The sequence below is a fragment of the Microbacterium proteolyticum genome (genome assembly GCF_029639405.1).
Classification (GTDB): Bacteria; Actinomycetota; Actinomycetes; order Actinomycetales; family Microbacteriaceae; genus Microbacterium.
This window is the reverse complement of record NZ_CP121274.1, coordinates 1197894-1254800: the sequence shown is the minus strand read 5'-3', so window position 1 is coordinate 1254800 and position 56907 is coordinate 1197894. Positions and strand designations below refer to the sequence as shown.

The following is a 56907-nucleotide window of genomic DNA, read 5'->3' as shown; positions in this document are numbered from 1 at the left end:
GCTCCCCATGGCGCCGCGCGTGGTCACTCCCGACCCCCGCATCGACGCGGTGCGCGGCTGCGTCGCCGTCGAACGCGGGCCCGAGGTGCTGGCTCTGGAATCGACCGACGTGTCGGGCATCGACGACGTGGGCGACGTGTGCCTCATCGGCGACCCCGCGCCGTTCGAACGCGACGGACGGGTGTGGGTCCGCGTCGGTCACCGCGTCGTCCCGACCGACCGGTGGCCGTACCGGGAGTCGACGGCACCCGAGGTCGCCGACGCGGATGCCGTTCCCCTCGTGGCTTACCACGACTGGGGCAATCGCGGGCCCTCGACGATGCGGGTGTGGATCCCCACCTCCTGAAGCCGACTCGGCGCCTCACCTCGCGGTGGGGCGCCGATGTCGTTCGCTCAGCGCAGGGGCAGCAGGCGCGTCGGCGAGGGGGACGCCGTGCGGTGGCGCACCCGGCCCGGGACGCCCGTGCGAGCGTCCAGCGGGAGCGAAACGATCTCGTCGGCGAGTTGACCGGCCACGAGCAGCGTGTCGTTCACGACGACGTGATGCCGCGGCCAATGCGTGCCGGCCTCGGCGAGCGCGGTGAGCTGCAGCGCCTCGCCCGCGCCGCGCACGGCGAGCACGCCGATCGTGTCGCTGCCGCGCACTCCGGCGTAGAGCGTGGTGCCGTCGCGGCTGGTGCAGAGCTCGGCGGCGGTGTCGCCGTCGAGCGTGCCGAGCAGCGGCTCGCCCGACAGGACGCGCCAGCGCCCCTCGGCATCCGGGGTCAGGACGAACACCTCGCGGCTGAGCTCGGTCACGATGTACAGGTGACCGGAGGGATGCCAGACCCCGTGGCGCGGCCCGCTGCCCTTCGGCAGCACCACCTCCTGGACGAGACGCAGACCGGCCCCGCTCGAACGCCAGAACCGCACGAGGTCGAGACCCATGTCGGTGGTGGCCAGGAGCCCACGCGGAAGGATGATCGTCTCGTGCGCGCGGGAGACGCGCGCACCCGCGGCCGCCTCCTCCGACTCGGCATCCGTCTCGGGCACGGCGTCGTACTCGGGAACGAGGTGCCCGAACTCCGCGCCCGCCGCCTCGCGCAGGGCGCGCGCCGCGGCAGCGAGGTCGGGCACCGCGGCGCCCGAGACGGCCGCCCCGGTCTCGACGACGAACGGGTCGACGGTGGAGCCGTACGGGTCGTTCGCCGCGGCGGCGATCACGGGCGATGAGGGGCGGCCCGTGGCATCCAGGGCGATGCGGACGACGCGACCGTCGCCCCAGCAACTCGCCACGAGGAACGATCCGTCGGGGACGACGGCGACGTGGCACACGGCCTCGCCGGCGTGTACGGGCGCGCCGAGCGGGGCGAGGCGCGTCTCACCGGTGCGGCGGTACGCCTGCACCGTGCCCTCGGCCTCGAGCGCCGCGTACAGGACGTCGAGCTGCGGGTGCGGGGCGACCCACGACGGTGAACCCGGCGCGGCGACGGCGGTGCCGACCATGCCGAGGGGACCGGAGGCCCAGACCGAGTCGACGTCACCGGCCCGCAGGATGCCGATGCCCTCGGCAGACCCCGCGTCGGGGGCGTACGCGCCGACCCAGAACCGCACGTCAGTCGATCAGATCGTGGCGGACGATGACCTGGTCGCGCGCCGGACCGACGCCGATGACCGAGATGCGCGTCCCGCTCATCGCCTCGAGCGCGAGCACGTAGTCCTGCGCCGTCTGCGGCAGCTCGTCGAACGTGCGCGCGGTCGAGATGTCTTCGCTCCACCCGGGCAGGTACTCGAGGATCGGCTTCGCGTGGTGGAAGTCGGTCTGGTTCACCGGCAGGTCGTCGTACCGCTCCCCGTCGACGTCATAGGCGACGCACACGGGGATCTGCTCGAGACCGCCGAGGATGTCGAGCTTGGTGAGGACGAGGTCGGTGATGCCGTTGATGCGCGTGGCGTACCGCGTGATCGGGGCGTCGTACCAGCCGACGCGACGGGGACGGCCCGTCGTGGTGCCGAACTCGAAGCCGCGCGAGCGCAGCCAGTCGCCGCTCTCGTCGAACAGCTCGGTCGGGAAAGGACCGGATCCGACGCGGGTCGTGTACGCCTTGACGATGCCGACGATGCGGTCCAGGCGGTTCGGGCCGACGCCCGAGCCGGTCGAGGCGCCACCGGCCGTCGCGGACGACGAGGTGACGAACGGGTAGGTACCGTGGTCGACGTCGAGCATGGTGGCCTGGCCGCCCTCGAAGACGACGACGTCACCTGCATCCAGGGCGTTGTTCAGCAGGAGCGAGGTGTCGCTGACCATCGGGCGGACGCGCTCGGCGTACGACAGCAGGTCGTCGACGACCTCGTCGGCGGTGATCGCACGGCGGTTGAAGATCTTCACGAGCAGGTGGTTCTTCTGGTCGAGGGCTCCCTCGACCTTCTGCCGCAGGATGTTCTCGTCGAACAGATCCTGCACGCGGATGCCCACGCGGTTGATCTTGTCGGCGTAGGCAGGGCCGATGCCCCGACCGGTCGTGCCGATCATGCGCTTGCCGAGGAAGCGCTCGGTGACCTTGTCGAGCGTGCGGTGGTACTGCGTGATGATGTGCGCGTTGGCGCTGATGCGCAGACGGCTCGTGTCGAGACCGCGGGCGTTGAGCGCCTCGAGCTCGTAGAAGAGCACCTCGAGGTCGATGACCACGCCGTTGCCGATGACGGGGGTCACCCCGGGAGACAGGATGCCGCTGGGCAGCAGGTGCAGGGCGTACTTCTCGTCTCCGATGACGACGGTGTGCCCCGCGTTGTTGCCGCCGTTGAACTTCACCACCCAGTCGGTGCGCTCACCGAGCAAGTCGGTGGCCTTGCCCTTGCCTTCGTCGCCCCACTGGACGCCGACGATCACGATTCCGGGCATGTGCGCTCCTCGCGTGTTATCCGGCGGTACACCCCATCCTATCGAGCGGTCCCGACACACCCTCCCGGGGTTGTCCACAAGCCCACCCAGCGTCGCCGCGGCGTCATTACCCTGGGCGCATGCTCCGCTCCCCCACCTGGGCCACCGTCTGGACTGCTCTCCGCCTCGCGATGGCCGCGCTTATCGTCGCCGCGATCGTCGCCCAGTTCGTCTCCACCGTCGCCGGCGCCGTCGACGGCGGCCGCGACGTGCTCACCACCGTGACGAACTTCTTCAGCTTCTTCACGATCCTCTCCAACACCGCCAGCGTCGTCGTCCTGACCTGGGCGGGCGTCCGGTTCCTCTCGCGGGGCCGACGCCTCGAGCTGGATCCGCTCGCCCTCGCGGCCGCCCTCGCGTGGGTGTCGACCTACATGGTCATCACCGGCGTCGTCTACAACCTGCTCCTGCGCGGTCTCCCGCTCCAGCCCGAAACGGTGGGCTGGTCGAACGAGATCATGCACGTGTGGGGGCCGCTGTTCCTCCTGCTCGACCTGTTCTTCGGGCCGTGCCGGCGGCGTCTCCCCTGGAAAGCGGCCCTCGGCGCGGCGATCTTCCCGATCGTGTGGATCGTCTACACGCTTCTGCGTGCGAACTTCATCACCAACCCGAGCACCGGTGCGCCCTACTGGTACCCCTACCCCTTCCTGAATCCGTACGAGAGCAGCTGGGGCAGCGTCGTCGGCTACATCATCGGCATCGCCGTGACGATCGTGGTCGTCGCGATCGGCGCCGTCGCGATCGGGCGGGTACGGGGGTCGGCGGTCGCCACCGCCGACGTTTCGGGCCGCGGCATCCGTCCCGAATAGAATCGAGGGCATGTCCAAGGTCCTGCAGTCCCTTCCCGTCGGCGAGCGCGTCGGCATCGCCTTCTCGGGTGGTCTCGACACCTCGGTGGCCGTCGCGTGGATGCGCGACAAGGGCGCCGTGCCCTGCACGTACACCGGCGACCTCGGTCAATACGACGAAGACGACATCGCCTCCATCCCGGGCCGCGCCACGCAGTACGGTGCCGAGATCTCGCGCCTCGTCGACTGCAAGACCGCGCTCGTCGAAGAGGGCTTCGTCGCCCTCGCGTGCGGCGCGTTCCACATCCGCTCGGGCGGACGCACGTACTTCAACACCACGCCGCTCGGCCGCGCCGTCACCGGCACGCTCCTCGTCCGCGCGATGAAAGAGGACGGCGTCGACATCTGGGGCGACGGCTCCACCTACAAGGGCAACGACATCGAGCGGTTCTACCGCTACGGCCTGCTCGCCAACCCGGCGCTCCGCATCTACAAGCCGTGGCTCGACGCCGACTTCGTCACCGAGCTCGGCGGCCGCAAAGAGATGAGCGAGTGGCTCGTCGCCCATGACTTCCCCTACCGCGACAGCGCCGAGAAGGCGTACTCGACGGATGCCAACATCTGGGGCGCCACGCACGAGGCCAAGACCCTCGAGCACCTCGACGTGTCGCTAGAGATCGTCGAGCCGATCATGGGCGTCCGGTTCTGGGATCCCGCGGTCGAGATCGAGACCGAAGACGTCACCGTCGAGTTTGAGGCCGGTCGCCCCGTCGCGATCAACGGCACGCGCTTCGCCGACCCCGTCGAACTCGTGCGCGAGGCGAACACGATCGGCGGCCGCCACGGTCTCGGCATGAGCGACCAGATCGAGAACCGCATCATCGAGGCCAAGTCGCGCGGCATCTACGAGGCCCCCGGTATGGCGCTGCTCTTCCTCACCTACGAGCGCCTCGTCAACAGCATCCTCAACGAGGACACCCTCGCGACCTACCACGAGCAGGGCCGCCGCCTCGGTCGTCTCATGTACGAAGGCCGCTGGCTCGAGCCGCAGTCGCTCATGCTGCGCGAGTCGATCCAGAAGTGGGTCGGCTCGACCATCACCGGTTCGGTCACCGTGCGCCTGCGCCGCGGCGAGGACTACACGATCCTCGACACCGTGGCATCCGGGATGTCGTACTCGCCCGAGAAGCTGTCGATGGAGCGCGTCGGCGACGCCGCGTTCGGTCCCGTCGACCGCATCGGCCAGCTCACGATGCGCAACCTCGACATCGCCGACTCGCGCGCGCGCCTCGAGCAGTACGCGGCGCTCGGGCTCATCGGCGGTCCGACCGGTGAGCTCGTCGGCGACGTCGCCGCCGGTGGCGCCCGCGAGATCATCGAACCGGCCGCACCCCTCTCGGCCGAGGGCGAGCGCCTGGCCGACGCGACCGACGCCGCGGGCGAGTCCGCCGCGTTCGACTCCGGCACCGACTGACGCACCTCCCCGACGCCGCCCGCCGTCCCGGCCGGGCGGCGTCGTGCTGCGCGCGTCGGTCCCGTGCTGCGCGCCCGGGCGGCGTGGGCCGTGCGCCGCGCGCCCCGCACCCCGCGCCCCGCGCCCCATTTCACGTGAACTGGTCGAGGTCACCCCTCATGCCGCGCCACCGCGGGTGATCTCAGCCACTTCACGTGAAATGGGCCCCCGAACCTGGGCGCAGGCGGAGCAAGAAAGTGCACACGTAAGTGCAAGTTGTGGCGTACACTGAGGACCCGTGTCCACACCTGCCCGCCGCCGCGACGCCGTCGAGAACCGCGCCGGCATCGTCGATGCCGCCACCGCGGCGATCGGCCACGACCCGCACGCCTCCATCGCGGCGATCGCCGCCCGCGCCGGACTCTCGCGCCGCGCGCTGTACGGCCACTTCGACGACCGCAACGCCATCGTCCGCGAGGTGATCGCGGCGGGAGCTGCGCGCTTCAACGCCATCGCCGACCGCATCGACGACGCCGACTCCCGTCTCGCACTCGCGCGCCTCGCGTCCGAGCTGTGGCGCGAGGCCGCGCACGTCCAGGCCGCGGCCGCTCTCGCCCTCGACGACGCCCATCTGCCCGAGACCTCCGCCGCCCTGGCGCCGCTGCGCCGCCGGATCGACGCGATCGTCCGCCGCGGGCAGGACTCCGGCGAGCTGCGGACCGACCTGCCCGCGCCGACCCTGTCGCGCCTGCTCGAAGAGACCGGCCGCATGGTGATCGCCCGGGTGGATGCCGAATCGGCGACCGCCCGCTCGATCGCCGTCACCGCCGTCCTCGGCATCGCCGGACTGTCGTGGACCGAAGCCCGAGACCTGATGGATCAGCACCCCGACCTGGAGGCGCAATGAAGATCGTGCTCGACGCGGTCGCGAAAGGACGGGCGCAGCGCGCCCTCCCCGAGACCTCCACCTCGTACGAGACCGGGCGGGCGACCCTCGCCGTCGCCGAGACCGAGCAGCGCCCCACGGTGCTCGGGCTCGTGGCATCCGGTCGCATGAAGATCGACAGCGGATCCGTCACGATCGACGGACGCGTGGATGCCGGGGCCATCCGCCGCCGTGTCGCCCTCGTCGACGCCCCCGTCGTGTCGGAGCCGGAGTCCAACGTCACCGTCACCGGTGTCGTCGCGGAAGAGCTGATGTTCGCGGGTCAGGCGCCCACGCCCTTCGCCGCGCAGCGGTGGCTCGAAGGGCTCGGGCTCGACTCGTTGGCAGCCCTGCCGATCGGCAACGTCGATGCATCCGCGCGGATCCGGCTGCTGCTGGAGCTCGCAGCCCTGCGGAAGGACGTCGAAGGCCTCGTGCTCGTCGCGCCCGACCGGCACGGCGGCGAGCCCGCGGCCTGGTGGCGCATCGCCCAGGAGTTCGCCGAGCGCGGGTACGCCGTCCTCGTGATCGCGGGGCACGCCTCGCGCACGGCGCTCGAGACCGTCGACACCGAGAAGGAGGACGCCCGGTGAAGATCCCCCAGATGATCGCGGCGGAACTGCGCCGCCTCACGTCGACGCGCATGTCGGTGATCGCGCTCGTGGCGCTCCTGGCCGTGCCGATCCTCTACGGCGGCCTGTACCTGTGGGCGAACCAGGACCCCTACGGCAACCTCTCGAACGTGCCGGTGGCTCTCGTGGTCGACGACCAGGGCGGGGAGGTCAACGGCGAGCAGCGCAACCTCGGCGACGAAGCGGCCGAGCAGCTGCTCGACGACGGCACGTTCGAGTGGCACCGCGTGTCGTCCGACCAGGCCGACGCGGGCCTGCAGACGGGCGACTTCGACTTCATCGTGACCCTGCCGACCGACTTCACGGATGCCGTGGCCTCGCTGTCGACCGACACGCCCCGGCAGGCCGACATCGAGCTGCGCACCAACGACGCCAACAACTACCTCGCCTCCACGATCGGGACGCAGGCGGTCGCCCGCATCCAGACCTCCGTCGCGCAGAAGGTGATCGACGAAGCCAGCGGGACCCTGCTCGACGCCCTTCACACGATCCGCGTCAAGCTCGTGGATGCCACCACCGGGGCGACCCAGCTCGTCGACGGTCTCGCGACAGCCAAGGACGGCTCCGCCCAGCTCGTCTCCGGCTCGACGCAGCTCGCCGACGGGACCGCCCAGCTCTCGGACGGTGCGGCGCAGCTCCGCGACGGTACCGCGCAGCTCCGCGACGGCTCGGCGCAGGTCGCCGACGGTGCGCAGCAGGTCGCGGGCGGTGTCGACCGGATCGACGCGGCCGCCCGCCAGGTGGGGACGATCGCCGGCGACGCGGCCGCCCAGTTGCCGCAGGCGCGCGCCGACATCGCGAAGGCCCTCGCCGACGCCGGACTCGATCAGCAGCGCATCGATGAGATCCTCTCCCGCCTCGATCCGGTCGGCGACCGTCTCGAGGCCGCGAACACCCGCGTGCAGGAGACCGTCCAGCAGATCAACACCCTCGACGACGGGGCGCGGCAGGTCGCCGCGGGCAGTGCCCAGGTGGCATCCGGAGCCTCCACCGCGGCCGACGGAGCGTCCGCCCTCGCCGACGGTGCGAGCAGCGCGGCCTCCGGCGCCGCTCAGCTGCGCGACGGCGCGAGCCAGCTCGACAGCGGAATCGGCCAGCTCGCCGACGGGGCCACGCAGCTTCGGGACGGCCTGGCCGAGGGCGTCGCGCAGATCCCCGACTCCGACGACGCCACGCGGCAGGCCCAGGCCGCCGCCATCAGCGACCCCGTCGCGGTCGGCACGAGCGCCGTCACGAAGGCCCAGAACTACGGCGCCGGTCTCGCCCCGTTCTTCGCCGCCCTCGCCGGCTGGATCGGCATCTACGCCCTGTTCCTCATCGTGAAGCCCGTCTCCAAGCGCGCGGTGACGGCGCTGCGCTCGCCCTTCCGCGTGACGCTGGCGGGATGGCTCACCCCGGCCGGTCTCGGCGCGGTGCAGATGGTGGGCCTGTTCACCGTCCTCGCCGTCGCGCTGCAGTTCTCGTTCGCGAACCCGTGGGCGGCGCTCGGCATCCTGCTGTTCGCCTCGGCGACGTACGCGGCGATCGTGCTCGCCCTGAACGTGTGGCTCGGATCCGTGGGTCAGTTCCTGGGGCTCGTGCTCATGGTGCTGCAGCTCGTGACGGCCGGAGGCACGTTCCCGTGGCAGACCCTGCCCGGCCCGCTCGCCGCCCTGCACCACGTGCTGCCCATGGGGTACGTCGTGGATGCCATGCGCCAGGTGATGTACGGAGGCGACATCGGCCGCGTCGGTCCCGACCTGCTCGTGCTCGGCGCGTGGATGGTCGGGGGCGTGCTGCTCGCGGCGATCGGCGTGACGCGCATGACGCACCACCGCACGCTCCGCGACCTCCAGCCCAGCCTGATCGGCTGAGTCCCGCACTCGGCGGCTTTCGCGAGAAACGGCGTCGGCGGTGGGAAACGGCACGTCCCGTCGTTTCCCACCGCCGATACCGTTTTTCGGTGCCGTCACGTACGCGGCCTCGCGGTGCCGTCGCGCACGCGGCTGCGCACGCGCCGTCAAGACCGTGCGCCGAGGGGTGGCCGCGACATAGGGTCGGGACACGACGATCACGGAGGGATGCCATGGCCGCCCGCAACACCCGCCTGATGCGCTGCACCCCCGACGACCTGTTCGCCGTGCTCGCGGACGGCTGGCTGTACCCGGTGTGGGTCGTGGGGGCGGCGCGCATGCGCGACGTCGACCCGGAATGGCCGCAGGAGGGCGCGCGCATCCACCACTCGCTCGGCGTCTGGCCCGTGATGATCCACGACACCACCGAGATGGTCGAGTGGGACCCGCCGCGGCGGGTCCGCCTGCGCCCCAGGGCCGGGCTGCTGGGCCGCGGAGTCATCCGGTTCGACGTGCGCCCGCACGGGGACGGCATCGCCGTCACCATCGCGGAGGAGCCCGTGTCGGGGCTGCCGGCGGTGCTCCCCGGCATCCTGTGGCGCCCTCTGCTGGTGCTCCGCAACCACGAATGCCTCAACCGTCTCGCCTTCCTCGCCGAGGGTCGGCGCGAAGAGCGGGAGACGGGCGAACTCGAAGCCCGCCCCGAGACACCCGAGCCGGCCGAGGGCGCGGCCTCGCCCCAGGCGGCGAGCGACGCGCGGGAAGCCGACATCTGAACTCGGGGCGAACGGGAATGCGCAGCGCCTCGACGCCCTTATAGTTGACAAAACACAACTTCTTTTCGGCGCCGGCGGCCTCCCTCCTCCGGCCCCGCCCGAGCCGCGCCCGCCCTCTCGCGCGGCCTTCCTGTCGGCCCCCTTCGCCCTTCCGAGGAAACGTGACCACTGCTGCCGTGTCGACCCCGACCACCCGAAGCACCCCGGTGATGACTCACCGCCAGATCCTGTTCGTCATCTTCGGGCTCATGGCGGGCATGTTCCTGTCCGCGCTCGACCAGACCGTCGTGGGAACCGCGATCCGCACGATCGGCGACGACCTGAACGGTCTCAGCCAGCAGGCGTGGGTGACCACCGCCTACCTGATCGTGTCCACGATCGCGACGCCGATCTACGGCAAGCTCTCCGACATCTTCGGCCGCCGCCCGCTCTTCATCATCGCCATCGCGATCTTCATCGTCGGGTCGATCGCGGCGAGCTTCTCCACGTCGATGATCGAGCTCTCGGCCTTCCGCGCCATCCAGGGACTCGGCGCCGGTGGCCTCATGTCGATGCCGCTCGCGATCATGGGCGACATCCTCGCTCCCCGCGAACGCGCCAAGTACCAGGGCTACTTCCTCGCCGTCTTCGGCATCTCCTCGGTCATCGGACCGCTGGTCGGCGGCCTGTTTGCCGGAGCGCCCGAGATCCTCTTCCTCGCCGGATGGCGCTGGGTGTTCCTCATCAACGTGCCGATCGGACTCGTCGCCCTCGCGATCGTGCTGCGGTTCCTGCACATCCCCCGCCACCCGCACGGGGCCGTGCGCATCGACTGGTTCGGTGCGATGGCGGTCATCATCGCGCTGGTCCCCCTGCTGCTCGTCGCCGAGCAGGGCCGCGAGTGGGGCTGGACCTCGCCCATCTCGATCGCCTGCTACGTCGTCGGGGCCCTCGGCATCCTGGCGTTCATCCTGATCGAGCGCGGCATGAAGGACGACGCGCTCATCCCGCTGAAGCTCTTCCGCTCCTCCACGTTCTCGATGGCGACGATCATCGGAGTCTTCGTCGGCTTTGCGATGTTCGGCGCCATGCTGACCCTGCCGCTGTACCTGCAGCTCGTGCTCGGCTCGAGCCCGACCGAGAGCGGCATCCAGTTGCTGCCGATGATCCTCGGCCTCATGATCTCGTCGATCGTGAGCGGCCAGATCATCTCGCGCACCGGGCACTACCGGATCTTTCCCACGATCGGCACCGCCTTCATGGCGCTCGGCTTCTTCACGCTGACGTTCATCCGGTACGACACGTCGTACTGGCAGATCGCCGGAGCGATGCTCCTCATCGGCCTCGGCCTCGGTCAGCTGATGCAGACGCTCACGATCGCCTCGCAGAACTCCGTCGGCCCGCGCGACATCGGCGTGGCCACCTCGGGTTCCACGTTCTTCCGTCAGATCGGTGGAACGTTGGGCACCGCCGTGCTCCTGTCGCTCCTGTTCGCGCTCGTGCCGCTGAACCTGCAGACGAACTTCCGCGACCAGGGCACGCTGACCGATGCGTTGGATGCCGCCCTCGACCCGACCGTCGCGAGCGCGCCGGCCAACGCGGGCATCATGTCGAAGGTCTACGACCCGTTCGTCGAGAAGCTCACCGACGGTGCACTGACCGGCGCGCAGCAGGGCGTGGAGCAGGCCAAGACCGCCGCCGCGGACGCCGTCGCGCAGCAGGTCGCCGCAGGGACGATCCCCGCCGCCGCGCAGGCGCAGGTGACCGCGGCCGCGCAGGAACAGGCGATCCAGCAGGCGGCCGCCGCGATCCAGCAGCAGCTCCCCGTCGCGGAGGTCGCCGCGGACGGCACCGTGACGCTCGACTTCTCGGACGCCACCGCGCGACGCGCCTTCGTCGACCAGGCCGTCCCGCAGATCATCGACAACATGTCGGGGTCGTCGGAGTCGTCGTTCGACAGCAGCACCATGGATGACACGTCGTTCCTCAACGGCGCCGACCCGCGACTCACCAAGCCGCTGCTGGTGTCGTTCAACCAGTCGACCGTCGCGGTGTACTGGGTCGCGATGGGGGTGGCGCTCATCGCCTTCGTGCTGACGCTGTTCTTCCGGACGCCCCCGCTGCGCGCGAAGTCGGCGCTGCAGGAGTCGGCCGACGCCGAGCGCCACCCCGAGCCGGTCGCCCTCGGCTGACGCGCGGCCCGGGTCGGCGCCATCGCAGCGCCGCCCGGGCCGATGCATCGAGCCGTGGCATCCGCTCGATAAACACTTCTCGCTCGCATAAACGCTCTCTCATCGCGTTTATGCGAGCGAGAAGTGTTTATGCGTGGGGCGGCGAGCCCGCGTGCGGGAGCGCGATCGCGGCGCAGCGCAACCACCGCGCAGCCGCGGTGCCCTGCCGACCCCGGCGCCGCGCTCAGCTCTCGGGACGCGAGGGTGCGGCGATCGAGCCGCCCTCCTCGGTGCGGTGCTGCAGGTCGTCGACGTAGAGGCCCTGCTCGTCCATCGTGCGGTTGCGGTACGCGGCGCGGCCGACCATGTGCGCGGCGAGGGGCGCCGTGGCGAACTGGATGAGGACGATCGGGATGCCGAAGGCCAGCGCCTCCCACGTGCGCACCGACAGCACGACCGCCGTGACGACGAGCAGCACGCCGAGCACCTGCGGCTTGGTCGCCGCGTGCAGGCGCGAGGGGACGTCGGGCCACCTCAGCAACCCGATGGTCGCCGTGAGACACAGCACCGCACCGATCAGCACGAGCACGAGCGCGACGACGTCGAGGACCGACTCCAGGGTCACCGGGGGTTCTCCTTCCGTGCGACGAATCGCGCGACGGCGATCGACCCGAAGACGCCGACCGCGGCGATGATGAGCATCGCCGGCAGTGACCGGGTGTGGTGGTTGATGACCATGTCGGCGCCGAGGATGCACACCACCTCGGTGAGCAGGACGTCGGCGGCGACCGCGCGGTCGAGGATCGACGGGCCGACGACGAGCCGGATCAGCGCCAGCACCGCGGCGACGGCGAAGACGATCAGGATGACGACGACGAGTGCGGTCATAGCGGGGTCCGTCCGTCACGGGGCGTCTCGGCACCGAGGTGGGCGTGGTCGTCGGCCGCGGCGATCTGGCGCCGGAGGTCGGCGAGCTGCGCGCGAGACCCCACGGCGCGCGTGATCCGCGCTTCCCAGCCGAGCACGACGCGGCGCTGGTGCTCGGCATCCTCATCGCTGCGCACCCCGATGGTGTGGAGGAACAGCGTGCGTCCCTCGCGGTCGACGTCGACGATGAGCGAACCGGGGATGAGGGATGCCGTGACCGCCGTGTGCGCCATGATCACGTCGTCGTCGACCCGGAGCGGGACGGCGATGATCGCGGCGCCGGGCGGACGCCGGAAGTCCAGGACCTGCCAGGCCACCACGAGCGAGCCGCGCACGACGGCGGCGAAGAACGTCACGACGAAGACCAGGCCGTACCAGAGGTTCAACCGCCCGGACAGGTCGACCGGGGGCAGCCGGAACACGCGGGTCACGAAGATCGCCGCACCGACTCCGGTCAGGAAGGCGAGCCAGGTGAACTGGCCCCACAGCAGCATCCACAGGGCGACGAGGACGAGGAAGAAGGGCAGCTGGTGCAGGAAGAAGCCGACCTGGGAACGACGCGAGGGGCTCACTGCTCCGCCTCCTGGTCCTGCAGCTGCACGAGCGTGATGCCGTCGGTGATGCGCTCGCCCGCGCGCAGGCAGACGTCGAGAAGGGGGCCGGCGAAGACGGTCAGCGCGACGGTCACGGCCACCATGCCGGCGGTCGCGGCGGTCATGATGCGGGGGATCGTGCGGCGCTCGGTCGAGATGGCCGCGGCCGGGGCGTTGCCGAGGTAGGCGATCCGTTCGAGCGTCTCGGTGGAGTCGTTCTCCTCGCGCCAGAACGACAGGTTCCACGCGCGCATCAGGGCGTAGAGCGTGAGGATCGAGGTCGCGATACCGCCGACGATCAGCACCATCATCACGGGCGTGCCCACCTGGGCGGCGGCGTCGAACAGCGCGTACTTGCCGATGAATCCCGAGAACGGCGGGAGTCCGCCCAGGTTGACCGCCGGGATGAAGTACAGCACCGCCAGCACCGGCGCCGCTCGCATGAGGCCCTTGACCTTGAGGATCGACGTGCTGCCCGCGCGGCGTTCGATGAGGCCCACGGCGAGGAACAGCGTCGTCTGCACGATGATGTGGTGGACGATGTAGTAGATCGTCGCGCCCACCGCGAGCGGGGTGTTGATCGCCAGCCCGAAGATCATGTAGCCGATGTGACTGACCAGCGTGAACGACAGGATGCGCTTGAGCTCGGCCTGCGCGACGGCTCCCAGGATGCCGACGATCATCGTTGCGAGCGCGACCATCATCAGCAGGAAGTTCAGGTCGTTGTCGACGAACAGCTGCGTCTCGGTGCGGATGATCGCGTAGACGCCGACCTTGGTCAGCAGGCCCGCGAACACCGCCGTGACGGGGGCGGGGGCGGTCGGGTAGGAGTCGGGCAGCCAGAACGACAGCGGGAAGACGGCCGCCTTGATCGCGAACGCGAGCAGCAGCATGAGGTGGAGGATCGTCTGCACGTCCTGCGGGAGCTGGGCCATCCGCTCGCTGATCTGCACCATGTTGACCGTGCCGAGCGCGCCGTAGACCATCGCGATCGCGGCGAGGAACAGGATCGACGACACCAGCGACACGACGATGTAGACGACGCCGGTGCGGATGCGCGACTCGGTGCTGCCGAGCGTGATCAGCACGTACGACGCGACGAGCAGGATCTCGAAGCCGACGTAGAGGTTGAACAGGTCGCCGGCGATGAAGGCGTTGAAGATGCCCGCGCCCAGGATCAGGTAGGCCGGGTAGAAGATCGAGACGGGGGTGTCCTCGTCGTTGTCGGCGGCCCCCTGCCCGATCGAGAAGAGCAGGACCGCGAGCAGCACGATCGACGTGACCACCACGAGGAGTGCCGCGAGCACGTCGACGTACAGGACGATGCCGAGCGGGATCTGCCACCCCGCGATGGCCACCGCGATCGGGCCGTTCGTGTCGACGGCGACCAGCAGGATCGCGCCGAGGACGAGCACGGTCGCGAGCGACAGGACCGACACGACGATCTGCGTCTTCTTGCGCCGCCCGAAGACGAGGTTGATCGCGGCACCGAAGAGGGGGATGCCGACGAGCAGGGGGACCAGGGCGCTCACGGGCGATCACCGTCTTCCGGGTCGCGGGTGTCGTCGTCGGAGGAAGCGGAGCCCTCCGGGCGACGGGTGTCGCCCTGCGGCCGGTCGCGGCCCACCGCCACACGGTCCACCGGGGCGTCGTCGATCAGCTGCGAGAGGTCGCCCTGGTGCAGCACCCGGATCGGCGACACCGCGTCGCCGACGAAGTCGGTGGTGACGTCCTCGTCGTCCGAGCGGGACTCCTCGTCCATGGCATCCTCGGGCTCGGATGCCGTCCGCGCGCGGATGGCGATGTCCTCGGCGTCGTCGACGACGGTGTCGGCCTGACCCAGCTGCCAGGAACGGTAGATCAGAGCCAGGAGGAAGGCCGAGATGCCGAAGGTGATGACGATCGCCGTGAGCGCGAGGGCCTGCGGGAGCGCGTCGGACATGTCGGCGGAATCCGTGGTGCCGCCGTCGTAGAAGGGCGCGATCTTGGGCTGGCCCATGACGATCAGCAGCAGGAGGTTCGCGGCGTTGCCCAGCAGCAGGAAGCCGATGAGCACGCGCGTGAGGCTGCGCTCGAGCATCGCGTACACGCCGCACGCGAAGAGCACCGCCATGACGACGATCAGGACGAACGAGACGCTCACGGCACCGTCACCGCCTCGGTGTCGGCGGCGTCCTTGGACTGCCGGTCGACCTCGGCGCCGAGGCTGCGGAGCACGTCGAGCACGAGGCCGATCACGACCAGGTAGACGCCGATGTCGAAGATCGTGCTGGTGACGAACTCCCAGTGCCCGATGAGGGGCAGCTCGCCCTCGAACGTGAAGCTCTGCAGCGGCGCGAAGCCGAAGAACAGCGGCACGATCGCGCACAGGACCGCCAGGGCCATACCGGCTCCGAGCAGGCGTCCGGCGTCGGTGGGAGCGGCTGCGCCGAGCTCCCAGCGGCCGCCGGCGATGTAGCGCATCACGAGCCCCATGCCCGCGACGAGCCCGCCGGCGAAGCCGCCGCCGGGGAGGTTGTGACCGGCGAAGAGCAGATAGATCGAGATGAGCATGATCGCGTGGAAGAGCACGCGGATGATGATCTCCATCAGGATGGAGCGGTTCTCGGGCTGCACCTTCGCGCCCGACACCAGCCAGGCGCGGGGGGCGTCGGTTTCGCCCGCGCGTTGCGCGCGCACGCCGTTGTCGGTCTCGACCAGCGGCCGGCGACGCCCGAGGCCTACGCGGCTGCGCGCGGTTCCCGAGCGTCGGCGCGACAGGTTGTCGCTGCGGTCGGTGATGAAGACGAGGGATGCCACGCCTGTGGCCGCGAGGATGAGCACCGACAGCTCGCCCATCGTGTCCCACCCGCGCAGGTCGACCAGGGCGACGTTGACGACGTTGCGCCCGTGGCCGATCTCGTATGCGAGCGCGGGCCACTCGAGGGAGATCGGGGCGTCCTGCCGCGCGCCGGTGGCGACGACGGCGACGAGCGCCATCGTGAGTCCGACGCCGACGCCGAGCGCCGCGCGCGCGAGGGGCGCGACCGAGGCGTTGTGCTCCCCCATCCGGGCGGGCAGGCGCCGCAGGACCAGCGCGAACACCACGAGCGTGATGGTCTCGATCAGCACCTGCGTCAGGGCGAGGTCGGGGGCGCCGCTCGTGGCGAAGAGCACCACCATGCCGAGACCGGTGACAGACACCAGCGCGACACCCGTGAACCGCTTCGGGGCGCGGACCGCGAGGATCCCGGCCGCGATCATGACGGGCGCGGCCAGGAGCTGCGCGGGCGACTGCCAGGCGTCGAGCTGTGCGCGCCACTCATCGGATGCCACGAGCGCGGTGCCCTCGGCCACGACGAGCACGACGAAGATCGTGCCGACGTAGAACGGCAGCGATCCGCGCTGGAATCGCGCGGTCGTCCACTCGGACGAGCGGTCGATGCCGCGCAGGGCCAGGTTGTAGACGTCGTTCGCGGTGAACGGCAGCAGGCGCTTGCGCTTGTGCAGTTGCGTGCGGCGGACGAGCCAGAAGATGCCCGCGCCGAGCGCGAGGGTGCCGAGCGAGACGAACAGCGCGGGCTCGAGACCGTGCCAGAGAGCGAGGTGGTAGACGTGATCGGGCGCGGGGACGCCGGGCGTCGCCTCGGGCACGGTGTCGGCGTAGGGCGCGAGCCACCCGTCGACCAGCGGTGCGAGGAAGCCGAGCGCGAGCGACGCCGTCGCCAGCAGCACGGGCGAGGCGAGGAACCCGATCGGCGGGTCGGGCCATTCGGTGCGCTCGACCGCGCGCTTGGTCCAGAACGCCCCCCACAGGAACCGGATGCCGTACGCCGCCGTCAGCGCGGAGCCGGCGACGACGCCCACGAGTGCGACGACCCCCCAGCCGGCCCCCTCCGTCGCTTCGTGCAGGAGAGCTGTCAGCGCGGTCTCCTTCGCGACGAAGCCGAGTGTCGGGATGACGCCCGCCATCGACGCGATGGAGAGGAAGGCCGCGGTGGCCATGACGGGCGCCTGGCGCCCGAGACCGGAGAGCTCCCCGATGTCACGGGTGGAGAGCTGACGGTCGATGACGCCGACGATGAGGAAGAGGCACGACTTGAACAGCGCGTGGCTGAGCAGCAGAGCGACGCCGGCGAGGGCGGCATCCCGGGTTCCGTACCCGAGCATGATCGTCAGGAAGCCGAGCTGGCTCACCGTGCCGAACGCCAGGATGCGCTTGAGGTCGCGTTCGCGCAGCGCTTGGAAGCCGCCGAGCAGCATCGTGAAGACACCGAGCGCGATGAGCGTCGGACGCCAGAGCGGGGTGTCGGCGAACCCGGGCGCCAGGCGCGCGATCAGGTAGATGCCCGCCTTCACCATCGCGGCGGCGTGCAGGTAGGCGCTGACCGGCGTCGGCGCCGCCATGGCGCCGGGCAGCCAGAAGTGGAACGGGAAGATCGCGGACTTGCTGAGCGCGCCGACGAGCAGGAGGAGCACCGCGACATCGACGACCGGGCCGACCGGCGGTGCGGCGAGGATCGTCGACAGGCTCGTCGTGCCGGACTGCACGACGATGAGGACGACGCCGATCAGCATCACGAGGCCGCCGAGCGTGGTGACCAGTAGTGCCTGCAGGGCCGCACGGCGGCTCGCGGCACGGCCGTGGTAGTAGCCGATGAGCAGGTACGACAGCACGCTCGTGATCTCCCACAGCATGATCAGCACGACGATGTCGTCGGTGAGCACGAGTCCGTACATCGCCCCCGCGAAGGCGAGCAGCACCGCGGAGAACTGACCCACGCCCTGCGTCTTCCCGCGGAAGTACCAGCGGCAGTAGAGCATGACGAGCGCGCCGACCCCGGTGACCACGAGGGTCAGGAGCCAGCCGAGCACGTCCATCCGCATCGACAGCGAGACGCCGAGACCGGGGATCCAGTTGTATTCCTCGAAGGGAATGCCGCCGGACAGCACCGTGGGCGCGAGCACGATCGCGTGCGCGAACGCCAGGGCGGGGAGGACCGCCGCGACGTAGAAGGCGCGGGCGCCGATCTTCGCCACGAGGAACGGCAGAAGGATCGGGACGAGGGCGAAGGCGCCGAGGAATGCCAGCACGGGAAGGCCTCCTCGGGGTCGACGGGCGGATGCCCGGGCTCTCGGGGTGTCGGATCTATTCTACCCGGAGCATTCGTCGTCCCGCGCGGCGGACCTCACGTGCTACGGGGCGGGGCCGTCGTCGTCCCCGCGCGGAAGGTGCAGGTGAGGTCGAGGCCCGCGGGCGTCGCGTCCTCGAGCATCGCCGCCACGGCCTCGCCCGCCGCGCGTCCTTTCGCCGTGGCCGGCTGCACGAGGGTCGTCAGGACGTGGGGCGCGAGCCCGTCGACGACGACGCCGTCGAAGCCCGTCACGCTCACGTCGCGCGGTACCTGGAGTCCCGCCTCCTCGGCGGCACGGACGACACCGGCCGCCAGCAGATCGCTCTGCGCGATGACGGCGGTGGGTCGGCGCGCGGGGTCGGCGAAGATCGTGCGGCCGGCGATGGCGCCCTCGTCGATCGAACTGGTGGCCGCGGCGAGCGCGGGGGCGTGCGAGAACACCTGGCGCGCACCGGCGAGGCGATCGGCGGTCACGTCGACCCGCGCTTCCGCGTCGTCGGGGATCCAGCCGCGACGCCGGTCGATGTCGATCGGCAGGGTGACGATGACGACGTCGGCGTGTCCGAGGTCGGCGAGATGCTGCGCGGCCTGGCGCTGGGCTTCGGTGTTGTCCAGCAGGACGCGCGGGATCCCTTCGCCCGCATCCCCCTCGATGACGACGACCGGGATGCCGCGGGCCCGGACGATCTCGAGCGAATCGCGCATGCGGGGGCTGCAGCCGATCAGCACGGCGGCGTCGATCGGCGCGGTGTGCAGCGACGGTTCGCTGACCGTGTGGCCGTCGTCGCGCAGGAGGAGCAGGGCCGCACCGAGCCGCGAGACGCCGTCGGCGAGACCGTCCATCATGTGCGTCGTCACGGGATCGAGGAACGCGGTGCCGAGATGCTGGTCGAAGACCACCCCGACGATGCCCGAACGCCCGCGGCGGAGCGACGCGGCGCGGGGGTCGGGACCGGTGTAGCCGAGCTTCTCGGCGGCGGCGATCACGCGCGCCCGGGTCGCCTCGGACGTCGGCGTCTTTCCGCTGAAGACGACCGATGCCGTCGAGGCGGAGACGCCCGCCTCTCGGGCGACGTCGCTGATGGTCGCGCGGCGCGTGCTCACCGCCCGATCGTACCTCGCGTGGAATCGATCCCTCGAATCGATTCGATACCGACCGGGATCCTGGCTACTGTTGCCGCATGGACTCCACGCTCACCCGTTCGCGCCTCGTGCGCTGGTACATCGCCATCTGCGCGATCTTCCTGGCGAGCGGACTGAGCATCTCGACCTGGGCCTCGCGCGTGCCGGCCATCCGCGAGGCGCTCGGCATCGAGAACTCCGGCGTCGGCCTGCTGCTGCTGGGGATGGGCGTGGCATCCATCATCGGACTCACCGTCGCGCCCGCGATCATGGCGCGGGTCGGGGCCCGACGGGGCATGCTCATCGCGCTGCTCCTCGTCGCGGTGGGCGTCGTCATCATCGGGTTCGGGTCCGACACCCTGCAACTGTTCGGCGTCGCCCTGGTCGGCCTCGCCCTGTTCGGCTTCGGCAACGGCTCGGTCGACGTGATGATGAACGTGGAGGGCGCGGCGCTCGAGAAGGCCACCGGGCGCACCGTCATGCCGCTCCTCCACGCGTTCTTCAGCTTCGGCACCGTCATCGGCGCGGGCATCGGGTTCCTGGCCGTCCGCGGCGGCATCCCGGTGGTCGCGCACTGCGTGGCGATGGGCATCGTCATCGCGGTGGTCGCCTTCGCCGCGATCGCGAACGTCCCGTCTCGCGAGATCGCGATGGACGCGCCCTCCGCCGAGGAGCGCGCGCACTGGCGCGAACGCCTCGCCGCCTCACTGTCGGCGTGGCGCGAGCCCCGCACCTACACGCTGGGCGTGATCATGCTCGGCATGGCGTTCGCCGAGGGCAGCGCGAACGACTGGCTGCCGTCCGCCGTCGTCTTCGGACACGGCGCTCCGGAGGAGGCCGGTCCCGCGGTGCTGGCGGTCTTCTCGATCGCGATGACCGCGGGGCGCCTGCTCGGCGGCCCGGTCGTCGACCGGTTCGGACGCGTCTGGGTGCTGCGGATCCTCGCCGTCACCGCCGCCGCCGGCCTGCTGCTGTTCATCGTCGCGCCGTTCGGACCGCTCGTGTACATCGGTGCCGCGCTCTGGGGCCTCGGGGCCTCGCTCGGGTTCCCGATCGGCATGTCCGCCGCCGCCGACGACCCGGCCAAGGCCGCCTCGCGCGTCGCCGCGGCCGCCACCATCGGCTACGTCGCGTTCCTCTGCGGTCCGCCGATCCTCGGCTGGATCGGCGACCACATCGGGCTGCTCAACACGCTCTTCATCGTCGTCGGCCTGATCGTGGCATCCGGACTCTTCTCCGGGGCGGCCAAGCCCCTCGTCGTCACCGAGCCCGAGGCCGAGAAGGCCGTCCGCCGCGATTAGGCTCGTCGGGTGCGTCTCGTCATCGCCCGTTGCTCCGTCGACTACACCGGTCGACTCAATGCCCACCTCCCCCTCGCCACGCGCCTGCTCGTGCACAAGGGCGATGGGTCGCTGCTCGTGCACTCCGACGGCGGGTCGTACAAGCCGCTGAACTGGATGAGCCCGCCCTGCACCCTCACAGTGGAAGCACCCGAGGAAGAGGCGGCGAGCGTCGGGGTCACCGAGCAGTGGCGCGTCACGCACAAGAAGACCGGCGATGCGCTCGTGGTGAAGATCTACGAGGTGCTGCACGACACGTCGCACGACCTCGGCATCGACCCGGGTCTCATCAAGGACGGCGTCGAGGCCGACCTCCAGCGGCTGCTCGCCGAGCAGGTCTCGGTCGTCGGCGAGGGTCTCACGCTCGTGCGGCGCGAGTATCCGACGGCCATCGGTCCCGTGGACCTGCTGCTGCGCGACGACAACGGCGGGACCGTGGCGATCGAGGTCAAGCGCCGCGGCGACATCGACGGCGTCGAGCAGCTGACCCGCTACCTCGACCTGCTCAACCGCGACCCGCTGCTCGCCCCGGTGAGCGGCGTGTTCGCCGCGCAGGAGATCAAGCCGCAAGCCCGCGTGCTCGCCACCGACCGCGGCATCCGGTGCCTGACCCTCGACTACGACGAGATGAAGGGCATCGAGTCGGGGGCTCCGCGGTTGTTCTGAGCCGGGCGCTCGCGTCGCTCGGCGTGGGGAGCGGAGGAGAAACGGGGAACGGAGGACGCGCTCCCGCTTCCGGGTCCTCCCTTCGCCGAATGTCCTCCCGTCCCCTCCCCACCGTCACAGCGACGTGCGGCCGGTAGCGTGGAGCCCATGCCCGTGCGCTCCCCCTGGTCGTGCGTCCTCTGGGACGTCGACGGAACCCTCGTCGACGCGTCCGAGGGGATCCTCCGCCGTCTCACCATCACCCTCGAGCACTTCGGGCGCAGGCCTCCCGTCCGCGGCGAGCTGTCGCACTGGATCGGTCCGCCGATGTTCGAGTCGTTCCAGGCCAACGTCGGAATGACGCCCGACGAGGCGACCGAGGCCGTCACCTTCTACCGCACCCTGAACAAGAGCGAGGGCTACACCGGGAGCGCGCAGCTCTACCCCGGCGTCGCCGACATCGTGCACGATCTCCACGCTGCCGGCGTCCCCCAGTCGACGGCCAGCTCGAAGCCCGAGGTGCAGGTCGTGGCGCTCATGGACCACTTCGGCCTCGCCCCCGACCTCGAAGCCATGGTGGGCGCGAGCCCCGACGAGCGGACGCTCAGTGCGAAGTCCGACATCGTGCGCGAGGCACTGCGGCGCCTCGAGGTGCGCGGGTACGACACCTCCCGCCCCGTGCTGATCGGCGATCGCCATCACGACGTCGAGGGCGGGGCGGATGCCGGTGTGCCGGTGATCTTCGTCCGGTGGGGCTTCAGCTGGCCGCACGAGGCCGACGGCGCCCAGGCGGCCGTCGACACCGCCGATGAACTGCGCGCGCTCCTGCTCGTACCGGACGACGACCTCGCCGCCTCCGACGGTGTCTGACATCCCCTGGGCGCTGCCCGTGACGATCGCCCTGCTCGCGGCGCTGCTCGTCGCGGGCGTGGTCGCGATCGTCGTGCGCGCCCGGCGGAGGTCGCCGCGTGCGGCCGCGGCGGCGGTGGACGCGCGATCGGCCGCGGAGGCGGCGCTCCTGCGCCTCGACGACGCGGCCACCGAACTCGACGCGGCCTTCGAAGCGGCCGACGCCCTCGGCGATGACGGGCCGACCGACCTGCGCCGCTCGCGGGCCGCGGTGCTGCGCGGACGCGACCGCGGGTTCACCGAAGTGGCGGCGCTCGCGGTGTCCTCCCGCCTCCCGGCCCAGCGCCGCACCGACGGGCTGCGTCTGCGCGACGACCTCGAACGGCGGGTCGCCGCGGCCGGCGACACCCGCGACCGCCTGACCGCGTGGACTCGCGCGCACGGCAGCGTCACCGAGCGCGTCGCCGCGGCCCGCGCCCGTCGTGCGGAGATCGCCCGCACGTCGGGAGATCCCGCACGGCTCGTCGCCGAGTCCCGCGCGCGGTTCGACGACACCGAGTGGGCGGATGCCGACCGCGCCGACCGCGAGGCACGGGCGGCGCTCGCGCGCGCGGACACGGCGCTGGATGCCGCGGATGCCGTGATCGACGATCCGGAAGCCACCGACGCGCGGGTGCTCGAGGCGTCCCTCGAGCTCCGCCGGGCCGCGCGGCTGCTGCGAGCGGTCGAGGATGCCCACCGTGCCGTGCTGCAGGCGTCCGAGAACGCCGAGGCCGAGGTCTCCGCCGCCCGGTCCGAGATCGTCGCCGCCCTCGAGCTCGCCGGCGCCCGGCCCACCGGTGTCGCCCCCGACGCCACCGATCGCCTGCGCACCGCGGAGGAGGAACTGCACGCGGCGGCCGAGGGACTCCCGCTCCGCCCGCGCGCGGCGATCGAGACGGTGGCGCGTGCGCGCGAAGTCCGCGACGACGCGATCGGCGATGCCCTGACCGCACGTCGACGTCTCGAGGCGGCGCGCGCGGCGCTGCCGGGCACGCTCGCGTGCGCCCGGGCCGCCGTCGCCGCAGCCGAGGCCTTCGCGGGCGCGCCTCCGATCGAGGAGCGGCTGCGCCTGGACGCCGCCCGGCGCGAGCTGGCCGCCGCCCGTGCGGCGCACGAGGCGGTTCAGGCGCTCTCCTCCGCCCGGGCGGCCTGGCGCGCGGTCGACGGCCGCTGACGGCCTGTCGCCCGATATCGTGGGCGGCATGGGGGAGCCTGTCACCGTCCATCGCCTCACCGCCACCGTCCGTCGCGTTCCGGCCACGGCGGCGCTGGCGCTGGTCCTGCTCGTCGTGGGTGCGGCATCCGCGGCTCTGTGGACACCGTTCGCGGCGTCGTCCCTGCATGAGACGGTGGCCTACGGGCTCCCGGCGCTCGAAGCCGGCCGCTGGTGGACTCCGGTCACGGGCACGTTCTTCCTGTCGGTGCCGTGGCTGTATGCGCCGGTGATCGTCGGGCTCATCGGGATGGGCTTCCTGGAGTTCCGCCGCGGGTCGCGGGTCGCCGCGTCCTACTTCATCGGCGGACAGCTCGGTGCCGTCCTCGGTGCGTCGCTGGTGCTGTGGCTCGCGGCGCTGCTCCCCTGGCCGTGGGCGCAGGAGCAGGCCGGGGCGCTCGACGTCGGTCCCTCTCCCGGGGTCGTCGCGTGTCTGGCGGCAGCCGTGACGCTCTTCCCGTCGCCGTGGCGCCTGCGCGCGTGGACGGTGCTGATCGCGGTCCTGTCGGTGACGTTCCTGTACTGGGGGTCGCTGAACGACCTCGAGCACCTCATCGCCGTGGGTCTCGTGCTGGTCGTCGACCGGTCGCTCCGCCCTCAGCGGGTCTCGGTCCGCGAGCAGCGTCTCATCGCGTTCGTCGTGGTGTGCGGCCTCGGCGCGATCGACATACTCACCTATCTCAGTCCGACCACGGGCCCGTTCGGAGATTCCGCCCCCGTGTCGGGATCGTGGGTCGATGTGGCCGTGAACACCGTGGTGGTGCTCCTCGTCGCGAACGGCATCCGGAGGGGGCGCCGGTGGGCGTGGGTCCTGCTGGTGGCGTACGGCATCCTGAACGCCCTCATCCTCCTGTTCGTGGCTCTGCTCGTCGTCGCGATCGGCACGGGAGTCATCCAGCAGACGGTGGATGTCGACCTCACCGTGACCCTGGCCTCCTCGGCCACCTGGACCATCGCCCTGGTGTACCTCATCCTCGTGCGTGCCGCGTTCCGTGCTCGGCCGAAGGCGACCCTCGGCGACGCGCCGGCTCCGTCGCTCGACGACGTGAAGGCCGAGCTGCGCGCCACCGGCGGCGGCACCCTGTCGTGGATGACGACGTGGGACGGCATGGCCTACGCCCGATTCGGACGCGGGATCGTCGCCTTCCAGCGCCGGTCGGGGGTCGCGCTCGTGCTCGGCGACCCGCTCGGCCCGGAGGAGGCGCGCGCGGCGACCGTCCGCGCGTTCGTCGAGCGCGCCGAGAACGCGGGTCTGGCACCGTGCTTCTTCAGCGCCGGAGAGGCCACCCGGGCCGCCGTCCCCGACGGGTGGCGGAGCATCGTCGTCGCCGATGACACCATCGTCGACCTGCCGGGCCTGAAGTTCACGGGCAAGGCGTGGGGGGCGGTGCGGACCTCGTTGAATCGCGCCGAACGCGAGGGCATGACGTTCCGCCTGTCACGTCTGGCCGATGAGACGTGGGGTGTGCGGCAGCAGCTGCGGGCCATCTCCGAGAGCTGGGTCGGCGACAAGGGGCTGCCGGAGATGGGATTCACTCTCGGCACGCTCCACGAGGCCGCCGATCCGGAGGTTCGCGTCGCGCTGGCGGTCTCACCGGCGGGCGACGTCGACGGCTTCCTGTCGTGGCTGCCCGTCTACGGTGAGGGGCGGGTGCGCGGGTGGACGCTCGATCTGATGCGCCGCCGCGACGGCGGCTTCGGCCCGGTGATGGAGTACCTGATCGGATCGTCGGCTCAGCAGTTCTCGGCCGAGGGCGCGGAGGTGCTGTCGCTGTCGGGAGCGCCCCTGGCGCACGAATATCCCCCGGATGCCGGAGCGATCGCCGACCTGCAGGAGCGCATGGCCACGATGCTCGAGCCCGTCTACGGCTTCGCCTCGCTGCACAGGTTCAAGCAGAAGTTCCATCCCCGGTACGAGACGATGCATCTGCTCTACCGGGACGAGGCCGACCTCACCCGCATCGGCGCCGCCCTCACCCGCGCCTTCCTTCCGCACGCGACGCTGCGGCAGTTCGCGGCCGCGGGCGTCGACCTTGTGCGGACCGAGCGGTAGCGCCCGGATCAGAGGGGGCGGATGTTCTCCGCCTGCAGACCCTTCGGGCCCTGCGCGACGTCGAACTCGACGCGCTGGTTCTCCTCGAGCGAGCGGTATCCGCCCGACTGGATGGCGCTGTAGTGGGCGAAGACGTCCTGACCACCCTCATCGGGCGCGATGAAGCCGAAGCCCTTCTCCGAGTTGAACCACTTGACCGTGCCCTGCGTGCTCATCGACGTGCCGTTTCCCGCTCCTGCCGGCGCCGAGCGCGCCGATCTGTGCCCACGGTAACGGCACGGACCGGGCGGGCGCATCGACCCGTGACACAAACGTTGCACGACGTCATGGAGGCGATCGGCCCTTAAGCCCATACGACGCCCGGGCTGAGCAGAAGCTCGAAGCCCGGGCGTCGACGGATCCCCCCGGATATGTCACGCGAGGCGTGACGGCGATAACTGTACCGCCGCGCGAGCCCTTCGCGCGACACGAAAGCTGGGAATTCTTCACGTATGACGATGATCTGTGATAGTCGGGCGTCATAGAATCCGCGTGTGGACGAGCGGCGCCAGCCTTCCGCCCTCGTCGACGAGGCGTACGCCGCCCTCGGCGAGGCGATCGTCGACGGACGCCTGCGGCCCGGCGACCGGCTCCGCGACGTCGAACTCGCCGCCCACATGGGCATCTCCCGGACCCCCGTGCGTGAGGCGTTGCAGCGACTCGCGGCGATCCGTCTGGTCGAGATCGCGCCCCATCGGTTCACGCGCGTGACGTCGCCGAGCGACAAGGAGATCGCGGACATGCAGGACTACGCGGTCCACATGATCGCGATGACCATGCACCTCGCCCTCCCCCGCTGCTCGGACGACGAGATCGCGGAGGGCGCCCGCCTGCTCGGCGGTCTCATGGATGCCGCCCGCGCCGACTCCTCCCCCGCGTACGTCGACGCGGGGTACGCGTTCCTCGCCCACTTCACCCGCGCCTCGCAGAACATCGTGCTGATCGAGACGTTGAAGCAGACCGCCTTCCTCCTGCGGCGGAACCTGCGCGGCTGGATGTGCGCGCACGTGGAGGGATGCGAAGAACTCTTCCTCCAACTCGCCGACCGGATCAGGGAGCGCGACACGGCACAGGCCGCGCACCTGTGGCTGCGGCTGCACGGCCTCTACTGAGCCCGCGGCGGCGAGCGCAAGGCATCCGTTCGTCCGGGGCACTCCCGCTACCGTGACGTCATGACCCGCATCGAGCTCCGCGACCTCCGTGACGACGACCGCGATGCCGCCTACGCGGCGGTGCGCGCGAGCGCGTCGACGTGGCCACGCGGGCAGGTGGACGATCGCGCGGCTTTCGACGCGTGGGTGGATGCCGACCGGGTCACGGCCCGCGCGATCGTGGACGGCGACGAGGTGGTGGGGCTCGCCGCCACGCTCGACGTCGACGGGGATCGGGAGGCCCTGCTCGCGGTGTCGCCCGACACGTCCCGCGAGTCGGCGACGGAGGCGCTGCGGCTCCTCACGCTCGCCGAGCCGGAGCGCCCGCTGTACGCGTGCGTCGCGGCAGACGACGACCCCTCGCACGACACGCTCGCCCGGTTGGGCTTCGTGGAGCACGGGCGCGACGGCGCCGACATCGTCTACGTGCTGCCGCCGACCCTGGAGTGACGCGCCGGGCTCAGCGCCGCGCGAGGATGGCGACGACCGGGCGGTGATCGCTCCCGGCGTCGTCGAAATCAGTACGCACCTCGAAGCCGCGGACGGTCCACGCCGATCCGACGAGCACGTGGTCGATCGGGGCGGCGAGCGCCGCCGGCAGTGACGTGGGCCAGGTGCCCCGGGCAGCTGCGCCCGCCTGCTGGGCGGCATCCTGGCAATCGCCGACCACTCCGCCGTCGCGTCCGAGACCCCACAGGTGGTCGAGCGTCGAGTTGAGGTCGCCGGCGAGGATGACATCGGGCCCGGTGCACTGCGCGGCGACCCAGTCGATGCCGGTGGACCACTCGTCGACGATGAGCGGCAGCGGGGGAAGCGGATGCGCGGCGATGATCGTGGGTCCGGTGCCGTCGATCGGTCGCCAGACCCCGCTCGGCGCGCCGGGGGTCGAGCCGGCCCCCGCGTCGAGGACGTACGGGCCCAGCGCGTCGGCGACCAGGAGCGACGTCGGAACCGGGCGATCGCCCGGAGCCGCCTGCACGGTCGCGGCGGTCATCTCGATACCGTCGCGACGCAGGATGCCGACGACCTCGGCCGCCGCGTCCGCGTCGGTCTCGGGCAGGCTGACGACGTCCGCCCCGCTCTCGCGGACGAGCCGCGCGATGGCCTCCGGGGGCGCGCCGCCGCCGTAGGTGTTCCATACCGCGACGGTGAGGTCGCCCTCGCCCACAGACCCACCGACACCGCGGGCGAGGAGGACCGCACCGTTGCCGAGCGCGGCCGCACCGAGGGCGATGGCGAGCCCGAGGGCGACGGCGGCCCGCCGGCGGACGAGCGCGACGATCCCCGCCACGACGGCGAGCAGCCCGAGTCCGAGAGCGAGGGGCGCCCGGAACGAGATGGCGAGCGCGACGAACTGCCACCGCTGCGCCCCGATCACCTGCGGCCAGACGGCCAGGACGGCGAAGACCGCACCGATCGCGAGCGTCACGAGGAGGGGAAGTCGGCGGCGCGCAGCGGTCGGCATCCTCACAGTGAAGCGGACCTCGGTGAATGTTCGCCGAACCGGCCCTCCACATACCCTAGGGGGGTACGGTATCCACATGCACGGATACGACGGACACAAGGACGACCTGCAGAAACGGCTGCGCCGCGTCGAGGGGCAGGTGCGCGGCATCGCGCGGATGGTCGACGAAGACAAGTACTGCATCGACATCCTCACGCAGGTGTCCGCCGCGACGAAGGCGCTCGAGACCGTCGCGCTGTCACTCCTGTCGGATCACCTCAGCCACTGCGTCGCCGAGGCCAGCGCGGAGGGCGGCCAGGTCGCCGCCGAGAAGATCCGCGAAGCCAACGACGCCATCGCCCGGCTCGTCCGGTCCTGATCACCGAGGAGAACACCATGAACGAACGCATCGATCTCGGTCTCCGCGAGGCTGCGGCATCCACTCCTCTTCCCGAGGGCGCGGTCATTCAGGAGATCGGCGTGACCGGGATGACGTGCGCGCACTGCGTCCGGAGCGTCACCGAGGAGATCTCCGAGATCGCGGGGGTGCACGGCGTGTCCGTCGACCTGCGCGTCGGGGAGGTCTCGCGCGTCACGATCGCCAGCGACTCCCCGCTCGACGCCGCCCTCGTGCGCGACGCCGTCGAGGAGGCCGGCTACGCCCTGGCGGCCGACCCGTCATGAGCACCACCGACGTCGAGCTCGACATCACCGGGATGACGTGCGCCTCGCGCGCCACCCGGATCGAGCGCAAGCTCAACAAGCTGCCCGGCGTCGAGGCATCCGTCAACTACGCCACCGAGAAGGCGCGCGTGCGCGGCGACGACCTCGACCCGGCGAATCTCATCGCGGTCGTCGAGGCCGCGGGCTACGCGGCCGCGGTACCCGCGCCGCCCGTCCCGGAGGAGGTCGCGACCGACCCCGAGACCGACGCCCTCCGCCGACGTCTGCTCATCAGCCTCGCGCTGGCCGTGCCCGTCGCCGTGCTGTCGATGATCCCGGCGCTGCAGTTCTCGAACTGGCAGTGGCTCGCGCTCACCCTGACGGCCCCGGTCGCGGTGTGGGGCGCGTGGCCGTTCCACCGCGCGGCGGCGGTCAACGCCCGCCATGGCGCCGTCACCATGGACACGCTCATCAGCCTCGGCGTCATCGCCTCGTTCGGCTGGTCGCTCTACGCCCTGTTCTTCGGCGGCGCGGGCATGCCCGGCATGAGAATGAGCTTCACGCTGTTCGGCGCACCGACCGCCGGCGCGCACGAGATCTACCTCGAGGTCGCCGCCCTCGTGACGGTGTTCCTCCTCGCCGGCCGCTACGCCGAGGCGCGGGCGCGCACGGCATCGGCGAGCGCACTGAAGGCCCTGCTGAACCTCGGCGCGACCTCCGCCACCAAGCTCGAGGACGGCCGCGAGCGCACCGTCCCGGTCGCGAGCCTCGTCGTCGGCGACGTGGTCGTGGTGCGTCCGGGCGAGAAGATCCCGTCGGACGGTCTCGTCATCGACGGAACCTCGGCGGTGGATGCCGGCATGCTCACCGGCGAATCCGTCCCGGTCGAGGTGGCCCCCGGTGCCGGCGTCGTCGGGGCGACGATCAACGTCGGTGGTCGTCTGGTCGTCGAGATCACGCGCGTGGGCGCCGACACCGAGCTCGCCCGTATGGGACGCCTGGTCGAGGAGGCGCAGACCGGCAAGGCCGAGGTGCAGCGGCTCGCCGACCGCGTCTCGGCGGTCTTCGTGCCGGTCGTCATCCTGCTCGCGATCGCGGCGTTCGCCGGCTGGCTCGGCGCGGGCGCGCCGCTCGAACTCGCGTTCACCGCCGCCGTGGCGACGCTCATCATCGCCTGCCCGTGCGCGCTGGGCCTCGCGACGCCCACCGCGCTGCTGGTCGGCACCGGGCGCGGGTCGCAGCTCGGCATCCTGATCCGCGGTCCGCAGGTGCTCGAGCAGACGCGCCGCGTCGACACGATCGTGCTCGACAAGACCGGCACTGTGACCACCGGCCGCATGGCCGTGACCGATGTGCTGCCCGCCGAGGGCGTGGACCGCGCCGAACTGCTCGCGGTCGCCGCGGCCGTCGAGGGCGGGTCGGAGCACCCGGTGGGTCGCGCGATCGCCGCGGCCGCGGGCACGGCGGCACCCGTCGAGTCGTTCGCCGCGCACGCGGGATACGGCGTCCAGGGTGTCGTGGACGGCTCCGCCGTGGTCGCCGGTCGGGTGTCGTGGCTGCGGGATCAGTGGAGCGTGAAGGTGCCGGCATCCGGAGTCTCCGATTCGGAGTCGCGTGGAACCGTCGTCGCCGTCGCGCGCGACGGGCGGTACCTCGGCGCGATCGCCGTCGCCGACACGATCAAACCGACGAGCGCCGAGGCGGTCGCGCGGTTCCGCCGCCTGGGCCTGCGCCCCGTGCTGCTCACCGGAGACAACGCCGCGACCGCCACCCGCGTCGGCGCCGACGTCGGGATCGACGACGTCCGCGCTGAGGTGACGCCGGCCGAGAAGCTCGACGTCGTCCGCGCGCTGCAGGCCGAGGGACGGGTCGTGGCCATGGTGGGCGACGGCGTCAACGACGCGGCGGCCCTCACCGCCGCCGACCTCGGCATCGCGATGGGCGGAGGGACGGATGCGGCGATCGCGGCGAGCGACGTCACGGTGGTGTCGGGCGATCTGCTCGTCGTCGCCGACGCCGTCCGTCTTGCGCGACGCACGCTCGGCACCATCAAGGGCAACCTGTTCTGGGCCTTCACCTACAACGTCGCCGCGATCCCCGTGGCGATGGCGGGGCTGCTGAACCCCGTCGTCGCGGCCGCCGCGATGGCGCTGTCGTCGGTGTTCGTCGTGACCAACAGCCTGCGGCTGCGGGGTTTCCGCGCCGAGCCGACGGCGGCGCACTGACGTCGCGTCATTCCGTCGACCTCCGGGCGGGGTCGCCGATCAGTTCGAGCGCCGTCACGACGAGGTCCCAGAACTTCGCGTGGTCCAGCTCCATGGCAGCGTGCGTGTGGCTCTCCGGGTCGCGCGGGTGACGGAAGTCGGCGACCGTCATCCCTCGTGTCAGCGTCCCGGTGAGCTCGACCTCGATGGGGACCGGAACGGTCTGGACGACGGATGGATCGATGACTCGTGCGACGGCCACGGGGTCGTGGACGGGAGGGGCGGCGAAGCCCTGCGTGTGGGCGTACGTCGTCGTGAAGAAGTGCAGGAGTTCGGTGACGAAGGCCGCCGGGCGGGTGCCTACGGCGGCGATGCGGTCGATCACGTCATCGGTGGCCAGCGCCTGGTGGGTGACGTCGAGACCGCACATCGTCACCTGCCAGGGCGCATCGAACACGATGTGCGCGGCTTCGGGGTCGACCACGATGTTGAACTCGCTCTTCGGCCCCCAGTTGCCCTCGCTGTGTCCGCCGCCCATGAGCACGACCTCGTGGACACGGTCGACGATGCGTGGCTCCAGACGCGCGGCCAGGGCGATGTTGGTGAGCGCGCCGGTCGGGACGAGAGTGATCGTGTCGGCGGGATGCGACATGACCAGTTCGATGATGAGATTCACCGCATGCTGGTCTTCCACTCTCATCGTGGGGTCGGGCAGCGTCGGCCCGTCCATCCCCGTGTCGCCGTGCAGAACGTCGGCGATCTCGAGCTCGCGGACGAGAGGGCGAGGGGAACCCGCCGCGAATCGGACTCCCGTTATTCCGGCGACCTCCGCGACGGCCAGCGCGTTGCGGGTGACCTTCTCGAGCGTCTGGTTGCCCGCCACGGTCGTGACCGCGAGCAGCTCGATGTCGGGGTGTCCGTGAGCGAGCAGAAGAGCGATGGCGTCGTCGTGGCCGGGGTCGCAGTCGAGGATGATCTTTCTCGCCATGTGAGGTTCTCTCTTCCTAGGTCGCGGGCGCCGAGATGGAGCCCACGACGTCCACCGGTCACGCCACCCGCAGGTCGGCCTCGATCGCGCGGGCCGCGGCGAGCAGCGCCGGGATCAGCCGGTCAGTGACCTCGGCCTCGGGGTAACGGCCGCTCGACATCGACAGGTTGATGGCTGCGACCACCGCGCCGTCCCGGCCGTGGACGGGAGCTGCGAGCGACTGCAGCCCCGGTTCGAGCTCGCCGTCGACGCGGGCCCAGCCCTGCGCGCGCACCCGCTCGAGTTCCTGCCGCACGGCGGCGGGGTCGGTCAGCGTCCGGGGGGTTCGGGGCGCCAGGGGCTCGGCATCCAGGATCCGATCTCGTTCGTCGGTGGATGCCGCGGCCAACAGGACGCGACCCATGCTCGTGATCGCGGCCGGGAACCGCGTGCCGACGGTGATGCCGACCGACATGATCCGGCGCACGGGTACGCGCGCGACGTAGACGATCTCGGCGCCGTCGAGGACGGCAGCCGACGCGCTCTCGCCGACCGCGCGCGACAGCGCCTCGAGGTGCGGCTGCGCGACCTCGGGGAGCGACAGGGCAGAGAGGTAGCTGTAGCCCAGCTCCAGCACGCGCGGGGTGAGGGCGAACGAGCGCCCGTCGTTCCGCACGTACCCGAGGCTCTGCAGCGTGCGGAGGAACCGTCCTGCGGCGGCCCGCGTCACACCGGCGCGGCGCGCGACGTCGCTCAGCGTCAGCTCGGGGTTGTCGGCGTCGAACGCGCGGATCACCGCGAGCCCGCGCACGAAGGCCTGCACGACCTCGCCGGGGCCGTCGCTGTCGTCCTCAGGCGCGGGGGCGAAAGGTTCGGCGTCGGTCACCGGCTCACCCTATCGATCCGTCGGTGAGCGACCTCACCGCTCGAGCACGACGGCGAGCCCCTGGCCCACGCCGATGCAGATCGCGACGACCGCGATTCCCGAGCCGCGGCGCGCGAGCTCGTGCGCCGCACGGCCGATGATGCGGCCGCCGGACGCGCCGAGCGGGTGCCCGATCGCGAGCGCACCGCCGTGGACGTTGAGCTTCTCGGGGTCGAGGTCGGGCCACCCGGCCAAGCACGCGAGCGACTGCGACGCGAAGGCTTCGTTGAGCTCGACGAAATCGACGTCGGCCCACGTCTTCCCGGCGCGCGCGAGCGCCTTGTTCGCGGCCTCGATCGGGGCGATCGGGAACACGTCGGGGTCGACGCCGTGGGCCGCGCGACCCGCGATGCGCGCGAGCGGCTCGGCATCCAGGGCTCCCTCGCCGCCGATGAGCACGGCCGAGGCTCCGTCGTTGATCGGCGAGGAGTTGCCGGCCGTGACGCTCCCCTGCCCGTCGGCGGCGAACAGCGCCTTCAGGCCCGCGAGCTTCTCGACGGAGGTGTCGTCGCGGATGCCCTCGTCGCGGGTCAGCGCGACCCCGGGCACGGCCACGATCTCCCCGTCGAAGACGCCCGCCGCCCACGCGGATGCCGCACGCTGGTGCGACCGCACGGCGAAGGCATCCTGCGCCTCCCGCGTGATGCCCCACTCGCGTGCGATCTTCTCGGCGGATTCGCCGTTCGAGATCGTCCAGTTCTTCGGCAGGGCGGGGTTGGTCATGCGCCACCCGATCGCGGTGTTCCACATGGTCGCGTTGCCGACCGCCGGGAACGGCTTCGCGGCCTTCTCCACGACGTACGGCGCACGGCTCATCGACTCGACGCCGCCGGCCAGCACGATGTCGGCGTCGCCGGACTCGATTGCGCGCGACCCCTGGATCACGGCCTCGAGCGACGACGCGCAGAGCCGGTTGACGGTGGCGCCGGTGACCGACGTCGGGAAGCCGGCGAGCAGCGCGCCGAAACGGGCGACGTTGCGGTTGTCCTCCCCGGCCTGGTTGGCATCCCCGAAGACGACGTCGTCGATGCGGGCGGGGTCGAGTCCGGTGCGCTCGACCGCCGCCTTCATGACCAGCGCGGCCAGATCGTCGGGGCGAACGGATGCCAGGGCTCCCCCGGCGCGACCGAACGGTGTGCGAACGGCGTCGTAGACGTAGCTGGCGGTCATGTCAGGCTCCTTGCTCGATCAGCGTGAGACCGAGCAGTTCCTCGATCTCGGCGTGCGTGTTGTCGCCGAACAGTTCCCGCACGCGGAGGCCGTCGGGGGTGACGTCGAAGACGCCGTGGTCGGTGTACACGCGGGAGACGCAGCCGACGCCGGTGAGCGGGTAGGTGCACGCCTCGACCAGCTTGGGGGCGCCCTGCTTGGTGAGCAGGTCGGTCATGACATAGACGTCCTTCGCTCCGATGGCGAGGTCCATCGCCCCACCGACGGCCGGAATCGCCCCGGGCTCGCCGGTCGACCAGTTCGCCAGATCACCGGATGCCGAGACCTGGAAGGCACCCAGCACGCACACGTCGAGGTGCCCGCCGCGCATCATGGCGAAGGAGTCGGCGTGGTGGAAGTAGGCGGCTCCGGCGAGCGCCGTGACCGGCTGCTTTCCGGCGTTGATGAGGTCGGGATCGACCGACCCCTCGACCGGCGCGGGGCCCATGCCCAACATTCCGTTCTCGGTATGCAGCACGATCTCGAGCCCCTCGGGCAGGTAGTCCGCCACGAGGGTCGGCGCGCCGATGCCGAGGTTCACCACGGCTCCCTCGGGGATGTCGGATGCCACGCGCGCGGCGAGCGCGGTGCGGGAGACGCGTGTGGTCATGAGTCCGCTCCGTTCCGGGCGAGCGGGCGCCCCTCGATGTCGACGCCGCCGACGAAGACGCCGTCCTGCAGCCACCGGCGCTCGCCCACGGCCACGACCCGGTCGACGTACAACCCGGGCGTGACGACGGACTCGGGGTCGAGGTCGCCGAGAGGCACGATCTCGTCGACCTGGACCACGCTGGTCTTCGCCGCGGCGGCCATGATCGGCCCGAAGTTGCGGGCGGTCTCGCGGTAGACGAGGTTGCCCCACCGGTCGGCGCGGTATGCGCTGACGAGCGCGACGTCGGCGTGGATCGGGTACTCGAGGACGTAGTCGCGGTCGTCGATGCGCCGCGTCTCCTTGCCCTCGGCGAGCTGGGTGCCGAACCCGGTCGGCGTGAAGAAGCCGCCGATTCCGGCGCCGGCCGCGCGGATCCGCTCGGCGAGGTTCCCCTGCGGCACGAGTTCGAGCTCGATCCTGCCGTCGCGGTACAGGCCGTCGAAGACCCACGAGTCGCTCTGCCGCGGGAACGAACAGATCATCTTGCGCACCTGGCCTGCCGCGAGCAGAGCCGCGAGTCCGGTGTCGCCGTTGCCGGCGTTGTTGTTGACGACGGTGAGGTCGCGGGCGCCGTGCGCGATGAGCGCGTCGATGAGTTCGACGGGCTGTCCGGCACGGCCGAATCCACCGATCATCACGGTCGAGCCGTCGGCGATGCCCGCCACGGCCGCCGCGAGGTCGGGCACGGTCTTGTCGATCATGGTTCCTCTGTTCGTTCAGCGAACGCCTGTTCGTTTGGCGAGCATATCGCGGATACTGCGCGCGCACCAGAGGCATCCACGCGGCGTTCGACGCGCGCCCCGGTCGTCCATTCGGATGACTTTCTTCCCGCTCTCCACCCGGCCGCGCATCGGATTCGCGGCCGAACCCCGCGATATTCCGCGGGACTTGACTCGGCGGGATGAAAAAGCCGCGGAGTGGCGGGCGAGAGCCGGGGTTACCGTCGCACGCAGGGACATCCGCTCACGCGTCGACGGTCTCGATGCAGGCGGCATCCGCTCGGGTCGGATGCCGAGGCGGGCGGGGGCTGTATTGGGGGCAGCCCCCGCCCCTCCCTCTTCCCGCCGAGATCACCTCACCGCGCCGACCGCGGCGAAGCGGGACGAGATTCATCCGTTCGGATGAGCCGCCAGCACGGAACGCACCCGGACGCCCCACAGCGCAAGTTGGGTGCGGTCGGCGGCGCCGGTCTTCCGCATCGAGGACTGCACATGGCTCCGGACGGTGTTGATCGACACGACGAGTTCCGCCGCGAGCTGTTCGTTCGAGGTGATCCCGTCGCTGAGGAGGCTGACGACCCGCGCCTCCGACGGGCTGAGGGATGCCGCCTTGGCCCGATCCTGGTCGGTGATGCGGCGCCGGGCGATGTCGGTGAGGACCGAGCGCGTCACGCGCGAGGACATCAGCGCCTCACCTCGGTGCGCGGCGCGGATGGCATCGACGAGCTGCGAGCTGTCGTGGGTCTTGAGCAGATACCCCGATGCCCCACTGCTCAGAGCGCTCATCACCAGATGGTCCTCGCCGTGGCTGGTCAGCGCGATGACACGGGTGCTGCCCCCCGACTCCTCGACGACCGTGCGCGTGGCGTCGATGCCGTTCATCTCGGGCATCTCCAGGTCCATCAGCACGACGTCCGCGTGCTCGGCGAGCGCACCTTTCACGGCGTCGCGGCCGGTGCCCGCCTCGCCCACGACGGTGATCCCGTCCGCGTTCTCCAGTCGGAGTCGCACGCCGCGACGGAACGGACGGTTGTCGTCGGCAATGAGCACCCTGATCGATGCGCTTTCCGTCACGTCATGCCTCCATCGTCCGGGGAAGCGGAATCTCCACCTCCACGCGCCAGCCCCCCGTGCCGTCGGCCCCCGCCGCGAGCGTCCCGTCGACGAGAGTGAGCTTCTGGCGCAGGTTATCCAACCCCCAGCCCAGCCCGAGACCAGGTTCGTCCGTCCGCGGCCGGCGCGGAGGACCGTTCCGCACGACCGCGACAAGACGGTCCGGCCGGATCCGCACCTGGATGCCGATCGGCGCACCGGCCGCGTGCTTGGCGGCATTCGACAGAGCCTCCTGGATGGCGCGGTAGGCGGTCGTCGACACCACCGCCGGCAGGACCTCGGGGTCGCCTTCGATCTCGGCCGAGACTTCTTTGCCGCGCTCTCGCCAGAACTCCACGAGCCCCTCGAGGTGGCGCAGATCGGGTGTGGGTGTGTGCGCCGTCGCCTCGACGGCACGCAGATCCCCGAGCGCACCGTAGAGGCTCGCCGCGGCATAGCGGCCCTCCGCGCGCACCTCGTCGATCAGTTGGAGCGCCTGCTGCGGATGCGCGGGCGCCAGGTCGGCCGAGGCGTCGCACAGCGACACCAGCCCGGCGAGGTGCTGACCGGCGACGTCGTGCAGTTCCTGGGCGATGCGTCCCCGCTCCGCGGCCCTCGACGCCTCGATCGCCTCCGCCTGCTGCAGTTGGATGTCCGCGGCCCGGCGACGCTCGCGCTCGGCCCGCCGCTCGAGTACGGCGTAAAGGGCGCCGAGCGCCACCCCGGCGAAGGACAGGGATGCCAACGACACCCCCTCCGTGAGCAGGAACGCGGCCACCGCCTCCGGGGGCGCCCCCACGCTCGCCGCCCACCCGCCGAGCGCCAAGGCGGACAGGGCGACGGTTCCGGCCGCCCACGTCGCCGCGACGGGGATCCGACGCGCGCTGCCCAGCGCTGCCATCGAGATCGCGATGACCAACTGCATCGGTGTCGCCCAGGTGGGCACACCGAGCGCCACGGCCACCACGAGATAACACGCCACCGCGCCGAGCATCCCGAGCTCGGGTCCCGTCCCCGACCGGGACACGCACACCGCTTGCGCGAGGCAGATGAACGCCGTCAACGCGATGACCGCCTGGGGCGGCAGAGTGTGGTCCCACTGGCCCGTGCCACTGAAGATCGCGAGCACGGGATCGCTGCAGACCTGCACCACCGTCGCCACGAAGACGACCGCGACGAAGACGGGGGACCGCAGCGTCCGCGCCACGGCGCTGATCGGAGGTGTGACGACCGCGTCGGAGGCGGTCTCATCGAGCAGCGGCCCGGGCTCCGACAGACGGGTCGTCATGAGGAGTCCGGTCGAGCCGCGATGAGGGTGAGGTGAAGCCGGTACGTCATAGGCGGCATTCTCCCGGCCCCCGGGTGAGTCCGCGCCGGGGCGAGCCGCGAAGGCGCGAATTTCGCGCAACTCCACGCTTCCCGGACCGCCGCGAGGACCTCCCGCACCCACCGAGAACGACGAAAGGCCCCGGATGAATCCGGGGCCTTCTTCGTTCTGTGCGCGAGGGGGGACTTGAACCCCCACGCCCTTGCGGGCACTGGCACCTGAAGCCAGCGCGTCTACCTATTCCGCCACTCGCGCGATTCGCTGCGTCCACGGATGCCGCAGACTCAACTTCCCGAGAATATCACGGCCACGGACCCCCGATGAAACGTGTCCGGGACCGGCATCCATGACCTGTCCAGGCGTGCTGACTACGATGTGCCTACTGGTCTGCCTGCCTGAAGGAGTCTCGTGGGGCTACTCGACAGTTTCGAGAAGGGTCTCGAACGCGCCGTCAACGGTGCGTTCGCGAAGACCTTCCGCAGTGGCATCCAGCCCGTGGAGATCGCCTCCGCGCTGCGGAGCGAGCTCGACAAGAACGCCGTCGTCGTGAGCCGTGAGCGCATCCTCGCGCCGAACGCCTTCACGGTGCGCCTGTCGCCCGCGGACGACGAGAAGATGAGCGCCCTCGGCTCGACCCTCGTGACCGAACTCGACACCCTCGTCAAGCAGCACGCCCGCACGCAGGGGTATTCGTTCGCCGGACCGGTGACGATCTCGGTCGAGCGCGACACCTCACTGTCGACCGGCACCCTTCGTGTGGATTCGCGCACGAGCGAGGGTCAGGTGTCGTGGCGCGGAGTCGTCGACATCAACGGCACCCGCCACCCGCTCGTGAAGGCCCGCACGGTCATCGGCCGCGGCAGTGACGCCGACATCACGATCCCCGACGCCGGCACGAGCCGCAAGCACGTCGAGATCCTGTGGGACGGCGAGCGCGCGATGGTCCGCGACCTCGGCTCGACCAATGGAACGACCCTCAACGGTCGGAAGGTATCCGAGGCCGCACTTCCGCCGGACTCGACCATCTCGATCGGCCGCACCGCTATCGTCTTCCGTGTGGTCGCGCAGGCACAGACCGCACGGCGAGCGGCGCCGTCCGATGCGACGCAGCTCTTCGACGTCCGGGACCGGGGGCCCCTGTCATGAGTCCACTGACTCTTCTTCTTCTGCAGGGCGGCTTCCTCGTGCTGCTCTGGTTCTTCGTGTTCGGCGTCGTCTATTCGCTGCGGGCCGATCTGTTCGGCGTGAAGGTCCGCAAGCTCCCCGAGCCCTCGGCATCCGCCCCGGCTCCCTCAGCCCCCGCCCCCACGTCGTCGCCGAACGCCGAGACGACGCAGGTGAAGCGTCCCGCCGCACCGGTCCCCGCCCCCGCCGGCGGCCTCGCGACGACCGCGTCCGTCTCGCGCATCGTCATCACGAGCGGTCCCAAGGCGGGGCTCGAACTCCCCCTCGGAACCGAACCCCTCACCATCGGCCGCTCGAGCGAGTCGGGCCTGGTCATCCGCGACGACTACACCTCCAGCCACCACGCACGACTCGTGCTATGGGGCGACCAGTGGATGCTGCAGGACCTCGACTCCACGAACGGGACCACGCATGACGGGGTGCGGGTGGCATCCCCGGTCCAGGTGAAGGTGGGCGCTCCGATCAAGGTCGGCGCGACGACCTTCGAGTTGCGGAAGTAACCCGCCTCCATGGTCTTCCAGGGCTCGAGCGCGGCCATCTCCCACACGGGCAAGGTGCGCTCCAACAATCAGGACTCCGGCTACGCCGGGTCCAACCTCTTCGTGGTCGCCGACGGCATGGGCGGTCACGCCGGAGGTGATGTCGCCTCGAGCCTGGCGATCGCGGCACTGACCGAGCTGGACCAGCCGTTCCCCAGCACGACCGCGGCCGAGCACGCCCTCCGCGACGCCCTCGCCGACACCGCGACGACCCTCATCGACACGGTTGCGCGTCGTCCGGAGCTGGCCGGCATGGGCACGACCGTCAGCGCGGTCATCATGGTCGACGACTACGCCGTCATCGGGCACATCGGCGACTCGCGCGTCTACCTGTACCGCGACGACACGCTGACGCAGATCACCACGGACCACACCTTCGTGCAGCGCCTCGTCGATTCGGGTCGCATCACCCCCGAAGAGGCGCGGTACCACCCGCGCCGGTCGGTGCTCATGCGCGTGCTCGGCGACATGGATCCCGATCCCGAGGTCGACACGTTCATCATGCCGACGCAGGACGGCGACCGCTGGTTGCTCTGCTCCGACGGTCTCTCCGGCGTCGTCGACGACGCGCACACGACCAAGGCGCTCGCGCTCGGGATGCCACCCGCCCGCACCGCGGACGCGCTGCTGAAGCAGGCGCTCGACGGCGGTGCCCCCGACAACGTCACCGTCGTCATCGTCGATGTGGGCGGTCAGCACCCCGTGTTCATCGGGACGCCGACGATCGTCGGCTCGGCCTCGAACCCCAGCGGCGTCATGGTCTCGCCCGTGCGCCCCGCGCGGTCGACGTGGCTGCACTCGGCGCGCCAGGCGGCGAACGAACCGACGCACTTCGAGCCGGCGGCCGAGTTCCTGGAAGAACTCATCGAGGAGGATCGTCGCCGCGCCCGTCGCCGGCGCCTGGGCTGGCTCGCCGCCCTCATCCTCGTGCTCGCCGGGATCGGTGCGGGCCTGTTCGCCGGCTACCAGTGGACGCAGACGCGCTACTACGTCGGCGCCGACGACAACTCGGTGGTGATCTATCGCGGCATCCAGCAGTCCATCGGGCCGCTGTCGCTGTCGACCGTCTACGAGGACACGAACATCGTGCTCGCCGACCTGTCCGAGTTCGATCGGCAGACGGTGGAGGCGACCATCTCGGCGCGTTCCCTCTCGGACGCCGAGCTCATCGTGGATCGTCTGCGTCCGGAACCGGAGGCCACGGGATGACCGACCAGAAGCTGACGCGATCGCCAGAGGTGTCCACCGACACCGCCGTGATGCGCGCGCTGAAGAAGATCCGGACGCCCGCCAAGCAGCGCAACCGCGAGCTCGGCCTGCTGCTGTTCGCGATCGCCGTCTACGGCGCGGCGATCGTGCTGGTGCAGCTCGGGGTGAACGGCGCGATCGAGTCGGGCTACCTGATGCTCGCCGGCATCCCCGCCCTGCTCGCGCTCGTCCTCCACGTCGTGCTGCGCCTGCGCGCCCGGGACGCCGACCCGTTCGTGCTCCCCATCGCGACCGTCCTCACGGGCCTCGGGATCGCGATGATCTACCGGATCGACCTCGCGGTGGGTCTGAAGGGGTGGGATGCCACGGCCATCCGCCAGATCGCCTGGGCGGCGATCGCCCTGGTCGCGGCCCTGCTCGTGGTCGTCTTCGTGCGCAACTACCGCGTCCTGTTCCGGTACACGTACCTCTCGGGCCTCATCGGCATCCTGCTGCTCCTGCTCCCCTTCGTCCCGGGCCTGGGCACCGAGCAGAACGCGGACGTGTGGGTCTCGCTCGGGTTCGTGTCCTTCCAGCCGGGCGAGCTCGCCAAGATCGCGTTGGCGATCTTCTTCGCCGGCTACCTCGTGCGCACCCGCGAGAGCCTCACCTCCACGGGGACGCGCTTCCTGTTCATGACGTGGCCGCGCGCCCGCGAGCTGGGTCCGCTGCTGATCATCTGGCTCGTCTCGCTCGGCATCATCGTGCTCCAGCGCGACCTCGGCACGGGCCTGCTGATCTTCGGGATGTTCGTCGCGATGCTCTACGTCGCCACCGGCAAGACCAGCTGGGTCCTGATCGGTGTCGTCCTGGCCGCGACCGGGGCGTTCCTGGCATCCCGCGTCCTGCCGTACGTCAACGGCCGCTTCACGAACTGGCTCGACGCCTTCAACCCCGAGGTCATCGATGCCGACGGCGGCAGCTACCAGCTGACCCAGGGCATCTTCGGCCTCGCCCACGGCGGTCTCTTCGGCACGGGACTCGGTCAGGGCCGCCCGTACATCACGCCGCTGTCGCAGAGCGACTACATCGTGCCGAGCCTCGGCGAGGAGCTGGGTCTCGTCGGCCTGTTCGCGATCCTCGCGCTCTACATGGTCTTCGCGAGCCGCGGCATCCGGGTCGGTCTCGCCGGCCAGGACGACTTCGGCAAGCTCCTCGCGACGGGCTTCTCCTTCACGATCGCGCTGCAGGTGTTCATCATGGTCGGCGGTGTGACCCGGGTCATCCCCCTCACCGGCCTCACCACTCCGTTCCTCGCCGCCGGCGGATCGTCGCTGGTCGCGAACTGGATCATCGTGGCGTTCCTCCTGCGCATCTCGGATGCCGTCCGCAGCCGTCCCCGGGTGGTGATCGGCTGATGAGCACCGTCCCGTCCGTCCGCACCCGCACCCTGGAGGAGGCACCGTGACCAAAGAACTCCGACGCCTCAGCATCGTCATGCTGGCGATGTTCCTCGCGCTGTTCGTGTCGACCAGCGTCATCCAGGTCGGCCAGGCGGCCAACCTCGCGAACACCGCCGGCAACCGGCGTGCGCTGTACGACTCCTACGAGATCCAGCGCGGCTCGATCATCGTCAGCGGAACGGCGATCGCCTCGTCCGTCCCCTCCGAGGACGTCTACAGCTGGCAACGTCAGTACGTGGATGCCGACATGTGGGCGCCCGTCACCGGCTACATGAACCCCGTCCTCGACGCGCGGACCCGGATCGAGTCCGCCGAGAACGCCGTGCTCAGCGGTTCCGACGAGAACGACTTCTTCAGCCGCATCGAACGCACCGTGACGGGCGAGGTGCAGCGCGGGTCGAACGTCGAACTCTCCCTGGATGCCGACGTCCAGCGGGCCGCCTGGGACGCCCTCGGCGACCAGCAGGGCGCCGTCGTCGCGATCGAGCCGTCCACGGGCCGGATCCTGGCCATGGTGTCCAAGCCGAGTTACGACACCAACCTGCTCGCCGTGCACGATGCGGACGCGGTGAACGCCGCGTACGACCAGCTCACCGCCGACCCGTCGAAGCCGCTCGACAATCGGGCGATCGAGGGCGATCTCAACCCGCCCGGCTCGACCTTCAAGCTCGTCGTGGCCTCGGCAGCCCTCGCATCCGGCCGCTACACGCCCGACTCGACGTTCCCGAACGTCTCCTCGTACACGCTGCCCCAGTCCTCGAGCGTCGTGAGCAACGCCGGTGGCGGAGCGTGCGGCGACGGCGACACCGTCACGATCGCGACGGCTCTGCGCCTGAGCTGCAACATCCCGATGGCGGAGCTCGCCGTCGAGCTCGGCGACGACGCGATCCGCGCCGAGGCCGAGAAGTACGGCTTCAACTCCTCGTTCGCGATGGTCCCGGACTCGACCTTCGCCTCCACGCCCTCGACGTACCCCTCGAACCTCGACGCGCCCCAGACGGCGCTCAGCGGCTTCGGCCAGGGGCAGGTGCGCGCGACTCCGCTGCAGATGGCGATGGTGTCGGCCGGCATCGCGAACGACGGCGTCGTCATGAACCCGCGCATGATCGACCGGGTGATCCGAACGGACCTCTCGAGCACCGAGGGATCCAGCAGCGAGTACGGCCGCGCGCTGGACTCCAACCTCGCGGCCCAGATGGTCACGATGATGAAGGCGAACGTCCAGGACGGCGCGGCGTCGAATGCAAGAATAGACGGGGTCGAGGTGGCGGGTAAGACCGGCACCGCAGAGAACGACACTCGTCCCTACACTCTCTGGTTCACCGGATTCGCCCCGGCGGACGACCCGAAGGTCGCTGTCGCTGTCGTGGTGGAGAACGGCGGGGGCCAGGGTCAGAGCGGGAGCGGCAACGAGATCGCCGCCCCGATAGCGAAGAAGGTCATGGAGGCGGTGCTGGGCAAATGAGACCGACGCAAGGAGTGACCTTCGGAGGACGCTACGAGCTGGATTCGCGGATCGCGATCGGCGGGATGGGCGAGGTGTGGGAAGCGACGGACCACGTCATCGGACGTACCGTCGCGATCAAGATCCTCAAAGACGAGTACATGGGCGACCCCGGCTTCCTCGAGCGCTTCCGCGCCGAGGCGCGCCACGCCGCACTCGTCAACCACGAGGGCATCGCGAGCGTGTTCGACTACGGCGAGGAGGACGGCAGCGCCTTCCTCGTGATGGAGCTCGTGCCCGGCGAGGCGCTCTCCACGATCCTCGAACGCGAGGGGTCGCTGTCGACCGACAAGACCCTCGACATCGTGGCGCAGACGGCGGCGGCCCTGCAGGCCGCGCACGCCGCCGGCCTCGTCCACCGCGACATCAAGCCCGGCAACCTGCTGATCACGCCCGACGGTCGGGTGAAGATCACCGACTTCGGCATCGCCCGCATCGCCGACCAGGTGCCGCTCACCGCGACCGGTCAGGTCATGGGAACGGTGCAGTACCTGTCGCCCGAGCAGGCGTCCGGCCACCCGGCATCCCCCGCGACCGACATCTACTCGCTCGGCATCGTCGCGTACGAGTCCCTCGCGGGCAAGCGTCCGTTCACGGGCGAGTCGCAGGTCGCGATCGCGATGGCGCAGATCAACGAGCAGCCCGCGCCGCTGCCGCCCACCGTCGCCGTCCCGGTGCAGAACCTCGTGATGGCGATGATCGCGAAGAAGCCCGACGACCGCCCGGCCTCAGCTGCTGCCGTGTCGCGCGCGGCGACGGCGCTTCGTCGCGGAGACCTGGCCGCGGCCGCCGGTGCCGTCCCCGCGATCGCCGCGGGTGTCGCGGTCGCCGACGAGGCCACGCAGCTGCTCACCGCGGGGCAGACCTCCGCCGCGACGCGCCTGCTGCCTGCACCCGCCGCGACGTCGCTCCTCTCCGAGGAGCACACGGAAGAGGACGCCCGCCCGCAGAAGAAGAAGCGCAGCCCGTGGACGTGGCCGTTGGTCGCTCTCATCGCGCTGCTGCTGCTCGTTCTGGGCGGCACGCTGTTCGCGGTGCTCAGCAACCAGAACTCGGCCGATCCCGACCCGTCCCCGTCGACGTCCGGCTCCGCGACTCCCTCGCGCAGTGCCTCGACCCCGTCGTCGACCCCGACGCAGTCCTCGCAGCTCATCGACGTCAACGCGCTCGGCCTGCCGGGCAAGACGTGCGACGAGGCCAGCGCGATCCTCGGCGACGCCGACCTCGGCGCCAACTGCGAGACCGGCAATGCCGCGACCTCGCCCGAGCAGGTCGGCACCGTCGACACCGTGACCCCCACCGGTCGCGTCCCCGCGGGAACGGTCATCACTCTGCGCGTGTTCGGCGAGCAGACGCAGCTTCCCACGCCGGCCACGCCGACCATCGAGCCGAGCCAGGCCACGGCCGGCGGCACCGTCGAGGTCACCTGGCAGGCGTACACCTGCCCGTCCGGCACCGGAAACGTCGCGTCGTACAACTTCACCGCGACCCAGGGCACGTTCCAGAACGGTCAGTCGACGTCGTCGTTCGCGCCCGATGCACGCAGCGCGCAGCTCCAGGTCAGCAACTCGCCCGGGCAGACGCTGAAGGTGACGTACACGGTGAGCTGCTCCGGCACCGACCGGACCGTCTCGTCCGGCGAGGCGACCGCGGCGATCACGGGCGCCAGCACGCCCACGCCGAACCCCAGCGCCAGCCGCTGACCCGCGAAACCGATCCCCCACCACGCCAGGAGTTCCCCCGTGACCACTGAGACGCGCGTCCTCTCCGGACGCTACCGCGTCGACGACCTCATCGGTCGTGGCGGTATGGCCAGCGTCTACCGCGGCTACGACCAGACGCTCGGGCGCACGGTGGCGATCAAGATCCTCAAGGCCGACCTCGCCGGCGACGCCGCGTTCCGCACGCGGTTCCGTCTCGAGGCCCAGGCGGCGTCGCGCATGGCGCACCCGACGATCGTGCGGGTGTTCGATGCGGGCGAGGACGTCGAGGTGGGAGCCGACGGGCACGAACGTCCCGTTCCGTACATCGTCATGGAGCTGGTCCACGGGCGCCTCCTGAAAGACGTCGTCGCGGCGGGCCCGGTGCCCATCGACGACGCGTTGCGCTACGTCGACGGCATCCTGGAGGCCCTCGAGTACTCGCACCGTGCCGGTGTCGTGCACCGCGACATCAAGCCCGGCAACGTGATGATCACCGACTCCGGTCGCATCAAGGTCATGGACTTCGGGATCGCCCGCGCGGTGTCCGACTCCTCCTCCACGGTCGCCGAGACCACGGCGATCGTGGGCACGGCGGCGTACTTCTCGCCGGAGCAGGCGAAGGGCGAGTCGGTCGACGCGCGCGCCGACCTGTACTCCACCGGTGTCGTGCTCTACGAGCTCCTCACCGGCCGTCCCCCGTTCCGGGGCGACACCCCGGTCGCCGTGGCGTACCAGCACGTGAGCGAGGCGCCCCTCCCTCCCAGCGAGATCAACGACACGGTCCCGCGCGCGCTCGACGCGGTCGTCCTCCGCGCCCTCGCGAAAGACCCGTTCCAGCGCCCGCAGGACGCCGCCGGTTTCCGCGAAGACCTGGATGCCACGGTCGAGGGCAAGGAACCCACGAAGCGTCAGATGTCGGCGCTGTCGAACGAGCTGTACGGCCCGAACCCGCGTCAGGCGGCGGAGACCGCGCGGTCGCTCCGTCAGCTCAGCACCGACACCACGATGCGCCGCACGCAGCCCGGTCCGCCGGTCGCGTGGATCTGGGCCGGAGTCGCCATCCTGGCCGTCCTCCTCATCTCGGTTCTGCTCTGGGTCATCCAGATCCAGCCGTCGACGGACGTGCCCTCGGCCGGACGCACGGTCCCGAACGTCGTCGACATGACCTACGACGACGCGGTCCAGGCGCTCGAGAAGGAAGACCTCTCCGCCAAGCGCATCGACGTCGCCGATGCCACCATCGCGGCCGGCAACGTGGTGCGCACGACCCCCGGCGCCGACACGTCGGTCGCCGCGGGTCAGGAGGTGTCCGTCTATGTCTCCTCGGGTGCCGATACCGCGAAGGTCCCGACGCTCGAGGGGATCACCGAGACCGAGGCCCGCGCTGCGCTCGAGTCCGCCGGCCTGTCCCTCGGCCTGGTGCAGCGCAAACCCGATCCGGCCCTCGCCGCGGGCGTCGTGATGACGGCGAGCGTGGCATCCGGAACCGAGGTCGCCAAGGGCACCACCGTCAACCTCGTCGTCGCCAGCGGAACCGTCGTCATCGTCAACTACGAGGGCTATCCCGTCGACGTCGCCAAGCGCGAGCTGGAGTCGGACGACAAGCAGCTGACCGTGAGCACGCAAGAGGATGCCGGCTGCCCGGCCACGACCCCGTCGCTGGTCAAGACGCAGTCGCTCGCGCCCGGCGAGGTGCCGGTGCACAGCGAGATCACTCTGACCTACTGCACCGGTCCCTGACCCCGTCGGGGGTGCAGGCTCCGCCCGCGCTCAGCCGCGCCTCGGAGTCCGGCATCCTCGAGCCAGCGGCCGAGCAGAGCGTGGCCGCCCTCGGTGAGGATGCTCTCGGGGTGGAACTGCACGCCGGTCAGTGGCGCGTTGCGGTGGGCGAGACCCATGATGACGCCGCTCTCGCTGCGGGCGGTGACGACGAGATCGTCCGGCACGGTGGCGGGGTCCACGGCGAGCGAGTGGTAGCGCGTGGCCCGGAACCCATCGGGCAGGTCCGCGAACACGCCGAGACCGTCGTGGTGCACGGAACTGGTGATCCCGTGGAGCAGTTCGGGCGCTCTGGTCACTTCCGCTCCGAAGGCCACCGCGAGGGCCTGATGCCCCAGACACACCCCGAGGAGGGGGATGCCGTCGGCGTGGGCCGCACGCACGACGTCTATCGACGCGCCGGCGTCGACGGGATGCCCCGGCCCGGGGGAGACCAGCACGGCGTCCGCGGCCGCGACCGCGGCGACGACACCGGGGGCGGTGGCCGGGTGCATCGTCACGCGGGCGCCGAGACCCGCGACGTAGCCGGCGAGTGTGTGCACGAAGCTGTCGCGATTGTCCACGACGACGACGTGGAAGCTCACTCGACCGTGACCTCCTGTGGATAGAGGATGTCGCTCACCCACGGGAAGGCATAGAAGAACAGCCCGTAGAGGACGGCGGCGACCAGCACGAGGACGATGAGCAGGCGGACCCACCAGGGTCCGGGCAGCACGCGCCAGAGGGCTCCGTACATCAGGCGGCTCCGGTGGTCAGCGACGCGGGCGGTCCGTCCGCGCGGGGGGTGAAGGACTCGAAGACGCCGTACGCGATGGCGCGTTCCGTGGAGCCGTACCGCGGGCTGCACGTGGTCATCGTGATCAGCTTGTCGGTGGCCTGGACCTCGGGCTGCTGCGGGGTCGGAAGCAGCACCTCGACGCCGTCGGGGCGGACGTACTCGAGGTTGCGGAAGCGATAGGTGTACCAGCCGTCGGGCGTCTCGACGACGACCGCGTCACCGATGCGCAGCGACGGCAGGTCGGCGAAGGGGGCGCCGTGGCTGCCGCGGTGCCCGGCGATGGCGAAGTTGCCCTGCTGACCCGGCATCGCGGTGTCGGGGTAGTGGCCGATCCCGATGGGGTCCAGGGTCACCGAGGCGCTCACGCCCCCGGCGAGCTTGAACTGGTAGTCGGGTCCGAGACGGGGGACCCGGAGCACTCCGAAGACCTCGCCGTTCCCGGGCTGCGCCAGGGCGGGAGCCTCCACGGGACCGGAGCCGTCGGGCGAGGCCGAAGGGCTCGGGGTCGCCGGAGCGGCCGCCCACTCCTCGGTCAGGGCGCCGGCTTCGCTCTTGAACTGGGCGCCGATGATCGCATCGCCGATCCACAGTTGCCAGCCGACGAAGAGGAGCACGACCACGCCGGCCGTCAGCAGCAGATCCCCGAGCACGCCCAGCACGGTGACCCGGCGTCGTCGTTGCGGACGACGTCGGGACGCGCGGCGCGTGAGGGGCTGCTCGACCGTGGACACCAGGCGAGTCTAGTTCCGTGGGTGGAGAGTGACCTGGCCGTTAGACTGGCCCGCATGGCACGTACTGGCAACGGCGAAGACCCGATCGCTGAGCGCAACGAGAACGGTTCCACGCCCAACCCGGTGTGGTTCCTCCCGATCATGATCGGTCTCATGCTCGTCGGCTTGGTATGGGTGCTCGTCTTCTACTTGAGCAACTCGCAGTTCCCCGTGCCGGGCATCGGCGCGTGGAACCTCGTCATCGGATTCGGGATCGCCTTCGTCGGCTTCCTGATGACGACGCGCTGGCGCTGACTCCCGCGCGACTTACACGCGTGTAATTCATCCCCACCTGTGGATGAGCCTGTGGATAACTCTCAGTAGTAGACCACGACGGGGATCACGAGCAGCCCGAACAGCACGATCGTGAGGGCGATCAGCAGCCCGATCTGAACGGGACGCTGGCGGAGCAGCCGCGTGCGCGCGTAGATCAATCCGACGAGGGCACCGACGACGAGCCCGCCGAGGTGCGCCTGCCACGAGACGCCGACGTTAGCGAGCGCCGCACCGAAGTCGCCGGTGGTCAGCGACGAGATGAAGGCCACCACGAACGGCCACGCGAAGTTGATGCCGATGAGCACCGCGATGACGCGGATGTCGGCGCCGATGTGCCGGCCGATGACCAGGAGCGCGCCGAAGAGCGCGAAGATCGCCCCGGAGGCACCCACGACGATCGTGGAGGGGGCGAGAAGCGCCACGGCGACCGAGCCGCCGAGTGCACCGAGCAGGTACAGCACGACGAACCGCCAGCGGCCGAGCAACGGCTCGAGGTTGCGGCCGATGAACCACAGCGCCAGCATGTTGAGGCCGATGTGGAAGAACCCGGAGTGGACGAGAGCCGCGGTGAACAGGCGCCAGGGCTCGATCGGTCCGAACTGCGGGACGAGGAACGGTGGGTAGAACGCCAGCGCGTTGCTGATGATGCCGCCGACGCCGGGGACGAGGCCGATCACGTAGGCCAGCCCGGTGATCGCGATGATCGTCAGCGTCGCGACGGGCCTGCCGCTCGCGACCGCGGCCATCGGGGCCGAACGCGACCAGCGGCGCTGCGCCTTCTTCTGCGCCGGAGTCTCGGTGGCCTGCTGCTGGGCCATGCACTCCGGGCAGATGACGCCGACGGCGGCGGGGGTCCGACACTCGGGGCATACCGTGCGCAGACACCGCTGACAGAGCACGAAGCTCTGCCGGTCGGGATGCCGGTAGCAGAAGTTGTCGCTGTTGCGACGGAACTCCTCGGTCGTAGACACCCGCCGCCGCCGAAGGTCAGACGGCGACGACGTCGACCGACTCGAGCACGACCGGCTCGACGGGGCGGTCGCCGGCGGCCGTGGCCACCTTGCTGATCGCGTCGACGACCTTCTTCGACGCGTCGTCGGCGACCTCGCCGAAGATGGTGTGCTTGCCCTGGAGCCACGGGGTCGGGTCGGTGGTGATGAAGAACTGCGAGCCGTTCGTGCCCTCGGGCTGACCGGTGATGGCGTTGCGGCGGAGACCGGCGTTGGCCATGGCCAGCTTGTAGGGCGCGGCGAAGTCGAGCTCGGGGTGGATCTCGTCGTTGAACGTGTAGCCGGGGCCGCCGACGCCCTGACCGAGCGGGTCGCCGCCCTGGATCATGAAGCCGGGGATGATGCGGTGAAACACGACGTTCGAGTACAGGGGCCCCTCGCCCTTGGCGCCCGTGGCCGGGTTGGTCCATTCCTGGGTGCCGTCGGCGAGACCGACGAAGTTCCGGACGGTCCGGGGAGCGTGGTCTCCGAACAGGTTGACGACGATGTCGCCGTGGTTGGTGTGAAGGGTCGCAACGGCGGTGTGGGAAGCCATGGGTACATTCTCTCAGAGTTATCTGCAAGGGTTCGCGGACCGGGACCCCCGTTCTGGCAAGATGAATCGCGTACATCCCATCGACAGGGAGGATGAAGCCGTGGGCCTCAGCCGCAAGAGCAAGAAGGAACTGCGCAAGCTCCAGAAGCACGCCGCGAAGGTGTGGGAGTCCCAGCAGGTTCTGCTGGGCGAGAGCGGAAAGGTGGCCCGCGAAGCCGGTCGCCAGCTCGGTCGCTTCAGCCGTGAAGACCTCGTTCCGACCGTGCAGGACGGGTACGACAAGTACGCCGCGCCGTACGTCGACAAGAGCGTGAAGTACACCAACCGCTTCCTCAGCGACAAGGTCATCCCGACGGCCGGCGCCGTCGTGGGTGGAGCGATGTCGGTGTGGGATGCCGCGGGCGACACCCGTGACCGTCTGGCCAAGGGCCGCGGTTTCGAGCTCGACGCCCACAAGTACGCCAAGCGCGCCGAGAAGTACGGCAAGAAGGCCAGCAAGCAGCTGGCCGCCAAGCTCCCGAAGCAGCACGACGGCATCGGTGCCGGTGGCGTGATCGCCATCATCCTCGGTGTCGTGGCCGCTGCCGGCGTCGCGTACGCCGCCTGGCAGACCCTCCGCGCCGACGACGAGCTGTGGGTGGCCGACGACCCCCTGCGCGCTCCCGACGCGTGAGCGATCCCACCATCAGAGTCCGAGAGGCCGCGCACCAGCGCGGCCTCTCTGTCGATGTGCGGGAACGGCCGGCGGCTCGTTCCCTCGACGAGGCGGCGGAACTCCTCGGCATCCATCCGGACGACATCGTGAAGACCCTCGTGGTCAAGCGGTCGGACGACACGTTCCTGTTCGCCCTCGTTCCCGGCGACCGGGTCATCTCCTGGCCGAAGCTGCGGGCGGTCGTCGGCGTCAATAAGCTGCGGCTCCCCGAGCCCGAACTCGCCCTCGCGGCCACGGGCTACGAGCGGGGCACCATCGTCCCCATCGGCAGTACGACGGACTGGCCGGTCTATGCCGACGAGAGCATCGTCGGCCGCCGCATCGCCATGGGCGCCGGAGCGCACGGCTACAGCCTCTTCGTCGAGGCGGACGATCTCATCCGCGCCTACGGCGCGACGGTCGCCGACATCACCGCACCGCGCGACTGAACGGCGGTCACAGGCGCGCCATCCGGAACGCGATGTCGACCAGCTGTACCCGCCGGACCTTGCGCGCGGCCGGGAGCGAGAACCACTGCGCCCGATCGGTCGAGCCATCGACCTCGAAGCTCAGCCGCCCGCCGACGATGTGCGCCCGGTAGACGATCCGAAGGGCGTGGAGCGGCCCGTCGGCACCTTCCGACAGGCGCCGCTCGGCCGGGATCACACGGGAATGGATGCCGAGCAGCTCGTCGACCACGACCCGGAACCCCGTCTCTTCCCGCACCTCGCGACGTACGGCGCGTTCGGGATCCTCACCGTCCTCGAGGCCGCCGCCAGGGAGGGTCCACGCGGCTCGACGTCCGTCGACCCAGTGCGCGAGCAGGACGCGGTCGTCGACATCCGTGATGACGGCGTACGCGGCGACCCGCATGTCCATGACCAGACTCTAGCGAAGCCTCCGACATCGCCCGTCCTCTCGCAGCACTCCCGACGCCGACGGAAGGGCCCGCCCACCCGAAGGTGGACGGGCCCGGCGAGCCGTGTCCCTCAGCCGATCGCTGCCAGAACGCCCCAGAAGGCGGCGACCAGGGCGAATCCGCAGAGACCGAGGACGGTGGTCAGCACGGTCCACGTCTTCAGTCCGTCGCTGACGCTCAGCCCGAGGTAGCGCGTCACGACCCAGAAGCCCGAGTCGTTGACGTGCGACAGGCCCAGGGCGCCGAAGGCGATCGCCAGCGTGATCGCGACGATCTGCAGCGGCGCGTAGCCTCCGTCGGCGACCGTGCTGGCCAGCAGCCCGGCCGTGGTGAGGATCGCGACGGTGGCCGATCCCTGAGCCGCTCGCAGCGCCAGGGACACCACGAACGCGAGCACGAGGATCGGAAGTCCGGTGGCGAGGAGCGTCGAGGACAGCGCCGAACCGATCCCGCTCTCGGTCAGGACCCGGGCGAAGGCGCCGCCCGCCCCGCTGACGAGGATGATCGCCGCCGTGGGGGGCAGAGCCGACTCGAGGACGTCGCTGATCTTGTCGCGTCCCCACTTGCGACGCACGCCCAGGAAGTAGATCGCCAGGAGCACCGTGATCAGCAGCGCGAACAGCGGGGCGCCGATGAACTGCGCGACGTTGCGGACGGGGTCGCCGGCGGGGAGGAGGGTCGCAGCGGTCGTACCGATGCCGATCAGAACGAGCGGCGTGACGATGAGGGTCAGGATCATTCCGGCGGAGGGCGGCGCGACGGTGGAGGTGATCGTTCCGGTGACGGTGCTCTGCACGCCCCCGCGGCCGGACTGCTCGAACATCTCGCGCGTCGACGGGAGCATGTCGATGTCGCGCCGGGTGAGCCGGCCGGCCAGCAGGTGACTGACGAAGGCCAGCGGGATCGCCATGACGATGCCGACGATGGTGAGCCAGCCGATGTCGGCGCCCAGGAGTGCCGCGCCGCCCACGACGCCGGGGTGGGGCGGCACCGACACGTGCACGGCGAGCATGATGCCCGCGACGGGCAGGCCGAAGCGGACCGGCTTGAGACCGGCCGCCTGGGCGAAGCCGTAGACGATCGGCACCAGGATGATGAATCCGACGTCGAAGAACACCGGGATGGCCAGAACGAGGGCGGCACCCGTGAGGGCAGCGCCGACACGGCGGGGTCCGAGGATCTCGGTGAACCGGCCGGCGAGGCTCGCCGCTCCGCCCGAGAGCTCGATGATGCGGCCGAGCATCGCGCCGAGCGTGATCAGGATGGCGATGGAACCCAGGGTGCTTCCGAGTCCGGCGACGATCGCGGGCACGATGCCCAGCCGCTCCGGATCGGTGTCGGTCGCCGGGATCGTCGCGAGCGGCAGACCCGCCGCCAGCCCGACCAGGATGCTGACGATCAGGAGCGCCAGGAAGGCGTTGAGCTTGAGCTTGATGATGAGGAAGAGCAGGAGGAGGATGCCTCCGACTCCGATGGCCAGCAGGACGGGTGTGGTCATTTCGCGGGTCTTCCTTGACGATGCGGGCGGGGTGCGCGGGGTGCGCGGGAGGGGCGACCGTCGGGCCGCCCCGAGGGGGTTCAGGATCGACGCGTGGGGGCGGCGATGCGGATGACGGCGGAGTCGTCGGCGGCGCCGAGTCCCTGGGTCTGGGCGACGAGGTAGCTCTGCTCCGCGGCCGCCGCGAGGGGCGCCGGGAGTCCGACGCGACGGGCGGCGGCGCCGACGATACCCATGTCCTTGACGAAGATGTCGAGTCGGCTCAGCACCTCCGCGCCGTCCTCATCCCAGGCCTGCAGCATCCGCGGACCGCGATTGCCGAGCATGAACGACGCGGCGGCGCCGGCCTGCAAGGCATCCAGGGTCCGGTCGAGGTCGAGCCCGAGCCGGTCGGCGAGGGCGAGCGCCTCGGCGGCCGCGGCGATGTGGACGCCGCAGAGCAGCTGATTGACGGTCTTGAGCGCCTGGCCGTCGCCCGCACGTTCCCCGACGATCGTCAACGTCGAGGCCAGCGCCTCGAGGACGGGGCGAGCGATGGCGAGCGCGGACGGGTCGGCTCCGACGACGATCAGCAGATCGCCCTGGCGCGCGCGGACGGGTCCGCCGCTCAACGGGGCGTCGACCAGGCCGATGCCCTTCTCGGCGAGGGCGGCGGCGACCTCGGCGACACCGTCCGTCCCGACCGTGCTGGTGAGCACCACGACGGCACCCGCGGGCAGCGATCCGGCGATACCGGCCGAACCGAAGAGGACGTCGTTCAGCTGGGCGGCATCCCGGACGGCCACGAGCACCACCTGCGCGACGCTCACGGCATCCATGGCGGAATCGGCGGGCACGACGCCGGACTCCTGCGCGAGGGCGAGGCGGGCGGGAGCGATGTCGAAGCCGCGGACGGGGAGGGTCTCGGCCAGACGTGCGGCCATGGGCAGGCCCATGGCTCCGAGTCCGAGGACGGCGACGGTGGGGGTCGAGGTCATGGGGTCGATCCTTTTCAAGAGGGGCGGGCGCGGTCAGGCGGTCGCGGACAGGCGCGCGACCGCCGCGGTGAGCGAGGTGTCGTCGCCGACGTTCCCCGCGAAGACGATGTAGGGGATGCCGGCGGCCAGACCGTCCGCGGCTTCCCAGACCGAGACGATGCCCGGGAAGAGGGATCCGCGGACCCGCGCGCGGCGGATGTCGAGGCCGCGTGTCGCCACGTCGCTGGAGGTGATGCCCCCCTTGGCGATCACGAACCGAGGGGTGCGGCGTTCGGCCACCGCGTGGACGATGTCGACGACGGCCTGCGAGACGCGTCGCGAGATGTCGAGACTCTCGGCCGGGTCGTCGGTGCGCACGAGCGTCCGGCTCGTGTGGATGACGACGTCACCGCCCAGGAGTGCGGTCGAGACGGCGTCGATCACGCGCGTCACCTCGTCGGCGGCGGTGTGCGCCTCGAGCAGCCGCGGCACCTCCAGCTCCACCACGGCGAGATCGCGGTGGTCGACCAGGTGGGCGAGCTGGCGACTGGTCAGACCGACGTGCGATCCGACGACGATCAGTCCACCGCGCACCGACCGGTCCGCGGTGAGACCGTCGACGTCCACAGGCTCCCGAAGGCGTTGTCCGATGCGGGCGCGGACGAACGGCGGGCCGACGCGGTAGACGAACGAGCGTCCCTCGGCTTCGACGATCTCGAGACCGAGCGCCAGCTGGATGAGATCCTCCTCGACCACCGCGTCGACGACGATCGGCACGCCGTCGGCGGCGGACCGCAGCGCGTCGGCGACCGCCGCCGCACTCCGGCGCAGTGTGGCGAGGGTGATCTGGACGACATCGGATGCCGCGATCTCGCCGCCCGATTTCTCCTCGACCCAGTCGGCGAGGCGCGAAGCCGTGAATCCGAACGTCGAGTCGCGGGCGAACTCGGTCTCGCCGATGGGGGTGAACGCTCCATCCGCCAGGACGCCGTGGGTCCCGTCGATCGTGATGCGCCCGGCGTCCGGGAACGCCGGGACCACCACGGTGTTGCCGATGTGCGTGCCACCGGCGCGGCGCACCTCGTCAATGATCGTGTCCGGCTCGAGGGGGAAGTGTCCGCGCAGCGTCGAGTCACTGCGGCTGACGAAATCGACGCGGATCCCCGACCGCTCCGCGGCGCGAAGGGCGGCGCGCACGACCTCACGGTTGATCCGTTCGGCCGACTCGGGCGCGAGGCTGCGGGAGTTCGTCAGCACGTAGACGGCGGGGGCGCCCGAGGCGAACGCCCAGGCGAAGTCTTCGACGTCCCACGCGCCGAGCACGGGGAGGTCCGCCACGGACTGCGTGCCCGTCGGGTCGTCGTCCAGCACGACGAAGACACGGTCCGCATCGGCGACCCGGGCGGCCAGGGCGTCGACGTCGGGCTCGGCGACGGCGGGCAGCGCCGCCGGATCGATGGATGCCACGTTCTCTCCTCGTCATTGAGAGTGCTCGCGTCTCCGGGAGCAGCTATCAGATGTATGACAGCATGCAGCATGCAGGAGAAAGCGTCAAGCGGGCCGTCGCGTCTCCGCGCGCAGGGCGGAACCGACTCAGCTCAGGACGTAGGCGTGCAGATCGTCGAGCGTCTGCTGCAGGTGGTGGTCCATCGCCTCCCGCGCGGCCGCGCTCGAGCCCGTCCGCAGGGCGGCGACGATGGCCCGGTGCTCCGCGATCGCGTGCTCCTGGATCTGTGGCACCCGGGACGTCTGCTTCCGCCGCTCGGCCATCACTTCGGTGAGGGGCGCGAGAAGGACGGCGAGGAAGAGATTCGCCGACGCCTCCATGATCACCGCGTGGAAGCGCAGGTCCGCAGCCACGAACGCGTCCACGTCCGCCTTCGCCGAGGCCGCGACCATCGAGTCCACGCACTCCTCGCATTCGCCGAGGGCGACCTCGGAGATGAGGGGGGCCGCCAGCGCGGCCGCCTCGCACTCGATCAGCCTGCGCGTCGAGATGAGCTGCTCCGAGACCGTGGCGTCGTCGCCTCGGGCCGCGCGGTACCGGAGCGCGTCGGGCACCGATCGCCACGCCTCGACGGGCGCGACGCGCGAGCCGACGCCGGACAGCACACGCACGATCCCCCGCGCCGACAGGGTGCGCAGCGCCTCCCGGACCGTGACGCGACTCACGTCGAACTCGTCGCCGATCTCGGCTTCGGTGGGGAGGGGATCTCCGGGCAGGAAATCACCGGCGATGATGCGTTCGAGCAGCTCATCGGCGACGGTGTTGACGAGGGATTTGCGTCTGCTCATGACGTCGTCTCGCTCTCACGCCACGGAGGGAGGGGTCCTACCGGCGTCA

56 protein-coding genes and 1 tRNA gene (1 of these 57 cut by a window edge) are annotated in these 56907 nt (G+C 70.8%); 28 read left to right on the top strand and 29 right to left on the bottom strand.

The genetic code is table 11. The features are described 5' to 3' along the window. On the top strand, positions 1–346 hold the end of the coding sequence (locus P8R59_RS06650; protein ID WP_278103258.1) for a glycoside hydrolase family 127 protein. Its footprint begins 1607 nt before the window's first position; 346 of the gene's 1953 nt are visible here — the last part of the coding sequence; its start codon lies beyond the left edge, outside the window; its stop codon occupies positions 344–346. Positions 347–393: 47 nt separating this feature from the next. Here P8R59_RS06650 and P8R59_RS06645 read toward each other — a convergent pair whose 3' ends face one another. Next, positions 394–1593: a lactonase family protein gene (locus tag P8R59_RS06645; protein WP_278103257.1), complete on the bottom strand. Its 1200-nt coding sequence runs from the start codon at positions 1591–1593 to the stop codon at positions 394–396. A gap of 1 nt (position 1594) precedes the next feature. Then, a complete protein-coding gene (locus P8R59_RS06640; protein WP_278103256.1) occupies positions 1595–2881 on the bottom strand; it encodes an adenylosuccinate synthase in 1287 nt (428 codons plus the stop codon). 119 nt (positions 2882–3000) lie between these two features. Here P8R59_RS06640 and P8R59_RS06635 point away from each other — a divergent pair, with 119 nt between their 5' ends. From P8R59_RS06635 to P8R59_RS06605, 7 genes are all read left to right on the top strand, one after another. Further along, complete coding sequence (locus P8R59_RS06635) at positions 3001–3729, top strand: Pr6Pr family membrane protein (protein ID WP_278103255.1); 729 nt, start codon at positions 3001–3003, stop codon at positions 3727–3729. A 10-nt stretch (positions 3730–3739) separates the two neighbouring features. Further along, positions 3740–5182 carry an argininosuccinate synthase gene (gene argG, locus P8R59_RS06630; RefSeq protein ID WP_278103254.1) on the top strand — a complete coding sequence of 481 codons (1443 nt, stop codon included), beginning with the start codon at positions 3740–3742 and terminating at the stop codon, positions 5180–5182. A 277-nt stretch (positions 5183–5459) separates the two neighbouring features. Continuing rightward, the gene (locus P8R59_RS06625; protein WP_278103253.1) at positions 5460–6068 is read left to right on the top strand and encodes a TetR family transcriptional regulator; all 609 of its coding nucleotides are present in this window, start codon (positions 5460–5462) and stop codon (positions 6066–6068) included. Continuing rightward, positions 6065–6679: a hypothetical protein gene (locus P8R59_RS06620; protein ID WP_278103252.1), complete on the top strand. Its 615-nt coding sequence runs from the start codon at positions 6065–6067 to the stop codon at positions 6677–6679. Before P8R59_RS06625 ends, P8R59_RS06620 begins: the two co-directional genes overlap by 4 nt. Further along, on the top strand, positions 6676–8571 hold the full coding sequence (locus tag P8R59_RS06615; RefSeq protein WP_278103251.1) for a YhgE/Pip domain-containing protein: 1896 nt from the start codon (positions 6676–6678) through the stop codon (positions 8569–8571). Before P8R59_RS06620 ends, P8R59_RS06615 begins: the two co-directional genes overlap by 4 nt. Before the next feature lie 212 nt (positions 8572–8783). Further along, positions 8784–9326 carry an SRPBCC family protein gene (locus P8R59_RS06610; protein WP_278103250.1) on the top strand — a complete coding sequence of 181 codons (543 nt, stop codon included), beginning with the start codon at positions 8784–8786 and terminating at the stop codon, positions 9324–9326. A gap of 209 nt (positions 9327–9535) precedes the next feature. Continuing rightward, positions 9536–11497, top strand: a complete 1962-nt coding sequence (locus tag P8R59_RS06605; RefSeq protein WP_278103795.1) for an MDR family MFS transporter — start codon at positions 9536–9538, stop codon at positions 11495–11497. Positions 11498–11720: 223 nt separating this feature from the next. Here the strand turns inward: P8R59_RS06605 and mnhG are convergent, their stop codons facing one another. The 7 genes from mnhG to P8R59_RS06570 all read right to left on the bottom strand — a co-directional run bounded on the left by mnhG (position 11721) and on the right by P8R59_RS06570 (position 19214). Next, on the bottom strand, positions 11721–12095 hold the full coding sequence (mnhG, locus tag P8R59_RS06600) for a monovalent cation/H(+) antiporter subunit G (protein WP_077051387.1): 375 nt from the start codon (positions 12093–12095) through the stop codon (positions 11721–11723). 2 nt (positions 12096–12097) lie between these two features. Then, entirely contained in the window at positions 12098–12364 is a 267-nt protein-coding gene (locus P8R59_RS06595) for a monovalent cation/H+ antiporter complex subunit F (protein ID WP_077051008.1), read from the bottom strand. Further along, positions 12361–12975 carry a Na+/H+ antiporter subunit E gene (locus P8R59_RS06590; protein WP_278103249.1) on the bottom strand — a complete coding sequence of 205 codons (615 nt, stop codon included), beginning with the start codon at positions 12973–12975 and terminating at the stop codon, positions 12361–12363. Before P8R59_RS06590 ends, P8R59_RS06595 begins: the two co-directional genes overlap by 4 nt. Then, positions 12972–14528 carry a Na+/H+ antiporter subunit D gene (locus tag P8R59_RS06585; RefSeq protein WP_278103248.1) on the bottom strand — a complete coding sequence of 519 codons (1557 nt, stop codon included), beginning with the start codon at positions 14526–14528 and terminating at the stop codon, positions 12972–12974. The genes P8R59_RS06590 and P8R59_RS06585 overlap by 4 nt, the downstream gene beginning before the upstream one ends. After that, a complete protein-coding gene (locus P8R59_RS06580) occupies positions 14525–15139 on the bottom strand; it encodes a Na(+)/H(+) antiporter subunit C (RefSeq protein WP_278103247.1) in 615 nt (204 codons plus the stop codon). The genes P8R59_RS06585 and P8R59_RS06580 overlap by 4 nt, the downstream gene beginning before the upstream one ends. Further along, positions 15136–18069 (bottom strand): Na+/H+ antiporter subunit A, encoded by a 2934-nt coding sequence (locus P8R59_RS06575; RefSeq protein WP_278103246.1) that lies wholly within the window; start codon positions 18067–18069, stop codon positions 15136–15138. The genes P8R59_RS06580 and P8R59_RS06575 overlap by 4 nt, the downstream gene beginning before the upstream one ends. Positions 18070–18164: 95 nt before the next feature. After that, positions 18165–19214 carry a LacI family DNA-binding transcriptional regulator gene (locus P8R59_RS06570; protein ID WP_278103245.1) on the bottom strand — a complete coding sequence of 350 codons (1050 nt, stop codon included), beginning with the start codon at positions 19212–19214 and terminating at the stop codon, positions 18165–18167. A 77-nt stretch (positions 19215–19291) separates the two neighbouring features. Between P8R59_RS06570 and P8R59_RS06565 the strand changes: the two genes are divergently transcribed. The 5 genes from P8R59_RS06565 to P8R59_RS06545 all read left to right on the top strand — a co-directional run bounded on the left by P8R59_RS06565 (position 19292) and on the right by P8R59_RS06545 (position 25374). After that, on the top strand, positions 19292–20533 hold the full coding sequence (locus P8R59_RS06565) for an MFS transporter (protein ID WP_278103244.1): 1242 nt from the start codon (positions 19292–19294) through the stop codon (positions 20531–20533). A gap of 9 nt (positions 20534–20542) precedes the next feature. After that, complete coding sequence (gene nucS / locus P8R59_RS06560) at positions 20543–21238, top strand: endonuclease NucS (protein ID WP_077051015.1); 696 nt, start codon at positions 20543–20545, stop codon at positions 21236–21238. A gap of 147 nt (positions 21239–21385) precedes the next feature. Continuing rightward, positions 21386–22087, top strand: a complete 702-nt coding sequence (locus tag P8R59_RS06555) for an HAD hydrolase-like protein (protein WP_278103243.1) — start codon at positions 21386–21388, stop codon at positions 22085–22087. Beyond that, positions 22080–23282 carry a hypothetical protein gene (locus P8R59_RS06550; RefSeq protein ID WP_278103242.1) on the top strand — a complete coding sequence of 401 codons (1203 nt, stop codon included), beginning with the start codon at positions 22080–22082 and terminating at the stop codon, positions 23280–23282. The genes P8R59_RS06555 and P8R59_RS06550 overlap by 8 nt, the downstream gene beginning before the upstream one ends. Positions 23283–23310: 28 nt before the next feature. Continuing rightward, positions 23311–25374 carry a bifunctional lysylphosphatidylglycerol flippase/synthetase MprF gene (locus P8R59_RS06545; protein WP_278103241.1) on the top strand — a complete coding sequence of 688 codons (2064 nt, stop codon included), beginning with the start codon at positions 23311–23313 and terminating at the stop codon, positions 25372–25374. A gap of 8 nt (positions 25375–25382) precedes the next feature. Here the strand turns inward: P8R59_RS06545 and P8R59_RS06540 are convergent, their stop codons facing one another. Beyond that, a complete protein-coding gene (locus P8R59_RS06540; RefSeq protein ID WP_076492588.1) occupies positions 25383–25589 on the bottom strand; it encodes a cold-shock protein in 207 nt (68 codons plus the stop codon). 318 nt (positions 25590–25907) lie between these two features. Here P8R59_RS06540 and P8R59_RS06535 point away from each other — a divergent pair, with 318 nt between their 5' ends. Both P8R59_RS06535 and P8R59_RS06530 read left to right on the top strand, forming a co-directional pair. Next, on the top strand, positions 25908–26525 hold the full coding sequence (locus tag P8R59_RS06535; protein WP_278103240.1) for a GntR family transcriptional regulator: 618 nt from the start codon (positions 25908–25910) through the stop codon (positions 26523–26525). 60 nt (positions 26526–26585) lie between these two features. Continuing rightward, positions 26586–27014 carry a hypothetical protein gene (locus P8R59_RS06530; protein ID WP_278103239.1) on the top strand — a complete coding sequence of 143 codons (429 nt, stop codon included), beginning with the start codon at positions 26586–26588 and terminating at the stop codon, positions 27012–27014. A gap of 10 nt (positions 27015–27024) precedes the next feature. Here P8R59_RS06530 and P8R59_RS06525 read toward each other — a convergent pair whose 3' ends face one another. Beyond that, the gene (locus P8R59_RS06525) at positions 27025–28029 is read right to left on the bottom strand and encodes an endonuclease/exonuclease/phosphatase family protein (RefSeq protein ID WP_278103238.1); all 1005 of its coding nucleotides are present in this window, start codon (positions 28027–28029) and stop codon (positions 27025–27027) included. A gap of 76 nt (positions 28030–28105) precedes the next feature. On the opposite strand from P8R59_RS06525, the gene P8R59_RS06520 reads away from it, so the two are divergent. Genes P8R59_RS06520 through P8R59_RS06510 form a run of 3 tightly spaced genes read left to right on the top strand, consistent with a single transcriptional unit; the run spans position 28106 to position 30896 of the window. Then, a complete protein-coding gene (locus tag P8R59_RS06520) occupies positions 28106–28387 on the top strand; it encodes a metal-sensitive transcriptional regulator (RefSeq protein WP_076493623.1) in 282 nt (93 codons plus the stop codon). A 17-nt stretch (positions 28388–28404) separates the two neighbouring features. Beyond that, positions 28405–28692: a heavy-metal-associated domain-containing protein gene (locus P8R59_RS06515; RefSeq protein WP_278103237.1), complete on the top strand. Its 288-nt coding sequence runs from the start codon at positions 28405–28407 to the stop codon at positions 28690–28692. Beyond that, positions 28689–30896 carry a heavy metal translocating P-type ATPase gene (locus P8R59_RS06510; protein ID WP_278103236.1) on the top strand — a complete coding sequence of 736 codons (2208 nt, stop codon included), beginning with the start codon at positions 28689–28691 and terminating at the stop codon, positions 30894–30896. Before P8R59_RS06515 ends, P8R59_RS06510 begins: the two co-directional genes overlap by 4 nt. A 7-nt stretch (positions 30897–30903) precedes the next feature. Here the strand turns inward: P8R59_RS06510 and P8R59_RS06505 are convergent, their stop codons facing one another. The 8 genes from P8R59_RS06505 to P8R59_RS06470 form a co-directional block, all read right to left on the bottom strand. Continuing rightward, positions 30904–31863: a nucleoside hydrolase gene (locus P8R59_RS06505; protein ID WP_278103235.1), complete on the bottom strand. Its 960-nt coding sequence runs from the start codon at positions 31861–31863 to the stop codon at positions 30904–30906. 58 nt (positions 31864–31921) lie between these two features. Then, entirely contained in the window at positions 31922–32728 is an 807-nt protein-coding gene (locus P8R59_RS06500) for an IclR family transcriptional regulator domain-containing protein (protein WP_278103234.1), read from the bottom strand. A gap of 33 nt (positions 32729–32761) precedes the next feature. Next, on the bottom strand, positions 32762–33937 hold the full coding sequence (locus P8R59_RS06495) for a thiolase family protein (RefSeq protein ID WP_278103233.1): 1176 nt from the start codon (positions 33935–33937) through the stop codon (positions 32762–32764). 1 nt (position 33938) lies between these two features. Further along, positions 33939–34586 (bottom strand): 3-oxoacid CoA-transferase subunit B, encoded by a 648-nt coding sequence (locus P8R59_RS06490; RefSeq protein ID WP_278103232.1) that lies wholly within the window; start codon positions 34584–34586, stop codon positions 33939–33941. Then, a complete protein-coding gene (locus P8R59_RS06485; RefSeq protein ID WP_278103231.1) occupies positions 34583–35329 on the bottom strand; it encodes a 3-oxoacid CoA-transferase subunit A in 747 nt (248 codons plus the stop codon). The genes P8R59_RS06490 and P8R59_RS06485 overlap by 4 nt, the downstream gene beginning before the upstream one ends. Positions 35330–35737: 408 nt before the next feature. Continuing rightward, positions 35738–36421, bottom strand: coding sequence for a response regulator (locus tag P8R59_RS06480; RefSeq protein ID WP_278103230.1), 684 nt, complete (start codon positions 36419–36421; stop codon positions 35738–35740). Position 36422: 1 nt separating this feature from the next. Then, positions 36423–37727 carry a sensor histidine kinase gene (locus P8R59_RS06475; protein WP_278103229.1) on the bottom strand — a complete coding sequence of 435 codons (1305 nt, stop codon included), beginning with the start codon at positions 37725–37727 and terminating at the stop codon, positions 36423–36425. 210 nt (positions 37728–37937) lie between these two features. After that, positions 37938–38021: transfer RNA gene (locus P8R59_RS06470), tRNA-Leu, on the bottom strand. 153 nt (positions 38022–38174) lie between these two features. Between P8R59_RS06470 and P8R59_RS06465 the strand changes: the two genes are divergently transcribed. The 7 genes from P8R59_RS06465 to pknB are packed head-to-tail and all read left to right on the top strand — an operon-like array spanning position 38175 to position 47088. After that, the gene (locus tag P8R59_RS06465) at positions 38175–38912 is read left to right on the top strand and encodes an FhaA domain-containing protein (RefSeq protein WP_077051033.1); all 738 of its coding nucleotides are present in this window, start codon (positions 38175–38177) and stop codon (positions 38910–38912) included. Then, a complete protein-coding gene (locus tag P8R59_RS06460; protein WP_278103228.1) occupies positions 38909–39451 on the top strand; it encodes an FHA domain-containing protein FhaB/FipA in 543 nt (180 codons plus the stop codon). The genes P8R59_RS06465 and P8R59_RS06460 overlap by 4 nt, the downstream gene beginning before the upstream one ends. A gap of 9 nt (positions 39452–39460) precedes the next feature. Next, the gene (locus P8R59_RS06455; protein ID WP_278103227.1) at positions 39461–40699 is read left to right on the top strand and encodes a PP2C family protein-serine/threonine phosphatase; all 1239 of its coding nucleotides are present in this window, start codon (positions 39461–39463) and stop codon (positions 40697–40699) included. Beyond that, positions 40696–42096, top strand: a complete 1401-nt coding sequence (locus P8R59_RS06450; RefSeq protein WP_077051036.1) for an FtsW/RodA/SpoVE family cell cycle protein — start codon at positions 40696–40698, stop codon at positions 42094–42096. Before P8R59_RS06455 ends, P8R59_RS06450 begins: the two co-directional genes overlap by 4 nt. A 46-nt stretch (positions 42097–42142) precedes the next feature. Then, a complete protein-coding gene (locus tag P8R59_RS06445; protein WP_278103226.1) occupies positions 42143–43606 on the top strand; it encodes a peptidoglycan D,D-transpeptidase FtsI family protein in 1464 nt (487 codons plus the stop codon). Then, the gene (locus P8R59_RS06440) at positions 43603–45348 is read left to right on the top strand and encodes a serine/threonine-protein kinase (protein ID WP_077051038.1); all 1746 of its coding nucleotides are present in this window, start codon (positions 43603–43605) and stop codon (positions 45346–45348) included. Before P8R59_RS06445 ends, P8R59_RS06440 begins: the two co-directional genes overlap by 4 nt. Before the next feature lie 39 nt (positions 45349–45387). Beyond that, a complete protein-coding gene (pknB, locus tag P8R59_RS06435; protein ID WP_278103225.1) occupies positions 45388–47088 on the top strand; it encodes a Stk1 family PASTA domain-containing Ser/Thr kinase in 1701 nt (566 codons plus the stop codon). Here the strand turns inward: pknB and P8R59_RS06430 are convergent. The 3 genes from P8R59_RS06430 to P8R59_RS06420 are packed head-to-tail and all read right to left on the bottom strand — an operon-like array spanning position 47070 to position 48636. Then, entirely contained in the window at positions 47070–47711 is a 642-nt protein-coding gene (locus tag P8R59_RS06430; protein WP_278103224.1) for an anthranilate synthase component II, read from the bottom strand. The genes pknB and P8R59_RS06430 overlap by 19 nt on opposite strands. Beyond that, positions 47708–47863: a hypothetical protein gene (locus P8R59_RS06425; RefSeq protein WP_278103223.1), complete on the bottom strand. Its 156-nt coding sequence runs from the start codon at positions 47861–47863 to the stop codon at positions 47708–47710. Before P8R59_RS06425 ends, P8R59_RS06430 begins: the two co-directional genes overlap by 4 nt. Continuing rightward, complete coding sequence (locus tag P8R59_RS06420; RefSeq protein WP_278103222.1) at positions 47863–48636, bottom strand: class E sortase; 774 nt, start codon at positions 48634–48636, stop codon at positions 47863–47865. The genes P8R59_RS06425 and P8R59_RS06420 overlap by 1 nt, the downstream gene beginning before the upstream one ends. 54 nt (positions 48637–48690) lie before the next feature. Here P8R59_RS06420 and P8R59_RS06415 point away from each other — a divergent pair, with 54 nt between their 5' ends. Further along, positions 48691–48930, top strand: a complete 240-nt coding sequence (locus P8R59_RS06415; protein WP_076492674.1) for a cell division protein CrgA — start codon at positions 48691–48693, stop codon at positions 48928–48930. A 62-nt stretch (positions 48931–48992) separates the two neighbouring features. Here P8R59_RS06415 and P8R59_RS06410 read toward each other — a convergent pair whose 3' ends face one another. After that, complete coding sequence (locus tag P8R59_RS06410) at positions 48993–49922, bottom strand: rhomboid family intramembrane serine protease (RefSeq protein WP_278103221.1); 930 nt, start codon at positions 49920–49922, stop codon at positions 48993–48995. Positions 49923–49938: 16 nt separating this feature from the next. Next, positions 49939–50496, bottom strand: coding sequence for a peptidylprolyl isomerase (locus P8R59_RS06405; protein WP_077051043.1), 558 nt, complete (start codon positions 50494–50496; stop codon positions 49939–49941). Between the two features lie 100 nt (positions 50497–50596). Here P8R59_RS06405 and P8R59_RS06400 point away from each other — a divergent pair, with 100 nt between their 5' ends. Together P8R59_RS06400 and P8R59_RS06395 are read left to right on the top strand one after the other, a co-directional pair. Then, the gene (locus P8R59_RS06400) at positions 50597–51169 is read left to right on the top strand and encodes a DNA helicase (RefSeq protein WP_077051044.1); all 573 of its coding nucleotides are present in this window, start codon (positions 50597–50599) and stop codon (positions 51167–51169) included. Continuing rightward, on the top strand, positions 51166–51639 hold the full coding sequence (locus tag P8R59_RS06395) for an aminoacyl-tRNA deacylase (protein ID WP_278103220.1): 474 nt from the start codon (positions 51166–51168) through the stop codon (positions 51637–51639). The genes P8R59_RS06400 and P8R59_RS06395 overlap by 4 nt, the downstream gene beginning before the upstream one ends. Positions 51640–51646: 7 nt before the next feature. On the opposite strand, the gene P8R59_RS06390 is transcribed toward P8R59_RS06395, so the two are convergent. The 5 genes from P8R59_RS06390 to P8R59_RS06370 all read right to left on the bottom strand — a co-directional run bounded on the left by P8R59_RS06390 (position 51647) and on the right by P8R59_RS06370 (position 56858). After that, on the bottom strand, positions 51647–52069 hold the full coding sequence (locus tag P8R59_RS06390; RefSeq protein WP_278103219.1) for an NUDIX hydrolase: 423 nt from the start codon (positions 52067–52069) through the stop codon (positions 51647–51649). Between the two features lie 110 nt (positions 52070–52179). Continuing rightward, entirely contained in the window at positions 52180–53607 is a 1428-nt protein-coding gene (locus P8R59_RS06385; RefSeq protein WP_278103218.1) for a GntP family transporter, read from the bottom strand. Between the two features lie 80 nt (positions 53608–53687). Beyond that, a complete protein-coding gene (locus P8R59_RS06380) occupies positions 53688–54584 on the bottom strand; it encodes an NAD(P)-dependent oxidoreductase (protein ID WP_278103217.1) in 897 nt (298 codons plus the stop codon). Between the two features lie 33 nt (positions 54585–54617). Beyond that, complete coding sequence (locus tag P8R59_RS06375) at positions 54618–56030, bottom strand: four-carbon acid sugar kinase family protein (protein WP_278103216.1); 1413 nt, start codon at positions 56028–56030, stop codon at positions 54618–54620. A gap of 126 nt (positions 56031–56156) precedes the next feature. Continuing rightward, complete coding sequence (locus P8R59_RS06370) at positions 56157–56858, bottom strand: FadR/GntR family transcriptional regulator (protein ID WP_278103215.1); 702 nt, start codon at positions 56856–56858, stop codon at positions 56157–56159. Positions 56859–56907: the final 49 nt, after the last annotated feature.

Coding starts and splice junctions, on each gene's coding strand:
- P8R59_RS06640 (WP_278103256.1), bottom strand. CDS start 2,881: ATGCCCGGAATCGTGATCGTCGGCGTCCAGTGGGGCGACGAAGGCAAG.
- P8R59_RS06635 (WP_278103255.1), top strand. CDS start 3,001: ATGCTCCGCTCCCCCACCTGGGCCACCGTCTGGACTGCTCTCCGCCTC.
- argG (WP_278103254.1), top strand. CDS start 3,740: ATGTCCAAGGTCCTGCAGTCCCTTCCCGTCGGCGAGCGCGTCGGCATC.
- P8R59_RS06620 (WP_278103252.1), top strand. CDS start 6,065: ATGAAGATCGTGCTCGACGCGGTCGCGAAAGGACGGGCGCAGCGCGCC.
- P8R59_RS06610 (WP_278103250.1), top strand. CDS start 8,784: ATGGCCGCCCGCAACACCCGCCTGATGCGCTGCACCCCCGACGACCTG.
- P8R59_RS06605 (WP_278103795.1), top strand. CDS start 9,536: ATGACTCACCGCCAGATCCTGTTCGTCATCTTCGGGCTCATGGCGGGC.
- P8R59_RS06595 (WP_077051008.1), bottom strand. CDS start 12,364: ATGACCGCACTCGTCGTCGTCATCCTGATCGTCTTCGCCGTCGCCGCG.
- P8R59_RS06565 (WP_278103244.1), top strand. CDS start 19,292: ATGGACTCCACGCTCACCCGTTCGCGCCTCGTGCGCTGGTACATCGCC.
- P8R59_RS06555 (WP_278103243.1), top strand. CDS start 21,386: ATGCCCGTGCGCTCCCCCTGGTCGTGCGTCCTCTGGGACGTCGACGGA.
- P8R59_RS06545 (WP_278103241.1), top strand. CDS start 23,311: ATGGGGGAGCCTGTCACCGTCCATCGCCTCACCGCCACCGTCCGTCGC.
- P8R59_RS06540 (WP_076492588.1), bottom strand. CDS start 25,589: ATGAGCACGCAGGGCACGGTCAAGTGGTTCAACTCGGAGAAGGGCTTC.
- P8R59_RS06530 (WP_278103239.1), top strand. CDS start 26,586: ATGACCCGCATCGAGCTCCGCGACCTCCGTGACGACGACCGCGATGCC.
- P8R59_RS06525 (WP_278103238.1), bottom strand. CDS start 28,029: ATGCCGACCGCTGCGCGCCGCCGACTTCCCCTCCTCGTGACGCTCGCG.
- P8R59_RS06520 (WP_076493623.1), top strand. CDS start 28,106: ATGCACGGATACGACGGACACAAGGACGACCTGCAGAAACGGCTGCGC.
- P8R59_RS06515 (WP_278103237.1), top strand. CDS start 28,405: ATGAACGAACGCATCGATCTCGGTCTCCGCGAGGCTGCGGCATCCACT.
- P8R59_RS06510 (WP_278103236.1), top strand. CDS start 28,689: ATGAGCACCACCGACGTCGAGCTCGACATCACCGGGATGACGTGCGCC.
- P8R59_RS06505 (WP_278103235.1), bottom strand. CDS start 31,863: ATGGCGAGAAAGATCATCCTCGACTGCGACCCCGGCCACGACGACGCC.
- P8R59_RS06495 (WP_278103233.1), bottom strand. CDS start 33,937: ATGACCGCCAGCTACGTCTACGACGCCGTTCGCACACCGTTCGGTCGC.
- P8R59_RS06490 (WP_278103232.1), bottom strand. CDS start 34,586: ATGACCACACGCGTCTCCCGCACCGCGCTCGCCGCGCGCGTGGCATCC.
- P8R59_RS06485 (WP_278103231.1), bottom strand. CDS start 35,329: ATGATCGACAAGACCGTGCCCGACCTCGCGGCGGCCGTGGCGGGCATC.
- P8R59_RS06475 (WP_278103229.1), bottom strand. CDS start 37,727: ATGACGACCCGTCTGTCGGAGCCCGGGCCGCTGCTCGATGAGACCGCC.
- P8R59_RS06460 (WP_278103228.1), top strand. CDS start 38,909: ATGAGTCCACTGACTCTTCTTCTTCTGCAGGGCGGCTTCCTCGTGCTG.
- P8R59_RS06455 (WP_278103227.1), top strand. CDS start 39,461: ATGGTCTTCCAGGGCTCGAGCGCGGCCATCTCCCACACGGGCAAGGTG.
- P8R59_RS06450 (WP_077051036.1), top strand. CDS start 40,696: ATGACCGACCAGAAGCTGACGCGATCGCCAGAGGTGTCCACCGACACC.
- P8R59_RS06440 (WP_077051038.1), top strand. CDS start 43,603: ATGAGACCGACGCAAGGAGTGACCTTCGGAGGACGCTACGAGCTGGAT.
- P8R59_RS06425 (WP_278103223.1), bottom strand. CDS start 47,863: ATGTACGGAGCCCTCTGGCGCGTGCTGCCCGGACCCTGGTGGGTCCGC.
- P8R59_RS06415 (WP_076492674.1), top strand. CDS start 48,691: ATGGCACGTACTGGCAACGGCGAAGACCCGATCGCTGAGCGCAACGAG.
- P8R59_RS06405 (WP_077051043.1), bottom strand. CDS start 50,496: ATGGCTTCCCACACCGCCGTTGCGACCCTTCACACCAACCACGGCGAC.
- P8R59_RS06390 (WP_278103219.1), bottom strand. CDS start 52,069: ATGGACATGCGGGTCGCCGCGTACGCCGTCATCACGGATGTCGACGAC.
- P8R59_RS06385 (WP_278103218.1), bottom strand. CDS start 53,607: ATGACCACACCCGTCCTGCTGGCCATCGGAGTCGGAGGCATCCTCCTC.
- P8R59_RS06380 (WP_278103217.1), bottom strand. CDS start 54,584: ATGACCTCGACCCCCACCGTCGCCGTCCTCGGACTCGGAGCCATGGGC.
- P8R59_RS06370 (WP_278103215.1), bottom strand. CDS start 56,858: ATGAGCAGACGCAAATCCCTCGTCAACACCGTCGCCGATGAGCTGCTC.